Below are 52228 nucleotides of genomic sequence, written 5' to 3'. Positions count from 1 at the left end.
CCGAGCCCGCCCATGCCGACGATGGCCACCTTCGTGCCCGGGCCGGCGCCCCAGTGCTTGAGGGGCGAGTAGAGCGTGATGCCGGCGCAGAGCAGCGGGGCGGCCACGTCGAGCGAGATGCCCTCGGGGATGCGCAGCGCGTAGCTCTCGTCGACCACGATCTGCGTCGAGTAGCCGCCGTACGTGGGCGTGCCGTCGTACGCCTTGGAGTTGTACGTGCCGACGTTGCCCTTGAGGCAGAACTGCTCCTCGCCCGCCAGGCACATCTCGCACTCCCGGCAGGAGTCGACGAAGCAGCCGACGCCCGCGCGGTCGCCGACCTTGTGCTTGGTGACGCCGGACCCGACGGCCGAGATGACGCCGGCGATCTCGTGCCCGGGGACCATGGGGAACGTGCCGACGAACCACTCGTTGCGCGCCTGGTGGATGTCGGAGTGGCAGATGCCGGCGTAGGCGATGTCGATGAGGACGTCGTGCTCACCCAGCTCGCGGCGCTCGATGGTGCCCCGCTCGAAGGGGGCACCGGCGGACGGGGTGAGCAGGGCGGGGACGGTCAGCGGCACAGGGGTCTCCTCGGGAACGAGCGGGTGGCTTGTCCCATCATGCGCCAGCGGCGATCCACGCGCGTGTCACGGACTGCACCGCGGACCCGTCGAGGTCGGCCAGCTTGGCGCCGACGAACGCCCGCGCGCCGGGGCTCGTCTGCACGCGGACCGGCGGGTCCTCCTCCATGAGGAGCTCGACCAGGAGCGCGGCGACGTCGTCGGCGGACTGCGCGTGCGCGAAGGCTCCGGCCGTCCGCTCGAGGTAGGCGGCCAGCAGGGGCCCGTAGACGTCGTCGGTCTCGGTCGGGCGCCCGACGTTGGCGACGAACTCGCTGGCCACCGCCCCCGGCTCGACGATCACCACGGACACGCCCACGGCGGCCGCCACGGGCGCGAGGCTCTCGAGGAACCCCTCGACCGCGAACTTGGCGGCGCAGTACGCGTCGTTGAACGGCTGCCCGACGACGCCGCCCACCGAGCTGATGGTCAGCAGCCGCCCGCCGGACGCGCGCAGGTGCGGCAGGGCCGCCTGCGTGAGGGCGACGACCCCGAAGTAGTTGACCTCCATGCACGAGCGGAACGCGTCCATGCCGAGCGTCTCGGCCGTCCCCACCTGCCCGGCGCCCGCGTTGTTGATCACCGCGTCGAGCGATCCGTGGTCGGCGACGACGGCCGCGACCAGCGCGTCGACGGCGTCGTGGTCGGTCACGTCGAGCTGCCGGACGTCGAGCGGGAAGCCGCCGCCGCGCTCGCGCAGCGTGCCGGCCTTCGCCAGGTCGCGCATGGTCGCGACGGTGGTCCAGCCCGCGTCGGCCGCGGCGAGCGCCGTCTCGAGGCCGATGCCGGTGGAGGTTCCGGTGATGAGGACGGTGGGCATGGCGGGCCTCCGGGGACGGGGCGGGCGGGCAGGACCCATCCTCCGCCTCGGGGGCTCACCCGTCCTGCGCGAGCCCCACCGTGTGACCGTCGATGTCCGTGAGGGTCGCGATCGTCCGGCTGCCACCGACCCGGGTGGCGTCCTGGACCACCGTCGCGCCGGCGGCCACGAGCGCGTCGCGGGTGGCCGCGAGGTCGTCGACGTGCCAGTAGTACACCGGTCCCGCGCTCACGTCCCCGTTCGGGTTCAGCCCGACGTGCTGCCCGGCGACCTCGAAGCCGACGTAGAAGGGCGCGTCGTGGGCGGGCTCGACGCCGAGCAGCCGCGTGTAGAAGGCCTTCGAGGCGGCGAGGTCGCTCACCGGGACCACCACGGTCTTGATGCCGTCGGTCATCGTCGTGCTCCGTCTCTCCTCGGGGTGCGTGCGCGTCCCACGCTACCGACGGTGACGGCGGCGCCGACCGGGGATCGTGGCCTACGAGTCGGGCCTCGTCTGACGGCTCGCACAGAGGCGGCCCACGTAGAGCAGGTGCCCCGCGGTGCCGAGGACGCTCGGGTCGCCGGCGGTCGCGACGAGCCGGTCCAGCAGGTGCGTGTAGGCGGCGGGCTGCTCCACCCGCAGGGCCTCGAGCCCGTCCTCGACGCCCGTGAGGAACCCGTGCGTGGAGGCGAGCAGCAGGGTCGAGAACCCGTACGACTCGAAGAACGGGGTCACGGCCGCCGGGTCGACGCCGAAGACGTGCGTGAACCGGTCGGGGACCGCGTTGTCGAGGACGCCGTCGTCCAGCAGCCGGTCGAGGAACGCGGGGTCGGCCAGCTGCCAGCGCTCGTCGGGCAGCGAGACCAGCCGCCGCACCGAGACGTAGCGCGGCATGAGGGCGACGGCCACCAGACCTCCCGGCCGGGTGACCCGGGCCAGCTCGCGGGCTGCCCGGTCCCGGTCGGCCGCGGTGGTCAGGTGGTACATCGGCCCGAGGGACAGGACCGCGTCGAACGTGTGGTCGCCCCAGCGGGACAGGTCGCGGGCGTCGATCTCCACGACCTCGCGCACGGTGCCGGCCGGCAGCGACGACGCCGCGATGGCGAGCAGCTCGGGCGAGAGGTCGGCCAGGGAGACGTCCCAGCCGAGCTCGGCCAGCCAGACGGAGTACGGGCCGGTCCCGCCGCCGAGGTCCAGCGCGCGGCCGGGGGCGCCGAGGTGGGGCTCGAGCAGCCGGGTGGTCAGCACGCGCTCGAGCAGGCCCTCGTCGGAGAGCAGCCGGTCGCGCTCGTGCTGGCTCTTCGCGGCGTAGTACGCCCGCACGGCCCCCGCGTCCATCAGGGCCGCCGCACCAGCGCGAGCACACCCCACCCGAGGTACGGCCGCCGGGAGGTCACGTACTCGAGCGGCGCCGTGGACAGCTCCTCGCGGAACGCCGGCGCCAGCTCGTCGTCGGGGTGCTCGTCGAGGAACCGGCGCAGGTTCAGCCACTGCGCGGCGACGTAGCGGTCCCAGCTGGCCTCGTCGGCCAGCACCATCTCGACCAGGTCCCAGCCCGCGTCGCGCGTGGCCTCGACCAGACCGGGCAGCGTGTGGAAGTCGCCGACGGCCCGCGACCGCTCGGGCGGCTCGGACCGCCAGAACGGCTCCCCGACCAGCGCGATCCCGCCGGGCTTCAGCGACCGTTCGAGCAGGGCCAGGGTGCCGACGGCGTCGCCACCGATCCACGTCGCGCCGACGCACGCGGCGACGTCGACCCGCGGGGTCGCCACGTAGTCGGAGGCGTCCTGCTCCACGACGCGCACGTCCACGCCGAGCGCGGCGGCACGCTCCCGAGCGGCCGTGACGAACGCGGGGTTGAGGTCCACGCCGGTGCCGACGATCCCGTGGTCGCGCGCCCAGGTGCACAGGAGCTCGCCCTTGCCGCACGCCAGGTCGAGCACCGTGTCGCCGGGCCGCAGGTGCAGCGCGCGGCCCAGGGTGGCCAGCTGCTCGTCGGTGAACGGGTCGAGGATCCGGTGGGTGCTCTCGCGGACGGCGTGGTAGCGCATGGCGTCGGTCATGGCCCGGACGCTACGACCGGCACCCGCGGGCGGGCGAGCGGAAATGGGCCGCCGGCCCGCGCCGTCGAGGCGCGGGCCGGCGCGCGTCACCGGTCGCGGTAGCGGACCGCCTGGGCCAGCGCCGCGCGCATGCCGTCGGCGTCGTACGGCTGCACGTACGCGGGCTCGTCGCGCTGGAAGCGCCAGCCCTCGGCCAGCTCGCCGGCGTCGACGACGTCGAACCCGAACTGCTCGATCAGCTGTGCGACCGTGGACTTGGCGTCCGCCGAGTCGCCGGCGATGGACAGGGCGCGCCGGCCGGGCGTGCCCGCGGGCACCCCCTGCGAGCCGAGGTCGCTGAACATGATGTTGTTGAACGCCTTGACCACGTGGGACTCGGGCAGCCGCGTCTGCAGCAGCTCGGAGACCGTGGACGACTCGTTGTCGAGCGCCTCGATCTGCCCGTCGCGCTGCGGGTAGTAGTTGTTGGTGTCGATGACGACCTTGCCCGCGAGCGGCTGCACGGGCACGTCCGGCACGTTCTTGGTCGGGATGGTCACGACGACGATGTCCCCGGCCTCGGCGGCCTCGGCCGGGGTGGCCGCGCGGGCGCGGTCGCCCAGCTGCTGCACGAGGTCCGTGAGGGTCTCCGGTCCGCGGGAGTTGCTGACGACGACGTCGTAGCCGTTCTCGATCGCGAGCTGGGCGAGGGTGCCGCCGATACGTCCGGCACCGATGAATCCGATGGTGGTCATGGTTGCTCGCAACCTCCGCGGCCGGGCACCTGTTCCCGCGTAGCCTCGGCGGGTGACCAGATCCGCCCCGCACCCGTGGCACGGCACGCCGGTGGCCGGCGCACCCGTCGTGGTCGTGGGGGTGCTCCCGCGGCAGTCGCCGTCGGTGGTGCAGCACGCCGCCCGCCTGGCCGGGGCCATGGCCGGCCAGCTCGTCTGCGTGTGGGCCGACGGCGCCCGCTCGTTCGTCGCCGAGGAGCCCGACGGCACGCTGGTCACCACGCCGCTGGACCCGGACCACGTGGACAGCCGCGAGGGCGACGGCGTCGCCGAGACCGCGGTCGCGGCGGAGGTCGAGCGCAACCTCGAGGGACAGGACGTCGCCTGGCGGTTCGTCTACACGGTGGGCGAGGCGTCGCGCGCCCTGGCCCGGGTGGGCCGGGAGTCCGGCGCGGCGATGATCGTCATCGGCAGCCGCCGGCCTGGCCTGGGCGGCTGGATGAACCATCTCATCGGCGGCTCGACGGCCGGGCACCTCGCGCACACGCAGCCGCTGCCGGTCACGATCGTCCCGCAGACGCCCGAGGAGCCGACCCCGTGACCCGACCGCCCTACCTCGACCCGCGCCTGGTCGCGGTCGTCGCGGTCGGCGGTGCCGTGGGCACGACCGCGCGGTGGGCGCTGACCCAGGCGGTCGGGACGTCCGCGTCGGGCTGGCCCACCGCGACGTTCGTCGAGAACCTGCTCGGGTCGTTCCTGCTCGGCGCGCTCCTCGAGGCGCTGCTGCGCCGGGGGTCGGAGTCGCGCCGTGGGCAGGTGGTCCGGCTCGGTGCCGGCACGGGCGTGCTGGGCGGGTTCACCACGTTCAGCAGCCTGGCGTTCGAGATGGAGCGGCTCATCGCCGGGGGCCAGGTCACCATGTCGCTGGTCTACGGCGCGCTGAGCGTGGTGCTCGGCCTGCTGGCGTGCGTCGCGGGGATCGCGCTCGCGGCCCGGCACCACCGCTGGCGCCACGAGCGTCCCGACGCCGCCGGCGCGTCCACCCGATGACCGTCCTGCTCGTCGCCGTGCTCGGTGGGATCGGCGCCGCCACCCGGTTCGTCGTCGACGGCTCGGTGCGCAGCCGGTGGACCCGCGTGTTCCCCGTGGCGACCCTCGTGGTCAACGTCTCCGGGTCGTTCCTCATCGGCCTGCTCAACGGCGCGCACCTCTACCACGGGCTCGGTCCCACGTGGCTGGCGGTCGCGGCGACCGGGTTCTGCGGCGGGTACACCACGTTCTCCACCGCGATGGTGGAGACCGTCCGGCTCATCCAGGCCGGCGAGCTGCGCCGCGCGACCGCCAACGCGGTCGGCTCCGTGCTGCTCTGCCTGGGAGCCGCCGCGCTCGGCGTGGCGCTGATGGCCGTCTGATCAGTCGGTGGGCCCGGCTCAGTCGGTGGGCACCGCGACGCGGGTGAGGCGGACGCGGCACTCGCCGGGCTCGTCCACCAGGAACTCGACGGCGAGACCGCCGGCTGCGTCGTCCTCCAGCTGCGCGAGCAGCGGCAGCGGGGCGTGCGGCGCGACGAGGACCATGGAGGTGCCGACCGGGATCGCACCGAACGCGCCGCGGATCGCCGCGTGCCGGACCGGGCGCGGCAGGGTGCGCGCGTCGAGCACGATCTCCTGCTCGGCCGCGTGCCCGCAGGAGCAGGCGTGACCGTCGGCGGCGGGGGCGGGAGTCGTGGTGATCTCGACGTGCTGCGCGGTCATGGGGTCCTCCGGGATCGGTGACGAGCGCCACCGGCGCGGGGCGTCGAGGTGAGTATCGTCGGGCCCTGCCGCGGGCGACCGGGACCTAGGACAGGGGTGCCAGGAGCCAGTCGAGCACCTGGTCGGCGGACCAGCCGTCGGGGTGCAGCCCGGCCAGCCGGGCCGCGCCGTCGAGGTCGTCGCCGAGGGTGACCAGGGCCTCCTCGGTGCGCCCGTCCGCGCGGCTCTGGCCCAGCCCGACGTCCGCGGAGAGCGCGTTGCACAGGCACGCCCGGCCGGCGGAGTCCTGCACCGAGCCGCCCTTGCGCACGAACATGTCGACCGGCTCGGCCGGGCAGCGGAACCCCACGCGGCCGTCGTCGCGCAGGTACGGCGAGCGCAGGTAGCCGAGGTCGCACAGCCGGGGGCGGGCGCTGCGCACGGCGGGGTCGGAGAGCGTGCCGGCCAGCTGGGCGACCTTGAACGGGAAGCCGGTCGGCGAGGCGTCGGCGTCGGTGAGCACCTCGAGCTCCCCGGCGCGGAGCAGCGCGAGAAGCCGGTCCCGCAGCTGGTCGGTGAGGCCCGAGTCGCTGCAGAGCGCGAAGACGGTCCCCACCTGGACGCCGGTGGCGCCGGCGGCCACCGCGGCGCGCACCGCCTCGGGGGTGCCCACCGAGCCGGCGAGCCAGAACGGCAGCCCGACGGCCGCGACCTTGCCGAGGTCCGCCTGGTCCCGCACGCCGAACACCGGCTGGCCGCGGTCGTCCCGTACCGGCCGGCCGCGCGGCGGTGCGTTGTGCCCGCCGGCGTGGTGCCCCTCGATGACGAAGCCGTCCGGTCGGATCGCGGGGTCGCGCGTGAGGTAGGCGGCCAGGACCTCGCTGGACACGATCGCCAGGAACAGGGGCCGTCGCAGCGGTGCCAGGCCGGGGCCGAGCAGGTCGGGCGGGTCGATCTCGACCGCGTGGTCGCCGCCCGGGTCGCCGGAGACGTCGACGGGCAGCCGGGTCGGGCGGTGCGCGGCGAGCTCGTCGAGCAGGTGCGGCAGGTGCCGCGGGATGCCCGCCCCGACCAGCACGGCGTCGACCCCGGCGAGCATGGCGCCGTACACCGCGGCGGGCATCGCCATCTGGATCTTCTCCAGGTAGTTGATGCCGACGGGGCCGTCGTGGCCGGCCTTGGCCAGCCAGACCTCGACGAAGCTGGCGAGCACGGTCAGCTCCTGGATGCCCCGGCCCGGGCGCAGGCTCAGCCGCGGCACCGGCGTGTACGCCACGCCGGGCGCTCGCCCGCCGCGGCGCAGGTGCCGGGCCAGGACGCGCTCGACGATCGCGGGGACCGGGAACGCCGCCATCGCGCGCCGGACCGAGCCGTCCAGGTCGCCGTCCTCCAGCCGTCGCGCGAGCACCAGGTCCAGGGCGGTGCCCGACACCACGCCCAGCTGCCCGCGCCGGGCGACGGCCGACGCCAGTCGCCACGACGACACGGCGACGCCCATCCCGCCCTGGATGATCGTCGGCAGCGGACGGACGGGTGGGGCTGTCGGCATCGGACCTCTCCAGACCTACGGGAGCGTAAGTTACGCCACCGTAGGTGCAGGGCCCGGCGCGACCCCGGGACCTACGACCCTGGGCTCGCCTACAGCCCCATCGCGTGCGCGCCGCCGTCGACGTGCACGATCGCGCCCGTCGTCGCCGGGAACCAGTCCGACAGCAGCGCGACCACGGCGCGGGCCGTGGGGTCGGCGTCGGCGACGTCCCAGCCCAGGGGTGCCCGGCGGTCCCAGCCGCCCTCGATCGCCTCGAAGCCGGGGATCGCCTTGGCCGCGGTCGAGCGGATCGGGCCGGCGGCGACCAGGTTGCACCGGATCCCGTCGGGACCCAGGTCGCGGGCGAGGTACCGGGACGTCGACTCGAGCGCCGCCTTGGCCACGCCCATCCAGTCGTAGACGGGCCACGCGACGCTGGCGTCGAACGTCAGCCCCACTACCGAGCTGCCCCGCGGCATCAGCGGTCGCGCCGCGACGGCCAGGGCCTTGAGCGAGTAGGCGGAGACCTCCAGGGCGGTCGCCACGTCGGGCCACGCGCCCTCGAGGAACCGGCCGCCCAGCACGGCCTGCGGCGCGAAGCCGACCGAGTGCACCACGCCGTCGAGCCGGTCGGCGTGCTCGGCCACCGCGCCCGCGAGCGCGGCGAGGTCCTCGGCGGACGTCACGTCGAGCCGGACCACCGGGGCGGTGTCGGGCAGGCGCCGGGCGATCACCTCGGTCAGGCGCAGCTGACGGCCGAACGACGTGAGCACCACCCGAGCACCCTGCTCCTGGGCGAGCCGGGCCGCGTGGAAGGCGATCGATCCCTCCGTCAGCACCCCGGTCACCAGGATCGTCTTGCCGTCGAGCAGCCCCATCAGCGTCTCCCGCCCAGTCGGTGCCCTCGACGCTAGAGACCCGCGCGGCGTCGGGCCTGGGCCGTCCGGCCGGCTCCCGCGGCCGGGGCCGTGGTAGATGCGTCCGGAGCACGATCGTGCTATTCATGTCCTATGAGCAAGGGCGATGCCACGCGGCAGGCGGTGATCGACCAGGCGGTCGAGATCGCCGGGCGCCTGGGCGTCGCGGGCCTGACCATCGGCACCCTCGCGTCGGCGACCGAGATGTCGAAGAGCGGGCTCTACGCGCACTTCCGGTCCAAGGAGGCGCTGCAGCTCGCGGTGCTCGCGAGCGCGCGGGAGCACTTCGTCGACCAGGTCATCCGCCCGGCGCTCTCCGCCCCGCGCGGCGAGCAGCGGGTCCGGGTGCTGTTCGAGCGGTGGCTGACCACCTCGTCGTCGGGAGCCGCCGGCTGCCTGTTCGTGTCCGCTGCCACGGAGTTCGACGACCAGCCCGGGGCGGTCCGCGACCAGCTGGTGCGCGACCACTGGGACCTCGCCGAGTCGCTGGCCCAGGTGTATCGCTCGGGCGCCAAGGACGGGGCGTTCCGCGACGACCTGGCCCCCGAGCAGTTCGCGCACGACCTGCACGGGCTGATGCTCGCGCACTTCCACGCCTACCGGCTGCTGCGCGACCCGGCCGCGGAGACGCGCACGCGCTACGCCTTCGAGCGGCTCATGCAGTCGCTCCTGACCACCGCCTGAGTCCGCCGAGGAGTTCTCATGACCGCACCGTCGACCGAAAAAAGCACGACCGTTCGTACGCAGTTGCCGCCGATCCCGCCCGTGGTGCGCGCGGCGGTCGGTGCGCTCGACCGCATCGCCCCCGAGCTGGTGGCCCGGGGCGCGCTGCGGCTCTGGTGCACGCCCGCGCGGGCGGAGCGCCACGCGCCGATCGCCGGGGGCACCGCGTTCCGCGCCGGGCCGATCGTCGGACAGGTCTGGGGCGACGGCCCCACCGTCTACCTGGTGCACGGCTGGGGCGGCCACCGCGGGCAGCTGCGCTCGCTCGTCGACCCCCTCGTCGCCGCCGGCCTGCGGGTGGTCGCCTACGACGCGCCCAGCCAGGGTGAGTCGGGCCCGGGTGCCTTCGGGCGCCGACGGACGACCCTTCCCGAGATGATGTCCGCGCTGGACACGGTGATCGCCGCGCAGGGTCCCGCCCACGCCGTGGTCGGCCACTCCATGGGCGCGGCCGCCTCCGCGCTCGCGGTGCTCGACGGCACGGCGACCGAGCGGCTCGTCCTGGTCACCCCGCTGGCCGACCCGTCCACGTACACGGTCGGCTTCGCCCACGCGCTCGGGTTCAGCGAGCGGACCCGGTACCGGTTCGTCGTGCGCATGGAGGCGCTCGCGGGCCGCCGCCTGGCCGACCTCGACATCCCGGTCCGCGCGGCGAACGCGCCGTCCGTGCTGCCGGAGGCCCTGGTGCTCAGCGACCGGGCCGACAAGGAGGCCGACCACGAGGACGGCGCCCGCATCGCCCGCGCGTGGCCGAACGCCGAGCTGGTGCTCAGCGACGGTCTCGGGCACCGGCGGATCCTGCGCGACGAGGAGACGATCAAGCGGATCGTCGCGTTCGTGGCGGCCTAGCGGTCGGTCTCCACCAGCGCGCTCATCGGCACGGTGCACGCCTCACCGCGCCACGCCTCGAGGCCCTCGCGCACGGCGAACCCGGCGATGACCAGGGCCGCGAGTGGGTCCGCCCACGCCCAGCCGAGCGCGCTGTTCAGCACCAGCCCTGCCAGCAGCACCGCGGACAGGTAGGCGCAGAGCAGAGTCTGCTTCGAGTCCGCGACCGCCGACGACGAGCCCAGCTCGCGCCCGGTGCGGCGCTCGAACCACGACAGGACCGGCATCACGACGAGGCTGACGGCGGCCAGCGCGATGCCCACGGTCGAGTGCTCCGGGGAGGCCGCCCCGAGCAGGGTCCGCGCGGAGTCGACCGTGACGACGAGCGCGAGCCCGAAGAACGACACGGCGATGAGCCGCAGGGCGGCCCGCTCCCGGGTCTCGGGGTCGGGCGCGGCGAACTGCCAGGCGACGGCCGCCGCGGACAGGACCTCGACCACCGAGTCGAGCCCGAACGCGACCAGCGCCGCCGACGACGCGACCCGGCCGGCCACCAGCGCGACGACCGCCTCGACCACGTTGTAGGCGATCGTCAGGGCCACGACCGCACGGATCCGGCGCTCGAGGACCGCGCGGCGGGTCACGAGCACGTGCACCCGTCCGGCCCGCAGCACGTGGGGTCGACGGCGACCACCAGCCGCAGCAGGTCGTCGAGCGCGGGCGCCAGGTGCGCGTCGGCCAGCCGGTACCAGGTGCGCCGGCCGTCGGGGATCGCCTGGACCAGGCCGCAGCCGCGCAGGCACGCGAGCTGGTTGGACATGACCTGGCGCGAGACGCCCAGCGCGTCGGCGAGGTCGGAGGGGTAGGCCGGTGCCTCGCGCAGCGCCAGCAGCACCCGCGCGCGGGTCTCGTCGGACAGCGCGTGCCCCAGCCGGGCGAGCGCCGCGGTGTGCGTGAGGGTGACCGTCTCCATCCTGCGAGAGTACAGCCGAGCGTGTATTTCGTGTTTGCGCAGATGCGCAATAATGGCACCATGCTCCGCGCGCTCTCGCACCCCGTCTACCGCCGGCTGTTCGCCGCGCAGGTGGTCGCGCTGGCGGGGACGGGCCTGGCGACGGTCGCCCTGGGCCTGCTCGCCTACCGGCTGGCGGGCGACCACGCGGGGACGGTCCTCGGCACGGCGTTCGCCATCAAGATGCTCGCCTACGTCGTGGTCGCGCCCGTGGCGGCCGTCGTCGTGGCCCGGGCGCCCCGGCGCACGGTGATGATCGGGTCGGACGTGCTGCGGATGGTCGTCGCGCTCGCGCTGCCGTTCGTCGGCGAGGTCTGGCAGGTGTTCGCGCTGATCTTCGTGCTGCAGGCGGCATCGGCCACGTTCACGCCGACGTTCCAGTCGGTGATCCCGCAGGTGCTGCCCGACGAGGACGACTACACCGCGGCCCTCTCGCTGTCCCGGTTGGCGTACGACCTCGAGGCCGTCCTGTCGCCGGTGCTGGCCGCGGCGCTGCTGCTGGTGGTGCCGGCGAGCGCGCTGTTCGTCGGGACGGCTGCCGGGTTCGCCGGCTCGGCGCTGCTGGTGAGCTCGGTCGTCCTGCCGCGCGGCGCTCTCCCGTCGCCGGAGCCGTTCGCCGCGCGGGTGCGGCTCGGGGCCGCGCTCTTCGTGCGGACGCCCGCCCTGCGTCCGGTCCTCGCGCTCAACCTGGTGGTCGCGGCCGCGGGCGCGTTCGTCCTGGTGCAGACCGTCGTCATCGTCCGCAGCGTGCTGGGCCTGGGCGACGGCGTGGTCGCGCTGGTGCTCGCGGCGAACGGGCTGGGCTCGATGACGGCCGCGCTGCTGCTCCCGCGCGTGCTGCGTCGGCTGCCGGAGCGCCCGGTGATGCTGGGCGGCGCGGTGCTGCTGTGCGCGGCGACCGCGGCGGTCCCGCTCGCCCTGCACCTGGCGAGCCTGGCGGCGATCAGCGCGCTGTGGGTGCTGGTCGGCCTGGGCTGGGCGGCGGTCGAGACGCCGGTCGGGCGGCTGGTCCGCCGCGAGGTCCCGCCCGCCGACCTGCCCGCCGCGTTCGCCGCGCAGTTCTCGCTCTCGCACGCCTGCTGGCTGCTCACCTACCCGCTCGCCGGCTGGCTAGGCGCCGCGGGGCTCTCGGCCGCGGCGGTCGTCCTCGCGGTGGTCGCCACCGCGGGCACGATCGGCGCGACGGTCCTGTGGCCCGCCCGGGCGCCGAGCCTGCGATCATGACCGCGATGGCCACCACCGAGCGCAGCGCGCCCCCCGACGTCGACCTCGACCACGCGGTCGACGTCCTGCGGTTGCTCGCCGACCGCACGCGGCTCGCGGTGCTGGCGATGCTGGAGGGTCGCGAGATGTCGGTGAGCGCGATCGCCGAGGCGCTGTCGCGGCCCACGCCGGCCGTCTCCCAGCACCTGGCCAAGCTGCGCGCCGGCCACCTGGTCACCGCACGCCGCGCGGGCACCACGGTCTACTACTCGCAGGCGAACGAGCACGTGGCCGCGCTGGTCACCAACGTGCTGCAGCACACCGAGCACACCCTGTACCCGGTGCCGCCCCACCACCGGTAGTCAGAGCCGCTTCTCCACCAGCACCACGTCGCGCCACTGGTCCTGCAGCGGCCCGTACGTCATGCGCCCGAGCCGCTCGCGCGTGCCGACCACGCGGAACCCTGCCGCGGCGTGCACGGCGAGGCTGGCGACGTTCTCGGGGAAGATGCCGGACTGCACGGTCCAGACGCCCTTGCCGCGGGCGTCCTCGAGGAGCGCCACCAGCAGGGTCCGGCCGATCCCGCGGCCCTGCGCCGACGGGTCGACATAGACCGAGTGCTCGACCACCCCGGCGTAGGCGCACCGGTCCGACACGGGGGAGGCGGCCGCCCAGCCGAGCACCGAGCCGTCGTCGTCGAGGGCGACCAGCCGGTGGTCGGGGAGCTTGCCGGCGTCGAACTGCTCCCAGGACGGCGGCGCCGCCTCGAACGTGGCGTGCCCCGTGGCGATGCCCTGCGCGTAGATGCGCTCGACGGCGGGCCAGTGCTCGGCCGTCATCGCGGTGACGGTGACGCTCATGCCGCGGCCCCGGCGGTCAGGTGCGTGCCCAGCTGGTGCGTCACGGCGTCGAGGGCTCCCGGCACCAGGGCGTAGTAGGCCCAGACGCCGCGCTTGTCGCGGGTGACCAGGCCGGCGTCGACCAGGACCTTGAGGTGGTGCGACACGGTCGGCTGGCTGAGACCGACGGGCTCGGTGAGGTCGCAGACGCAGGCCTCGGCGCCGTCGTGCGCCGCGATCAGGGACAGGAGCCGGAGGCGGGCGGGGTCGGCCAGCGCCTTGAGCACCTGGGAGAGGCCGGCGGCAGCCTGCTCGGTGATGGCGTCGCGGTGGAGCGGCGTGCAGCACGCACCGCCGGACGCGGGGACGACGGGGAGCAGGTCGAGAGCCATGGCCCCATTCTGCCTCAGACATTCATCTCTGTCGATATTGACAACCGTCGATGGATGGGTCCATCTTGTCCATTGATGGTTGTCGATGCCTGAGGAGGCGGACGAGATGGACGACGTGCGGGAGCAGGTGCGTCAGCGGTACGCGCTGGCGGCGGTGGAGGTCGGTGGCGACGGGTGCTGCAGCGCCGGGAGCTGCGCGCCCGGCTCGGTCGAGGTGGACGAGCGGTTCGGCGCGGCGCTGTACGACGCGCAGGACGCGGTGAAACTGCCGCCGGAGGCGCTCGCGGCGTCGCTCGGGTGCGGCAACCCGCTGGCGGTCGCCGAGCTGCGGGCCGGGGAGCGCGTGCTCGACCTCGGGTCGGGCGGCGGGATCGACGTGCTGCTGTCCGCGCGCCGCGTCGGTCCCACGGGCTTCGCCTACGGGGTCGACATGACCGACGAGATGCTCGACCTCGCGCGGGCCAACGCCGCAAAGGCGGGCGCGACCAACGTGGAGTTCCTGCGCGGCACGATCGAGGAGCTCCCGCTGGGCGACGCCGCGGTCGACGTCGTCATCTCGAACTGCGTGGTCAACCTGTCCGTCGACAAGCCGGCCGTCCTCGCCGAGGCGTACCGCGTGCTGGTTCCCGGCGGGCGGCTCGGCATCTCGGACGTCGTCGCCGAGGACCACCTGACCCCCGACCAGCGGGCCGAGCGCGGCTCGTACGTCGGCTGCATCGCGGGCGCGCTGTCGCGGGCCGAGTACGTGGACGGCCTGGTCGGCGCGGGGTTCACCGACGTCGACGTCTCCTTCACCCACCAGGTCGCGGACGGCATGCACAGCGCCGTGGTCCGCGCCCGCAAGCCGCTGCCCGAGGAGTAGTCATGCACCCGGAGCTGTTCGCCGTCCTGCACCAGCAGCGCGAGCGCGAGCTCGAGGCCGAGCTGCGCCGGCGGCTCGCCGTCGCCGACCGGTCTGCCGCACCGGCACGGGCGCCTCGCCGGCCTCGGCCGGGACTCGTCGCCCGGCTCCTGGCCGCCCGGCCGACCCTCGCGGTCGCGCCGCCGTCGGCCTGCTGCGCCCCTGCCTGACAGGCGCGGCCGCACTCACGCCCGGGTGCGGCCGCGCCGCCGGCGGAGCCACCAGACGACCGCGCCGGCCAGCGCCACCGCCGCGCCGCCGAGCACGGAGGCGAGCGGCAGCGAGAACGCGAGCACGAGGCAGCCGACGAGCCCGAGGACCGCGACCCACCGCGGCGGCCGTCGTTCGTCGGCGCGCAGGCGCAGCGCGCTCGCGTTGGTGAGGGCGTAGTAGGTGAGCACGCCGAACGACGAGAACCCGATGGCACCGCGCACGTCCAGGGTGGCGACGAGCACGATGACGACCGCCGCGACGGCGAGCTCGGCGCGGTACGGCACGCCGTGCCGCGGGTGCACGGCCGCGAGGGAGGCGGGCAGCTCGCGGTCGCGCGCCATCGCCAGCGTGGTGCGGGAGACCCCGAGCACCAGCGCGAGCAGGGCCCCGAGGGAGGCGACGGCCGCGCCGACCTGCACGGCCGGGCTCAGGGCGGCCAGCGAGCCCGCCTCGACGACCGCGCGCAGGGGTGCCGAGGTGGCCGCGAGCCCGTCCGGGCCGACCGCGAGCAGCGCGACGACGCCGACCACCAGGTACACGGCGAGCACGATCCCGAGCGCGAGCGGGACCGCGCGGGGGATCGTGCGGGCCGGGTCCACCACCTCCTCGCCCAGGGTCGCGATGCGCGCGTAGCCGGCGAACGCGAAGAACAGCAGCCCCGCCGACTGCAGCACGCCGCCGAGGTCGACGCCCGCGAGGTTCGTGGTCGACGCGGTGCCGCCGGCCAGGCCGGCCACGACGACGAGCACGAGCGTCAGCAGGGTGAGGACGACGATCGCCCGCGTGACCAGCGCCGACTTCTGCACGCCGCGGTAGTTGAGGGCCGTGATCGCGACGACGGCGAGGATCCCGACCAACCGCGCGCGGTCCGGCGCGACGTAGGTGGCGAACGTCAGGGCCATCGCCGCGCAGCTCGCGGTCTTGCCGACGACGAACGACCACCCGGCCTGGAACCCCCAGAACTCACCGAGCCGCCGCCGGGCGTAGACGTAGGTGCCGCCGGACTCGGGGTGCACCGCGGCCAGCCGCGCCGAGGAGGTGGCGTTGCAGAAGGCCACCACCGCGGCGATCGCCAGCCCGATCAGCAGGCCCGAGCCGGCGGCGTCGGCGGCCGGCCCGAACGCGGAGAAGACCCCGGCTCCGAGCATCGCGCCCAGGCCGACGACGACCGCGTCCGTGACCCCCAGTCGCCGGACGAGGGCCGTCACGCGCGGACGGGTTCCACGCCCAGCTCGGCCAGGAGCATGAGGATCCGGCCGCGGATCTCGTCGCGGATCGGCCGCACCGACTCGATGCCCTGCCCGGCCGGGTCCTCGAGCACCCAGTCCTCGTACCGCTTGCCGGGGAAGTACGGGCACGCGTCGCCGCAGCCCATCGTCACGACGACGTCGGAGGCCTGGACCGCCTCGGTGGTGAGCACCTTGGGCTGCTCGGCGCGGATGTCGATGCCGACTTCCGCCATGGCCTCGACGGCGACGGGGTTGACCTGCTCCGCGGGCATCGACCCGGCGGAGCGGACCTCGACGGCACCGCCGGACAGCGCGGTGAGGAACCCGGCCGCCATCTGGGACCGGCCGGCGTTGTGGACGCAGACGAACAGGACGCTGGGCGTGGTCATGACTCTCCAGGGGTGTCGATCGGGATGTCGAGCGTGGTGAGCAGACGGCGGACGCGGTCGTCGATGTCGGCGCGGATCGCCGCGACCCCCTCGGGCGACGCGAGGGCCGGGTCGCCGACGGCCCAGTCCTCGTAGCGGGTGCCGGGGTAGACGGGGCAGACGTCGCCGCAGCCCATCGTCACCACCACGTCGGCCGCGCGGACGGCGTCGTCGGTCAGCGGCTTCGGGAAGCCGTCGGCCCCGAGGGCGTCGAGCTGCGGCCGGACGTGCGCGTGGATGGCCGGCCCGGGCGACGATCCCGCCGACCGCGCGAGCGCCGACGACCCCGCATAGCGCTGGAACAGGGCCGCGGCGAGCTGCGAGCGGCCGGCGTTGGCCACGCAGACGAAGAGCACGCGGGGCACGGTCGGGCCGCCCTCGATGCGCACGAGGTCGTCGAGCCGCTGCCGTGCGAAGCGTTCCGTGAGCCCCGGCAGCCGGGCGCGCACGCCGCCGGTCCGCGCCAGCGCGGTGGACGAGTCCCGGACCACGTCGCGGACCCGGGCCGTCCCGATCGACGGGTACCGCACGGCCAGGTCGGCGGCCACCTCGTCCAGGCGCAGGTCCAGGTCGGGCAGCGCGTCGTCCGGGGGCACCTGCGTGCTCCCGAACGCCTCGAGCACCGCGCGCACGGCGGCGCGGTGCTCGGGCGCGATCCGGTACCAGACCCAGGTCCCGCGCCGCTCGGCGGTGACGAGCCCGGCGTCCTTGAGCACCCGCAGGTGGTGCGACACGGTGGGCTGCGACGCGTTCGTGAGCTCGCTGATGTCCAGCACGCACGCCTCGCCGGCCGGGCTCGCGGCGATGAGCGACAGGGCGCGCAGCCGCAGCGGGTCGGCCAGCGCCTTGAGCGCCCGCGCGACGTCGTCGGCGGCCGGGGCGCTCATGGCGCTGGTCGCGGTCACGTGCCTATATTGAAGAATCTCGATGCAAGCGTCAAGCGGGCTCGGGTGCGTCCTGCTCGTCGGTGTGCGCGACGTGCCGCAGCTGGTGCCAGATGAGCACCACGAAGATCGCGGAGCCGACGAACGCGAACCAGAACGGCGCCGTCACGCCGTACCGCTGCGCGAGCGCCCCGCCGATCGCGGCCCCGACCACGAGACCGCCGAAGACCCCGACCAGGTTCACGCTGCCGACCCGGCCCTGCAGCTCGGTCGGCACGGCGCGCTGCCGGATCGTCACCGAGGTCGTCCCCCACACGAAGGCGTGCGCGCCGAACACGAAGAACACGAGCAGGGCGAACCACGCCGTCGTCGTCAGCGCCAGGGCCAGGTGCGTGAGGGTCTCGACGATCAGCCCGATCCGCATGAGGTTCGCCAGGCTGACCCGCCGGGTGATCCAGCCGTACGACACCGTGCCGACGAGCCCGCCGACGGCCCCCACGGTCGTGATCACGCCGAACCCGACCGCGCCGAGCCCCAGCTGCTCGCGCGCGTAGAGCACGAGCACCGACCAGGCGGCCCCGAACGTCACGTTGAAGATGAGGATGGTCAGCACGAGCGTGCGCACCGCGGCGTGGTGCCGGACCCAGCGCACCCCCTCGGCGATGTCGTGCCGCAGGTGGGTGTCGGGCCGCTCGCTGCGGTGCGGCGGCAGCGCGATCCGGGAGATCAGCACCGCCCCGGCGGCCACCAGCAGCGCCTCGGTGGCGAAGGGCAGGGCCTGACCCGCGGCGAACAGCAGCGCGCCCAGCGGCGGCCCGATCAGCTGGTTGACCGTGACGAAGCCGGCCTGGATGCGGCTGTTGGCCAGCGCGAGGTCGTCGCGCTGCACGAGCATGGGCACCAGCGTGCTCGACGCGTTGTCCGCGAACGTCTCGGCGGTGCCCAGCAGGAACATGGCCACGAGCACGAGCGCGATCGTGGCGATGTCCGTGGCGATGGCCAGCGCGAGCAGCACCAGCACGACGGTCCGCAGCGAGTCGACCAGGATCACCAGGCGGCGCCGGTCCAGCCGGTCGGTCAGCGCGCCGGCCCAGAGCCCGAACAGCAGCGGCGGCAACCACTGCAGCAGCGCCGCGAGCGCGACGAGGAACGCGTCCTCGGTGCGGCTCGCCACGAGCAGCGGACCGGCCGCGATGACGATGCCGTCGCCCAGGTTCGAGCTCCACGACGACGCCAGCAGCCACCGGAACCTGGTGCCCAGCCTGCGGGGGACGACGGTGTCGAGGATCTGGCTCACAAGGGCCAGACGCTAGTCGCTCGCAGGGGGTCGGGACACTGCAATGCGGCGGCCTCAGACGCGGTCGCCGGCGGCTGAGCGGTACCAGGCGACGAACGCCTCGCCCGGGTCCCCGACATGGCGACGGAACGCGGAGCGGCGCAGCGGCAGCGGGCGCAGGTTGAGCCAGCTGGCCTTGGGCAGGCCCGGGACGCCCTGCGGGACCCGGACGTGGTCGCGGCGGGCGTCGCGGTCCTGCGAGGTGAAGCGGGCGACCTCGCAGGTGGCCCCGTGGACGGCGAGCACCAGCACCGGCCGGTCCTTGCTCCCGGAGCCGTCGTCGAACGGCACCTGGGCGAACCAGACCTCGCCCGGGCGGGGGCGAGGTGCGCGCGGGCGCAGCAGGCGGAGCAGGACGAGGAGCAGGACGACGAGGCCGACGGCGGCCCACGGGTGGTCCGCGGGCAGCTGGGCGATCTCACTCATGCGCGCAGCGTAGGGGCCATAGTGGGTGCGTGGACTGGACCCTCGAAGTCGTCGTCGTGCCGGTGAGCGACCTGGCCGCCTCCATCGCGTTCTACCGCGACCAGGTCGGGTTCGACCTCGACCACGAGACGCGGGACGAGCACATGCACGTGGCCCAGCTGACCCCGCGCGGGTCGGGCTGCTCGATCGTCCTCGGCACCCTCCCGTCGCAGAACCAGATGGCCCCCGGCACGCTGCACGGCCTGCAGCTCGTGGTGGCCGACGCCGCGGCGGCCCGCGCCGAGCTGGTCGCGCGCGGGGTCGAGCCCTCCGAGATCACGGTCTTCGACGAGCGCGACGGCGGCACGTTCTTCGGCTTCAGCGACCCGGACGGCAACACCTGGGCGGTCCAGCAGCTCAAGGTCCGCGCCGAGAAGCCGCTGATCCCGCACGAGGCGCGCGGGCGGTTCGGCGCCGAGGACTGAGGATCGGCGCGGCCGCGGTCAGGCCGTGGGGTCGAGGAGCGCGTCGAACGGCGCGGTCGGCACGACGCCCTCCACCGCGCGCGCCAGGTCCGCGTCGAGCGTCACCAGGAAGTCGGCCTGCAGGCGGGTGAGCGCGACGTACTCGGCCTGGTAGGTCGACACCCAGCCCAGCTCGTCGGCGACCTTCCAGGCGGTGTCGCGCAGCACCCCGTCGCCGAGCAGCCGGATCTTCAGCGTCGCGACGTGCGCGAGCCGGGCGCGCGCCTCGGGCGCGGCGAGCTCGCCCCGGTGGACGGCCTCGTGCATCGACGAGAGCACCTGCGACCGCAGGAGCGTCGGGGCGAGCAGCTGATGGCCGGCGGCGGGCTGCGCACGGGAGCCCGCCAGCTGGAGCGCGGCACCGGCGTCGACGACGAACCTGGTCATGGGGCCCCCGCATCGGACGGACTGGCGGACGACCGCATCCTCGCACCGGCACGGCGACCGCGTACGGTCGTCGGGTGACCCGGCCATGACCAGCACCGCGGTGATGCGCACGCTGAGCGGGCTGCACCGCGCGCTGGTGCGCGTGAGCCGCGGCAGGGTCGGCGGGAGGCTGCTCGGCATGCCGACGCTCGAGCTCACCACGGTGGGGCGCCGGTCCGGCCGACCGCGCGTCTCGATGCTGACCGCGCCGCTGCAGGTCGGGCAGGCGTGGGTGGTCGTCGCGTCCGCCGGGGGCGACGATGCGCACCCGGCCTGGTTCCTCAACCTGATCGAGGAGCCGCACGTGCGGGTCGCCGTCTCCGGTGGCCCGTCCCGGCCCATGGTGGCGCGCGTCGCGACGCCCGACAAACGCGCGCAGCTGTGGCCGCGCGTCACCGAGGTCCTGTCGAACTACGCCGCCTATCAGCAGCGGACGACGCGCGTCATCCCGCTCGTCCTGCTCGAGCCGGTCGACGACGACCGGCCCTGAGAGGTCGGGCGGTCAGCCGAGCAGCGCCAGTCCCAGACCGATCAGAGCCGCCGCGCCCAGGCCGATGACGGTCCAGATGAGCATGCTCCCGGCCAGGTACACGAGGTAGCGCGTGTGGTCGGCCGCCGAGCGGCCCCAGGGCGGAGCCGGCGCCCAGCGCACGGTCTCGATGACGTCGGTGACCCGCCTCGACAACGGCGTCGAGTGCAGGGTAGGAGTGGCGGCGGACATAGGAGCTCCTGGTAGGTGCTTGGGACGTGCGTCGGGGTCGCCGACCCATCCATTCTCCCAGGGGCGCGCGGGGGTGGTCTGGGCCGAAGGGCCCAGGGGACCGGCACGGGAGGCTGGGACATGGCGGGCACGCCGGGCCGGGGTGGGGCGGCGTACTGGGACGAGCAGGCGCCCAGGTACGACCGGACCACCGCCTTCCTCGAGCCGCGGCTCTTCGCGCCCGCCCGGCGCTGGATCGCCGATCGCGTCGAGGGCCGGACGCTCGAGGTGGCGGTCGGCACCGGGGCGAACCTGCCGTACTACGCCGCCCGCGCGACCGACCTGACGATCACCGACGTCAGCGCGGTGATGCTCCGGGCGGCGTCCGCCCGCGCGGCGTCGCTGCACGTGCCGGTCCGGACCCTGCAGTGCGACGCCGCTCACCTGGCGCTGCCTGACGACGCGTTCGACACCGTGGTCTGCACGCTGACCATGTGCTGCGTCGCCGACGAGCTCGCCGTCCTGCGCGAGCTGGCGCGCGTGCTGCGGCCGGGCGGAAAGCTGCTCCTGGCCGACCACGTCGAGTCCTCGGCTCGCCTGGGCCGGGCGGTGCAGCGCGTGCTCGACGCCGTGACGCCGGCGCGCGCCGGTGAGCACCACCGCCGTCGCCCGCTGCAGCTCATGGAGTCGGCCGGGCTGCGGGTCACGGAGACCGAGGCCTCGCGCTGGCGGCTGGTCGAGCGGGTCGCCGCGACGACGTCCGACGACGGACAGAGGGGATGAGCGGCGCAGAACGGACGTCGTGCCCTAGTCTCGGCCCATGCTGATCCTCGGCCTGATCCTGTTCGGGATGCTCGTCGGCGCGCTCGCCCAGCTCATCCTCGGCAAGGGACGCAAGGGCATCGACTGGACCATGGCGATCGTCGCCGGCCTGGTCGGCTCCTTCGTCGGCGGGCTGCTGGCCAGCCTCCTTGCGGGTGACGGGCTCGAGCTGCGGCCCAGCGGCATCATCGGGTCGATCGTCGGCGCGGTCATCGTGACCGCCGTCTGGCGCCTGGCCCGCGGTCGCTCCGCCGCCTGACCTCGGGCCGTCAGAGCGCCTGACCTGCGGCCGTCAGAGCGCCTGACCTGCGGCCGTCAGAGCGGCAGCGGCCGGTTCTCCACGACGGACTTCATCACCAGCGTCGACGCCACGCGCTGCACGCCGGGCAGCGTGGACAGGTGGTCGTCGTAGAGCCGCTGGAAGTCGGGCAGGTCGCGCGCGATGACCCGCAGCAGGTAGTCGGGATCGCCGAACAGCCGTTGCGCCAGCAGCACCTGGGGCACCTCGGCGACCGCGTCCTCGAACGCCTCGATGCTCGCCCGCGTGGCCTCGCGCATGGTGACGAAGACGAGCGCCTCGAAGCCGAGCCCCAGCGCCGCCGGGTCGAGGTGCGCCCGGTACCCGCTGATCACGCCCGACCGCTCCAGGGCGCGCAGCCGGCGATGGCACGGGGACACGCTGAGCCGCACCCGTTCGGCCAGCTCCGTCAGCGTCAGCCGTCCGTCCTGCTGCAGCTCCGCAAGGATCTTCCGGTCGATGTCGTCCACGGAGCAGATCCTTCCACGGTGCCGGGATGTCGTCGAAGAAGTGGGCAGCACCTTTGGCCCGATCGCGCCTAGCGTCCCCGTCAGGGATCGGGGACGAGAGGGGATGCGGGCCGTGGACCTCAGCGCTGCCGCCGCGTTCTGGGTCCTGTCGTTGCTGTTCGTCCTGGCCCCCGGGGCCGACTGGGCCTTCGCCATCAGTGCCGGCCTGCACGGCCGCGTGATCGGCCCCGCCGTCGGCGGCCTGCTCGCCGGGCACCTGACGCACACCCTCCTGGTCGCCGTCGGCGTCGGTGCCCTGGTCGCCCGTGCCCCGGAGGTGCTCACCGCGCTGACGGTCGCCGGCGCGGCCTACCTGGTGTGGTTCGGGGTGGGCACCCTGACGCGCGCGGCGGCGCCGCGAGCCGACGACGCCGCCGTGGCGAGGTCGCCGGGGCAGTGGGCGGCCCGCGGCTGGGGGATCAGCGGGCTCAACCCGAAGGTGCTCCTGCTGCTGGTCGCCCTGCTGCCGCAGTTCACCGACCCCGGCGGCGGGTGGCCGCTGCCCGTCCAGATCGCCCTGCTCGGCCTGGCCCACACGGTGAGCTGCGCGGTCGTGTACACCAGCGTGGCGCTGACGGCGCGGCACGTCCTGCGGGCCCGCCCCACCGCGGCGCTGGTGGTCTCGCGGATGTCCGGCGTGGTGATGATCGGCCTGGGAGCCGTGCTGGGCGTCGAGCAGCTGCTCCGGTGACCGTCCGGCTCAGGCGGGGCCGCCGGCCGCGAGCCGCGCGACCTGCGCGTCGAGGTAGCGCCGCTCCGCGACGTTGGTGGCCCGGCCCGCGGCCCGGCGGTAGTGCTCGAGCGCCAGGTCGCGCCGGCCCGCCAGCTCGTGCAGGTACCCCCGCAGCTGGTCGACGCGGGGGAGGCCGTCGTCGACGCCGCCCAGCAGGTCCAGCCCCGCGGCGGGCCCGTCGACCATCGCCGCCGCGACCGCCCGGTTGAGCGTCACCACGGGGTTGCCCGTCATGCGCTCGAGCAGCCCGTAGAGGGCGAGGATCTGCGGCCAGTCCGTGGCGTCGGCGGTCGACGCACGGTCGTGCACCGCGGCGATCGCGGCCTGCAGCTGGTACTCCCCGACGGTCCCGCGCTCGATCGCGTCGTCGAGGAGCGCGAGGCCTTCGGCGATGCGCGCACGGTCCCAGCGGGTCCGGTCCTGGTCCGCCAGCGGCACGAGGTCGCCGGACTCGTCGGTCCGGGCCGGTCGGCGGGCGTCGACGAGCAGGAGGAGGGCGAGCAGCCCGGAGACCTCGGCGTCGTCCTCGGCCGCGTGCACCAGCCGCGCGATCCGGATCGCCTCGTCCGACAGGTCGACGCGCGTCAGGTCGGCCCCGGCGCTGCTGGCGTAGCCCTCGTTGAACATCAGGTACAGCACGCGGAGCACGCTGCGCAGCCGCGCCGGACGCTCCTCGGGCTCCGGCATCGAGAACGGCTCGCCCGACCCCGCGATCCGCTGCTTCCCGCGGCTGATCCGCTGCGCCATGGTCGGCTCGGGCACCAGGAACGCGCGCGCGATCTCCGCGGTGGTCAGGCCCCCGACCGCGCGGAGCGTGAGCGCCACCGCGGACGCAGGGGTGAGCACGGGGTGGCAGCACAGGAACAGCACCGTGAGCGTGTCGTCGTCCTGGGCGGCTGCGCCCGGACCGGGCTCGGTGGCGACACGGGCCTCGCGGTCCCGTCGGGACGCGTCGCTGCGCCACTGGTCGACCATGCGTCGCGACGCCGTCTGCAGGAGCCAGCCGCGCGGCTGCTCCGGGACGCCGTCGGTCGACCAGTGGCGCGCCGCGGCGAGGAGCGCCTCCTGGACCGCGTCCTCCGCGGCGTCGAAGTCCCCCCACCGCCGCGCGAGCGTGCCGAGGACCTGCGGCGCGAGCGTGCGCAGCAGGTCTTCGACGTCGCCCGGGACGTTCAGCGCGGGTCGCTCGCGGTCTCGAGGAACGCGTTCATCTCCTCGACGTCGGAGGGTCCGTCCTCCATGATCCGGCGGACCTGGATCGGCTGCTGCGTCGGGACGCCGCCCCGCCCGGGCACCGCGGACACCAGGCCGGCGATCTCCACCGCCCGGGCCTCGGTCTCCGTCTCGACGATCTGGTAGCCCGCGACCCACTCCTTGAACTCCTGGAACGGCCCGTCGGTGACCACGGTGGTCGCGCCGTCGGACCGCACGACCTTGGCCAGGTCGGGACCCGTGAGGATCTCGCCGCCCACGAGCTCGCCGCTGGCGAGGAGCTCCCGGTTGAGCCGGCCGTAGTAGTTCAGGTGCTCGGCGACCTCGTCGTCGGTCCACTCCGACATCGGCGAGTCGTCCGGACCGCTCTGGAAGTCCACGATCAGCAGGTACTTGGCCATGATGCTCCTCCTTCGTCGTGCCCAGGTTGGCACCTTCACTCGCCGAACGGAGCCGGCTCGCGTTTCTCGACACGGTCAGCAGGAGTAGTTTCCGCGGATGGACCCGTCGTCCTCGACCCGCATGCCCGGCCGGCTCGTGCCCGCGAGCGGCGGCCACGTGCCCGTGCGCGTCCGCGGGTTCCTCGAGCAGGCCGCACCCCGCCGGGCCCGCCGGTCCGAGCGCGGGTTCGCGGTCGCGCTGGCCCGCACCGAGCACGACGTGGTCAAGGTCCTCGACGGGTCGACCGTCCTGGGGTTCCTGCCGCCGACGTGGTCGCAGACGATGGACTTCGAGCTCTGGTCCTGCGAGCAGGCCGGTGAGCCCGCCGTCGCCCGGGCCGTGCTCGAGGGCCCACCCGGCGAGCGCGACCTGTTCGTCATGCTCGACTGGCCGCGCCGCCGGGCCTGACTCAGGCCGTCACGTCGAGCCGCGGTCAGCCGCCTGGGCTGAGCAGCTTCTCCCGGAGCTCCCGCACGGGGCAGCGTCGACCGGATCGTCATGCCGGGCTACGGCCGGTCCGTGGCGTCCCGCATCCCCGGCGCGACCTTCGTGCTGGTCGAGGACGCCGGCCACCTGCCGCACCTGGAGAACCCCGCCGCGCTCGACCAGTTCCTGGAGCCTTGCTGACCGACGCCGGCGCGGGGATCCTCGCAGCATGATCGGTCGCCTGCACCACCTGGTCATCGACTGCCCCGACCCCGACCGGCTGGCGGCCTTCTACGCGAGCCTGCTGGGCCAGCGGATCACCTACCGGTCGCCCGACTTCGTCGTCGTGGCGCCGGCCGAGGACACCTCGGGGCTCGCGTTCCAGCTGGCCCCCGACCACCAGCCGCCCGACTGGCCGGACCCGCGCCGGCCGCAGCAGATGCACCTGGACGTCATGGTCGACGACCTCGAGGACGCCGACGCGGCCGTGCTCGCCCTCGGCGCGCGCCGGCTCCCCGCGGGCGACCACGTGTACGCCGACCCGGCCGGGCACCCGTTCTGCCTGATCCCGCGGCCGCCGTGGGCGCCGGCGCTGGAGTAGTCCACGGCTAGAGAACGACCTCCACCACCTTGCGGATCGCGAAGTCGCTGCTGCGGATCTCGACCTCTTCGCGCGCGACCAGGACGGCCGAGCCGCGGTCGACGCGGTACGCGACGTCCCGCGTCTCCGGCAGGACGACCAGCTCGGAGTCGCTGCGGCCGTCGCAGCGGAGCTGCCGCTCGAGGTCCCCGATCGCCCGGTGAAGAGCCTCGTCGACGTCGACCTCGTCGCCGTCGGACGGCGCCGCCTCGACGGCATCCACCACCGCGACGGTCCGGTCGGAGATGCTGCACACGGTGCCCGAGGGGTCGAGGGTGACGCGCACGTGACCGTCCCCGCCTCGGGCCATCGGCGTCCCCTCGTACACCTGACGGAAGTGGGCGGTGACGTCGGCGACGGCCGTCTCGGTCTGGTCGCCGTCGCGGCTCACGCCGCCGTGCTCGGTCACCGTGAGGGCGTCGAACACCAGCTCGGTGTCCAGCTCCAGGGAGCGGACCGTCTGCTCGGCGATCTCCCTGGCCGCGTCCAGGTCGATCGACCGGGCGTCGCGGTAGGGCTCGGCGAGGAACGCCTCGGAGGACCCGTCCGGCGACAGGACGAGACGCGGGCCGACGGCGTCGGCACGGTCGTCCCTGCGGTGGGGATCGGGCGACGCCGCCGAAGCGACCAGCGCCCGGATCCCGAACCGCTCGCCCAGGCTCCGCGCGGCTTCGTCGTCGACGGGCCGGCGCTCCACCGAGAGGCGCATCGGTGACGGCGGGACGGTGATCGTGATGACGACCTCGATCACGGCCGGGCCCGCCGATCGCCACCAGTACCAGTTGTCGGAGACGGCGCCGCCGTGGAACAGGCGCTCGTTCCAGAGCCGGTCCTGAGCCTCCTCGGCGGTCGCGCCGCAGGCGGTCGACGACGGCCGGTGGTTCGTCAGGGTCGCGAACGCAGCGTCCTGCCAGGCCTGGCTGAACGACTTCCCCGTGTTCCACTCCCGGAAGAACCCGGCGCCGACCCCGCCGACGTCGTAGGTGAGCCCGTCGAAGCCGAAGATCATCCGCGCGCCCTTGTTCGGCTCCGCCCAGGTGCGCCAGGGGTTCTGCCCCCCGTGCATCTGCAGCGAGTCGCACCCGTGGAGCAGGAGGTAGCGCAGGCGCTGGTCGCCGAACGACATCCGCGTGGAGTCGGCCTGCAGGGTGTTGTCCCACGTGCGGCCCATCGCGGCGACGTAGCGACCATCCGCAGCCATGCCCATGTGCGTGTGCTCGTAGAGCACGCGGACGGAGTCCATGCCGAGGCTGTCCTGCCAGTTGTCGTACTCCCGGTTGAACCGCCACTCGCGCACGTCGTCGTCCCGCGCGTGGAAGTTGACCCCGTTGAACTGCCGGACGTAGTCGAGGAACCCCTTCACGTCGTCGTGCGGGCTGCTCAGCGCGGCGTCCCCGCTCGGGAAGACCTGCACCGAGACGCCCGCGTACATGTTGTCGGCCACTGTTCTCCCCCTGACGGCACGCCGTCCCGCCGCGGTGCGGGCTGCACAAGGGAGGAGCGGGCCCGACCGGAGGTGATACCGCTCCCGTCAGGGACACTGGTGCCAGCAACGTGACCGTCGACAAGGAGTCCGCCGTGCCCCAGGGAACTGTCCGCTGGTTCGACGCCGAGCGGGGGTTCGGCTTCCTCTACCTCGGGGACGGGGTCGAGGACCTCTTCGTCCACGCGTCCGAGATCATCGGCGCCGACGTGCTCCGCGAGGGCCAGGTCGTCGAGTTCGAGGCGGGCGAGGGCGACCGCGGCCCGCAGGCCCGCCGGGTCCGGATCACGGGCGAGCACGCCCCGGACGCGCTGCTGGGCGTCCTCGGCACGGTCTCCTGGTACGAGCCGGGCAAGGGCTACGGCTTCATCTCGCCCGACGGCGGCGGCGCAGAGATCTTCGTGCACAGCTCGGCCATCGTGGGCGGCGGCGTGATCTCGGACGGGCAGCGCGTGGCGTTCCTGGTGGTCGACGGGGACAAGGGGCCGCAGGCGGACCACCTGCTGCCGCTCGGGCCGGAGGCCATGGGACGACCTCGGGCGTCGGACGGGGCGGACGGCACCGTGTCCTGGTACGACGTCGACAAGGGGTTCGGCTTCGTCACGCCCGACTCGGGCGGCGAGGACCTCTTCGTCCACGTCCGGGCGCTGCCCGCGGGAGCGACCGAGCTGTCCGAGGGCGATCGCGTGACCTACGACGTCGGCACCAGCGAGAAGGGTCTCCAGGCCCGCAACATCCGGCTCGTCGGGGGTGCGCCCGGGGCGTCGGGTCGCGCTCGGTCCGGCCCCCCGAGGGAGTCCGCCGGCCCCGTCCGCGGCGGCGAGGGCGTGGTCGCGCGCTACGACGCGGAGCGCGGGTTCGGCTTCATCACCCCGGACGCGGGCGGTGACGACCTGTTCGTGCACGTGTCGGTCGTGCGGGGATCCGACGCGCTGCAGGAGGGCGACCGGGTTCGGTTCCAGATCCGCCAGAGCGACCGGGGGCCGCAGGCGGACGCCGTCGAACGGGTCTGAGCCAGCGCATCCGCTCAGGACGCCACGCTTCGGGACGGCAGGACCACGGTGGTGTGTCAGGAAGCGGCGCGTACCGCGTAGCGCACGTAGACCACGCCGTTCTCGAACCGTCCGTGGTCCAGCAGCCCCAGGTCGAGTCGGACGCCCCGCGGCAGCGCCGGCTTGCCTCCGCCCACGACCACCGGGCACAGGAGCAGCACGCACTCGTCGACGAGCCCGTGCCGGAATGCCTCGGCCCCGAGGGTCGCACCGCCGATGCTGAGGTCCGCGCCGGACTCCTCCTTGAGGCGTCGTACCGCCTCGGGGTCGAACCTCCGCTCGATCCTGGTCCGCGCCGTCGACACCGCGTCGAGCGTCGTGGAGTAGACGACCTTGTCGGCGTCGCGCCAGATCCCCGCGTACTCGCGGACGACGGCCGGCTCGCTCGCCAACCAGTCGTCGCTCTCCCAGACGCGCATCGTCTCGTACATGCGGCGGCCGTAGAGCGACGTACCGATCTGCCGCTCGTGCTCGTTCCAGAACGCGTGCACCTGCTCGTCGGGGACCGACCAGTCGAACGAGCCGTCCTCGTCCTCCAGGTAGCCGTCGAGCGAGGTGTTCGCGGCGTAGATCAGCTTGCCCATGGGTGCCTCCGGCCGGTCGGGGCTTCAGGGTGGCAGTGGCACGGAAGCACCGGCAAGACGGGGCGCCGGTGGGAGCCGTCTGCCCGTCGGCAGGGTGAACAGTGCCAGCGCGAGCTGAGCCGCGGTCGCCGGGAATGCATCCCGACGGACCAAGGTTGAGCCCAACAGACTCAAGTTCGACCCCCTCGGGTTTGCGCGCGGCCGGAAGCCGACGCAGACTTGAGCCAGCCGGACTCAAGAGCGAGACCCGTAGTCCCCGGAAGCACACGAAAGAAGGCACACACATGGCACGAGCAGTCGGCATCGACCTCGGTACCACCAACTCGGTGGTCGCTGTCCTCGAGGGCGGCGAGCCCACGGTCATCGCCAACGCCGAGGGGTCGCGCACGACGCCGTCGGTGGTCGCGTTCTCCAAGACGGGCGAGGTGCTGGTCGGCGAGATCGCCAAGCGCCAGGCCGTCACCAACGTCGACCGCACGATCACGTCCGTCAAGCGCCACATGGGCACGGACTGGTCGCAGACGATCGACGACAAGAAGTACACCGCGCAGGAGATCAGCGCGCGGGTGCTCTCCAAGCTCAAGCGCGACGCGGAGGCCTACCTGGGCGAGCCCGTCACCGAGGCCGTCATCACCGTCCCGGCGTACTTCAACGACGCCGAGCGCCAGGCCACCAAGGACGCCGGCGCCATCGCGGGCCTCAACGTCCTGCGCATCATCAACGAGCCCACCGCTGCGGCCCTGGCCTACGGCCTCGAGCGCGGCAAGGAGGACGAGCTCATCCTCGTCTTCGACCTCGGTGGCGGCACGTTCGACGTGTCCCTCCTCGAGGTGGGCAAGGACGACGACGGCTTCTCGACGATCGAGGTCCGCGCGACCTCGGGCGACAACCGCCTCGGCGGCGACGACTGGGACCAGCGCATCGTCGAGTTCCTCATCTCCGAGGTGAAGAACTCCACGGGCGTCGACCTGGGCAAGGACAAGATCGCCGTGCAGCGTCTGCGTGAGGCTGCCGAGCAGGCCAAGAAGGAGCTCTCGTCCGCGACGAGCACCAACATCTCGCTGCAGTACCTGTCGATGAGCGAGAACGGCCCGGTCCACCTGGACACCAAGCTGTCGCGCGCGCAGTTCCAGCAGATGACGCAGGACCTGCTCGACCGCACCAAGGCGCCGTTCCAGTCGGTCATCCGGGACGCGGGCATCAAGCTCGCGGACATCGACCACGTGGTGCTCGTCGGCGGCTCGACCCGCATGCCCGCGGTCACCGAGGTGGTCAAGGAGCTCACGGGCGGCAAGGAGCCCAACAAGGGCGTCAACCCGGACGAGGTCGTCGCCGTCGGTGCCGCGCTGCAGGCCGGCGTCATGAAGGGCGACCGCAAGGACGTCCTGCTCATCGACGTCACCCCGCTGAGCCTCGGCATCGAGACCAAGGGCGGCGTGATGACCAAGCTCATCGAGCGCAACACGGCCATCCCCACCAAGCGGTCCGAGATCTTCTCCACGGCCGAGGACAACCAGCCGTCGGTGCTGATCCAGGTGTTCCAGGGCGAGCGTGAGTTCGCGCGGGACAACAAGCCGCTGGGCACGTTCGAGCTGACCGGCATCGCGCCGGCTCCGCGTGGCGTGCCGCAGATCGAGGTCACGTTTGACATCGACGCCAATGGCATCGTGCACGTGTCCGCCAAGGACCGCGGCACCAACAAGGAGCAGTCGATGACGATCACCGGCGGCTCGGCCCTCCCCAAGGAGGACATCGAGCGCATGGTGCGCGAGGCCGAGGAGCACGCGGCCGAGGACAAGGCGCGTCGCGAGGAGGCCGAGACCCGGAACTCCGCCGAGCAGCTGGTGTACTCGACCGAGAAGCTGCTGGTCGACAACGCGGACAAGCTGCCCGAGGACGTGAAGACCGAGGTGCAGACCGCGGTCACCGAGCTCAAGACGGCGCTCGCGGGCACCGACGTCGCCGAGGTCAAGGCCAAGCACTCGGCCCTGCTCGCGGCGAGCCAGAAGATCGGCGAGGCGATCTACTCGGCCGACAACATGGCGGCCAACGCGCCGGCCGACGAGCAGCCCGCTGCTGACGCGTCGTCCGACGAGGACGTCGTGGACGCCGAGATCGTCGACGACGAGGACGAGGCGGTCAAGTGACCTCCGGCACCGACGACGCCGGCGACGGCCTGACTCCTGAGGAGCAGGTCCTCGCCGACGCCGAGTCCATCGCGGCGTCCGCCGAGGAGGAGGTCGTGCTCGAGGGCCTCGTCGAGGCCGAGAAGCTCGCGGCCGAGCGGCTGGAGGAGCTCCAGCGCTCGAAGGCGGCCTACTACAACCTCGAGCAGCAGTACTCCGGGTTCGTGAAGCGGTCGAAGGCCGACGCCCTCGCCGCCCACGACCGGGGCGTGCACGCGATCGTCGAGGCGCTCATCCCGGTGCTGGACGACATCGAGCTGGCCCGCCAGCACGGTGACCTCACCGGACCGTTCGTGTCCATCGCGGAGAAGCTCGAGGCGACCCTCGGTCGCTTCGGGGTGATCCGGTACGGCGCGGTCGGCGAGCCGTTCGACCCCGCGATCCACGAGGCGCTCATGCACTCGCACGCGGCGGACGTCACGGAGTCGACCGTGCAGATGGTGCTGCAGCCCGGGTACCGCACGCCCGACCGGGTCCTGCGGGCCGCCCGCGTCGCGGTCGTGGATCCCGAGGCGTAGAACCCGAGTAGCGTCCGGGCAACGAGCACTCGTTGCCCGGACGCTGCACACAGAGACGAAGGAAGGAGCGGCGTGACCGGTCAGGACTGGCTCGAGAAGGACTTCTACTCGGTCCTCGGCGTCCCCAAGGACGCTGACGCCGCGACGATCAAGAAGGCGTACCGCAAGCTCGCCCGGCAGATGCACCCGGACCACAACCCGGGTGACGCCAAGGCCGAGGCGCGGTTCAAGGACGTCGGGGAGGCGTACGCGGTCCTGTCCGACGCCGAGCAGCGCGGCCAGTACGACCAGCTGCGGGCCATGGCCGGCGGTCCGCGCTTCACGTCCGGCAGCCGCGGCGGGACTGCGGGGTTCGAGGACGTCTTCGGCGGCATGTTCGGCGGCCAGCAGGGCGGTCGCGTCCGGTACACCAACGCTCCCGGCGGGGCGGCCGGCTTCGAGGACATCCTCGGCGGGCTGTTCGGCACCAGCGGCGCCGGCGGGTTCGCCCCCGGTCCGCAGCAGGGCGCCGACCTGGCGACGAGCGCGACCCTCCCGTTCCGTCAGGCGGTCGAGGGCTCGACGGTCTCCCTCGTGGTCGAGGGCCGCACCGTCAACGCGCGCATCCCCGCCGGCGTCCGCGACGGCCAGAAGATCCGGCTGCGCGGCAAGGGTCGTCCCGGCGAGCGCGGCGGACCGGCGGGCGACCTGGTGATCACCGTCCGCGTGACCCCGCACCCGGTCTTCGCCCTCGACGGCGACCACCTGCGCATCACCGTCCCGGTGGCCTTCGACGAGGCCGCGCTGGGCGCCACCATCGAGGTGCCGACGCTCGACGGCTCGACCGTCCGCGTCCGCGTGCCCGAGGGGACCCCGTCCGGTCGCGTGCTGCGCGTCAAGGGCAAGGGCGTCCCCGGCACCAAGGGCGACCTGCTCATCACCGTCCAGGTCGTGGTCCCCCAGCGGCTCAACACCGCAGCCCGCGAGGCCGTCCAGGCGTTCGGCATCGCCACGTCCGGTGAGGACGTGCGCGCGGGCCTGCTCGACGCGGCGAAGACGTAGCCATGGTCTCCGAGGACGCCAAGGTCTATGTGATCTCGGTCGCCGCCGAGCTGGCCGGCATGCACCCGCAGACCCTGCGCCAGTACGACCGGCTCGGCCTGGTCAGCCCCAGCCGGGCGAGCGGCCGCGGCCGCCGGTACTCGCTGCGCGACATCGCGACCCTGCGCGAGGTGCAGCGGCTGTCGCAGGACGAGGGCGTCAACCTGGCCGGCATCAAGCGGATCCTCGAGCTCGAGTCGGAGCTGGACGGGCTGCGGCGCCAGGTCGAGTACCTGCGCGCGTTCGTCGCGCCGGGCCGCCGGGTGTTCACGGCCGACCGAACGGGAGCCGTCGAGGCGGTCAGCCGCACCGCCAGCCGCAGCCGCCGCCCGACCACCACGGCGGACCGCGCGGCCGTGGTCCTCTGGCGCCCGTCGCGCTGACCCCTCCAGCGTCCGCGCATCCGGTCGCCCGAGCGCACGAATCTGCGGACGCTGCCGCCGTGGACCCGTTGCGTCCGCACATCCGGTCGCTGGGGCGCGCGAATCTGCGGACGTCCGCGGGAGCGGCCACTTCCTGCCGGGTGGCCATGGGAGCGACGACCATCGCTGCCTAGACTCGGCGCTCGTGACGACCGACCTCGACCTCGACCGGGCCCGCCGCGACACCCCCGGCATCGACCACGTCGCCCACCTCAACAACGCCGGCGGCGCCCTGCGCCCGAGTCTCGTGACCGACACCGTCGTCGCGCACCTGCGCCGCGAGGCGGAGATCGGTCCGTACGAGGCCGAGGCCGAGGCGGAGGACCGGGTGGCGGCGGTCTACGACTCGGTCGCCCGCCTGGTCGGCGCACAGCGGGACGAGATCGCGCTCGTGCAGAGCGCGACGGCCGCGTGGAACGTGGCGTTCGCCTCGCTCAGCATCAAGCCCGGCCAGCGTCTCCTCACCGCGCGCACCGAGTACATCAGCAACGCCATCGGCCTGCTCCAGGCGTGCGAGCGCTCGGGCGCGACGCTCGAGGTGATCGAGGACGACGAGCACGGCCAGGTGGACCTCGACCGGCTGGAGAGCCGGCTCGACGACGACGTCGCGCTGGTGGCCCTGACCCACGTGCCGACCGGCGGCGGCGTGGTCAACCCGGCCGCGGAGGTCGGGGTCCTCACGCGGAAGGCCGGCGTGCCGTTCCTGCTCGACGCGTGCCAGTCGGTCGGCCAGCTCGACGTGGACGTCGACGACCTCGGCTGCGACCTGCTCGCGGCGACCGGGCGCAAGTTCCTGCGCGGTCCGCGGGGCACCGGGTTCCTCTACGCGAGCCGGACGGTCACGGAGCGGCTGGTCCCGCCCGTGCTCGGCCTCGGCGCGGCCACCTGGACGTCCCCGAGCACGTGGGAGGCGGTCCCCGGCGCGCTGCGGTTCGAGACGTGGGAGCGGTCGATCGCCGACAACCTCGGGCTCGGCGCGGCGGCGGACTACGCCCTGGGGTTCGGGCTGCCGGCGATCGAGCGCCGCGTGGTCGGGCTGGCCGACCGGCTCCGCGCCGACCTGGCCGAGCTGCCGGGCGTCACGGTGCGCGACAAAGGCGTGCGCCGGTCGGGCATCGTCACGTTCACGGTCGAGGGGCGGTCCGCCGACGAGGTCCGCGCCCGGGTCGCCGCCGCGGGCGTGAACGTCAGCGTCACGCGCCTGTCGTCGGCCCAGCTCGACTTCGGCGCGCGCGGCCTGACCGAGGTGGTCCGCGCGTCGCCGCACTACTACACGTCGGACGAGGAGCTCGACCGGCTGCTCGCGGCGCTGCGCTGAGCCGTCCCCAGGGTGGGGCGCCGTCTGCTCGGGTAGGTTCGCTGCCGTGCGTGCGATCCCCAAGGACTACCCGCCCATCGTCTACATCCCTGCGGCCCGGCACGTGGCCGACCCCGCCGACCTCGAGGTCCTGTACCGGGAGACCAAGGACGGCCGGACGGCCCTGCTCGTCTACTCGGCGCTCGACCGGCTGATGCGGTGCTGCGGCGAGGACCAGCCGTGGTTCACCCTGCCGACGGCGGAGCTCCAGCAGCTGTGGGACGTGCGCCCGTTCGACCTCGTGCTGCTCGACCTGCCCGTGCCGGACGACCAGCGGTTCGGGGCGTCCGCATGAGCGTCGAGACCGACCACCAGGCGCTCGACCAGATCGCGCAGCGGCTCCGCGCGGCGGGCACCGCCCTCGACCGGGCGTCGACCAGCATGCCCGGCGCCGTCGACGCGGGGGTCGCCACCGAGCTGCTCGCGGCCGTCCTGCACACCTTCGCGGACACGTCGGCCCGGCTCACCTACGAGGCCGACCACCTCGCCGGCGTGACCGAGGAGTGCGTCGCGGACTACCGCGCGACGGACAGCGGCGTCACCGAGCGCTTCCGCACCCTGGGGCAGTGGTGACGGCCGCGCTCCAGACGGAGATCGCGGGGTCGCCCGCGAGCATCCGCGGGGCCGCGACCTGGCTGCGGGGCTCCTTCTCCACCGCGGCGTCGACGCTCTCCGACGACGTCCGCACCCAGCGCACGCAGTCGGCATCGGCGTGGGTGGGTGACGCCGGCGACGGCCAGCGCCGCCGGCTGGCGACCCTGGCCGACACGGCCGACGGCGTCTCCGGCATCGCGTCCAGCACCGCGGGCGACCTCGACGCGCTCGCCACCGCGCTGCAGACCGCGCAGTCGGAGATGGAGCGCGCGCGCTCGGTCGCCCGCGCGGGCGGCCTCACCGTGACGGGGACCCTGGTGCAGGCGCCCGGACCCGCGCCGGCCGCCGTGCCGTCGCTGGCGGCGGACGCGACGCCGGCCGAGGTCGCGGCGCACGACCAGGGGGTCGCCGCGATCGACGACCACAACGCGCAGGTCACCGCGTGGAACGCCACGGTCGGGATCGCCGAGGGCGTCCAGACCGGTTGGGCCGAGGCGCTCACGTCGGCCGCCGGCACGTGGCAGTCGAACTCCGGCAACCTCACCGGTCTGGCCAACGACCTCATGTCCGCCGGCGTCTCGGCCGCCGCCATCTCGGTGGTCGCCTTCAACGCCTCGCAGCGGATGGCCGGCTACCAGGCGGCGGCGCAGTCCTACGCGGCGCACGTCCGGGCGGTGACGACGCCCGAGGGGCGGATCACCACGTCCGCCTGGCACTTCTACGAGCTGCTCGACGGTTCGACCGACAACGCCGGCCTCGCGGCCCGGGCCGCCGAGGATCTGCGCGGCGCGCGCGTCCCCGTGGGGCTGGCGCGCGGGCTCCTGGTGCTGGGCGTCGCGGCGACCGGCTACAGCATCTACGACGACACGCAGCACGGGGAGTCGCCGGCGCAGGCCGCGGTCTCCAACGGGGTCGGCTTCCTGGCGTCGCTCGGCGCCGGGGCGGCCGCCGGCGCGGGGGTCGGTGCGCTCGTCGGCACCTTCGTCCCGGTGCCGGTGGTCGGCACGGTCGCCGGAGCGGTCGTCGGCACCATCATCGGCACGGGCGTCGGCCTCATCACCTCGGGGGCCATCGACTCGATGTGGGAGAACGGCGTGGATGACCTGGGCGACGTCGGCACGGCGATCGCCGACGGCTGGGACGAGCTCACCGGAACGGTGTCCGACGCGGGCGACCTGGTGGGCGACGCGGCCGACGCCGTGGGCGGCGCGGCGAAGGACGCGTGGGATGCCATCTTCTGAGTCCACGGGCGCAGGCCGGGGCTTCCTCTGGTTCGTCGTCATCGCCAACGCCGTGCTCGGCGGGTTCGTGCTCGGGCTCTCGCTCGCGATGCTCGTCGCGCGGGGCCAGAGCACGTGGAGCGTGCCCGCCGCCTTGCTCGGCGTCGCCGTCGGGCTGGGCTGGGTCGGGCTCGGCTCGGTGGGCTTCCACCGGACGTACCTGCACCGCGCGCCGCAGGACGGGCGGAGCGTGACCACGCAGCCCGTCGACGGCGTCCCGGCGCTCGTGCTGCCGTGGCGGTCGACGCTGCTGCTGCTCCCGATGCTGACCGTCGCGTTCCTCGTCCTCGTGCTGGTCGGGGTCGCGGCGGCGCTGCTGCGCGACGGCAACGGCGGCGCCTGGCTCGTCGTCGTGCTCGCCGCCCTGCTGGCGCTGCTGCTGCCCGACACGGTCCTGCGGGCCGCCCGCGACCCGCGCGTCGTGCTGACGGCGCAGGGCATCGGGGCCCGCGGCTGGGACGGCGACGCCTGGCTCGACTGGGACGACGTCGCGTCGGCCGAGCTGGTCAACGCGGGCCAGTTCACCCTCGTCCGCTTCCACGGGGCGCCCGGAGCTCCCTCGTGGCGGTGGTCCCGGCGGCGGAGGTTCCTGGTCGCGCCGCAGCCGCGGGCGCCGTGGATCGACGTGCCCGCGCCCGCGCTCGACATCGATGCCGGGTGGTTCGCGGGCATCGTCCTCTACTACGCGCACACGCCGTCCGCCCGCGCGGAGATCGGCGGGGACGTGAGCCGCCGGCGGCTCGTCGAGCACCTGGACCCGCGCACCTGACACCGTGAGGTCGCCGCGTGTCGGCGTCATGTCGGCGCCCTGTCAGCGCGCCCCGGCAGCCTGGGGTCATGACACAAGACCTGGTGATCGAGGCCGACGGCCTCGTCAAGCACTTCGGCGAGACGAAGGCCCTCCAGGGCGTCGACCTCGCCGTCGCCCGCGGCACCGTCCTCGGTGTGCTCGGCCCCAACGGGGCCGGCAAGACGACGGCCGTCCGCATCCTCTCCACCCTCCTCACCCCCGACGCCGGCCACGCCCGCATCGCGGGCTTCGACGTGGTCAAGGACGCCGAGCGCGTCCGCCAGTCGATCGGCCTGACCGGCCAGTACGCGTCCGTCGACGAGGACCTCTCCGGACGCCAGAACCTCGTGCTCTTCGGCACGCTGCTGGACCTCGGCCGGGCCGGCGCCCGCGCGCGCGCCGCCGAGCTGCTCGAGTGGTTCGACCTGACCGACGCGGCCGACCGGCCGGCCAAGACCTACTCCGGTGGCATGCGCCGCCGCCTCGACCTCGCGGCGAGCCTCGTCGGCCGCCCCGACGTCATCTTCCTCGACGAGCCCACGACGGGCCTGGACCCCTCCAAGCGCGAGGACATGTGGGACGTCGTCCGCTCGCTGGTCACCGACGGCTCGACCGTGCTGCTCACCACGCAGTACCTCGAGGAGGCGGACGCGCTCGCGGACGAGATCACGGTCATCGACCACGGTCGCGTCATCGCGCACGACACCCCGGACGGCCTCAAGCGGATCGTCGGCGGTCAGACCCTCGAGGTCCGGCCCGCCGACCTGACCCGCATGGCGGAGGCGGCGACCATCCTCGGCCAGGTCTCGTCCGGCCCGGCCGCCGACGAGATCCGCAAGGGCGTCCTCGCGGTCCCGGTCCAGGACGACTCCGCCCTGACCGCGACGGTGTCCCGGCTGGCGAGCGCCGGCATCGGCGTGACCGAGCTCTCCCTGCACCTGCCCAGCCTGGACGAGGTGTTCTTCACGCTCACCGGCCGCACCGCGTCCGACGACGACACGGCCGACACCACCGAGACGAAGGAGGTGGCCTGATGACCACGCTCACCGAGCACCGTTCCCCGCGCGCCGTCCCCACGTCGGCCGCCACCGTCACGCGCAAGCCGTTCCCGCTGGTCCGGCACTCGCTGTCGCTGGCCAAGCGCAGCCTGATCAAGACGTGGCGGACGCCCGAGGCGCTCATCGACGTCACCCTGCAGCCGGCGATCTTCCTGGTGATCTTCGTCTACATCTTCGGCGGCGCGGTCGCCGGTGACACGACGACGTACCTGCAGTTCCTGCTCCCGGGGATCCTCGCCCAGACGATCGCCCAGGGCGCCATCGCAATCGGCGTCAACCTCAACACCGACCTCGAGAAGGGCATTTTCGACCGGTTCAAGTCACTGCCCATCCCGCGACCGGCTCCCCTGGTCGGGGCCGTGATCGGCGACGTGGTCCGCTACGTCATCGTCATCATCTCGACGTTCGTCGTCGGCTACCTGATGGGCTTCCGGATCCTCACCGACCCGCTCAGCGCGGTCGCGGGCTGCCTGCTGGCGATCCTGTTCGCGCTGTCCCTGTCCTGGGTGTCGGTGTTCGTCGGCATGAAGGTCCGGACCTCCGGCGCCGTGCAGGGGATCATGTTCCTCATCATCATGCCGCTCAGCTTCGCGTCGAACGTGTTCGTCCCCGCGACCACGCTGCCCAGCTGGATGCAGAGCTTCGTCGCCTGGAACCCGCTGACCCACCTGGTCGCCGCGATGCGCGGCTTCTTCCTCGGGGCGCCGATGGGCAACAGCGTCTACTACACGCTCGCCTGGTGCGTCGGGCTGGTCGCGGTGTTCATGCCGCTGGCCCTGCGGGCGTACCGCCGCAAGGTCTGACCCCACCGACGGACGGCGGGTCTCCCCGAGGGGAGGCCCGCCGTCCGTCATGCCAGGCCGGCCGCGAGCTCCCGAACCCGGGCCGCCGCCGCGGTCGAGGGCTGGTCGCGCCACACGTCGAGCAGGCGCTCGCGGTCGTCGTCGTCGCCCAGCACCTCGGCCAGCAGGCCGTCGACCCCCGGCTGGAAGAGCATCACGCGGTTGGCGCCGAGCCGGACGCCGAGCGACCACAGGTGCCGCGCGAGGTCGTCGTCCCCGCGGTGGGCCGCCAGCTCGGCCATGCCCAGCGCGAACGACCCGAGCACCGGCATGTCCTGCGTGGCCAGCGCCTCCGGGGCCGCGGACGTGAGCAGGTCGACGGCGTGCGCCAGGGCGGCGTCCTGCTGCTCGACGCGCATCCCCGCCACCCGCAGGTGCATCACGGCGGCGGCGACCCGGAACGCGATGCGCGCCTGCGGGACCGGCATCGACATGGTGACCACGAGCGCCGACGCGGCCTCGGCGTTCGCCAGCGCCTCGTCGGCGCGCCCGGCGTGCCAGGCGACGTGCGCGAGCCCGAGCAGCGCCTGCGCCGCGTCGATGTCGTCCACCTGCGACGAGGTGGTCACGTCGCGGAGCCGGACCAGGGCCTCCTCGTCCCCCTCGAGCGCGCGCTGGACGTCGAGCATCACGCGGATGCTGCGCACGTCCTGCATCGCCCCGACCAGCTCGAGGTGCCGAAGGCCGCGCACCAGCCACTCCTGCGCGTCGTCGGACCCCCGGGCGCTCTCCCACTGGCCGACGCCCTGCGCGGCCATGCCCATGCCCCAGTGGTCGCCGATCGCCTCGAACTGCCGGTAGGCCTCGCGCGCGTCCACGCTGGACATCGACGGGTCGCCGGCGTTCTCGCGCACCGCCGCGCGCATGAACAGGCCGAGCCCGTGCAGGAAGCCGTCGTCGCTGGCGATCAGCCGTTCCGCCGCGACCAGGCTGACGTCGACGTCCGTCGAGCCGAGCGCGGGCATCGTGGCGGTGAGCGCGGTGATGCGCCGCGAGACCTGCTCGGGCCGCTCCGCGAGCACCAGGCGGATCGACCGCCACGCGAGGGCCACCAGGCGCAGCGACACCGAGACGCCCGCGTTGACCGCGGCGAACAGGCTCGTGGCGGTCAGCCGGTCGGCGTCCGGCAGCGGCCGGCCCGACGCGGCGCCGACGAACAGCGGCGACGTCCGACGGGCCGCGGGGTCGTCGGCCAGCAGCACGCGCTGCGCCCACTCGGTGACCTCGACGTGCAGCCCGCGCACGCTCCAGAGGTGGAAGAGCGCCGAGACGATGTCCACGGCGCCGGACGGGTCGTCGTGCTCCACGGCCCAGCGCAGCGCCGCCAGGAACGTCTCCTGCTCGGCGGCGCACCGGTCGAAGGCCACGACCTGACCGGAGCCGACGAAGTCCGCGCCCAGCCGCACGGCCTCGGCGGCCGCCCACCGGACCAGCCCCGACATGGCGTCGCGCCGGTGGCCGACCGCGTCGAGCCGCGCCTCGCCGTACTCCCGGACGGTCTCGAGCATGCGGTAGCGCGCGGGTCCGCCGTCCTGCTCGTCGAGCGTGAGCAGCGACTGCTCGACCAGCGTGGCCAGGCCCCGGCGCACCGCCGCGGCCGAGGTGCCCGCGACGGCGGCCGCGGCGTCGGCCGTGAAGGGCGCGGGGATGACGGCCAGCCGCTGGAACAGGGCCCGGTCGGGCGGGTCCAGCAGCTCGCGGCTCCAGTCGACCATCGCCCACAGGCTCGCGTGCCGGTCGGGCAGGCCGCGCAGGGCGTCGTCGAGCAGGGCGAACCGGTCGCTCAGCCCCTCCAGCACGTCCTCCACCGTCATCGACCGCAGCCGCGCGGCCGCCAGCTCGAGCGCGAGCGGGAGGTTGTCCAGCCGGTGGCACAGCTCGCGCGCGCGGTCCGGGTCCCACCCGAGGGTCGCCCGGCCGGCGCGGGCGCGGGTCTCCAGCAGCTCGAGCGCGTCGGCGTCGGGCAGCGCGCGCAGCCGGTGCACGGACTCGCCGACCAGCCCGAGCGGGGCCCGGCTGGTGGCGAGCACCACGACGTCGGGGGAGGCGACCGCCAGCAGGTCGCCGACGACCACGGCGGCCGCGTCGAGCACGTGCTCGCAGTTGTCGAGCACGAGCAGCCCGTCGAGGTCCTGCGCGGCGAGCCGCAGGCGGTCCTCGGGCGTCAGCAGCCGGCGCTCGGTCGTGATGTCCGCGCGCGCGGCGGTCGCGTCGGCGCCGCCGATCGCCGCCAGCACGGTGGGCAGCACCTCGGCGGGCGCCCGCAGGCCGGCCAGCTCGATGACCCGGACGGAGCGCCGCCCGGTCGCGGCGCGGCGGGCCACCTCGCCGGCCAGGCGCGTCTTGCCGGCGCCGCCGGTTGCGACGATGGTGACCAGCGCCGACGTGCCGAGCGCCGACTCGACCTGGGCGACGTCGGCGTCCCGCCCGACCAGCGCGGTCGCGGGCCGGCGCCAGGCGGCGGGCAGGGCCAGGACGGCGCGCGGGGAGTCCGTCGGCGCGGCGCGGACCGGCGCCGGGGCGAGCTCGCCGCGCAGCAGTGCGAGGTGCGCCTGCGCGACGACGGGCGACGGGTCGGTGCCGTAGGCGTCGGCCAGCTCGGCACGCACCTGCTCGACCACGGCGAGCGCCTCGGCGTCCCGGCCCTGGGCCGCGAGCACGCGCACCAGCAGCGCGACCAGCGGCTCGTCCGGCGGGGTCCGCAGCGCGCAGCGGCGCAGGTCCTCCACCATGTCGTCCACCTGGCCGAGCGCCAGTCCCGCCTCGGCCTGGAGGGCCACGACGTCCGCGAGCAGGTGCGCGGTGGCCGTGTCGCTCAGGTCGGGGACGGCGGGCACCAGGGCGCGCGCGTCGCGGCCCAGGTCCCGGGCGAGCGCCGCGTCGCCGGCCCGCAGGGCGGACCGCCCGTCGGCAAGGAGTCCCTCGGCGTCGGCGACGTCGATCCGCAGGCCGTCGACGGGCAGCCGGTACCCGCCCGGCGCGGCCTCGATCGCGAGCCCGAGGCGGCGGGCGCGGGAGACGAGCGCCTGCACCGCGCCGGCGGCGTCGTCGGGCGGGAGCCCCTCCCACACGTCCTCGACGAGGGCCGCCGACGACACCGCGCGGCCGCGCGCGTCGAGCAGGGCGCCCACGAGCGCGACCAGCCGGTCACCGCGGACGGGCCGGCCGTCGACGGCGAGCGCCCCGAGCGTCGTGATCTGCACGGGGACAGCATCGCGCACGCGGGTGGCCCGCCGTCCGCGTCCGCGGCGATCCGAGTGTCCCGACACGGCCTCGACGCGCGTCTCTCGGCCGTTCGGGTGCACGTCCTGGCGTGTCGCGGCGGGGCGTTCCGGGCCAATCGGACAACCCGGGTGTGGACTGCGATGTGGACGGGCTGTGGGCGCGGTGAGCGTGCCTGTGGATGCCTGTGCACGGTCGCGCGTCGGCCCTGGTCGGGGGCGCTGTCAGTGGTCGCCGGTAGGCTGGGAGTTCTCCACAGGGTGAAGAATGACACGCTTGTCACTACAACCCCTAGTGGTCCATTGCGTGTGGGACCCCTAGGTGTAGTGTCTAGTCACGACGCAGCGCGGAACCGGCACACCGGGTCTCAGCACCGCATCCGGCCCGGAGACGGGCCCACCAGCACCAGGCAACAGCTTCGCGAACGCTCCGGGGGGAGCGTGCCGCAGACAGGACCAGCGGACAGGACATGGGGAGCCCACGATGACGATCACGGTCTACAGCAAGCCGGCGTGCGTGCAGTGCAACGCGACCTACCGCGCGCTCGACAAGCTCGACGCCGAGTACACGGTCGTGGACATCAGCGAGGATGCCGACGCGCGTGACTACGTCATGTCGCTCGGCCACCTGCAGGCCCCCGTCGTGATCGTCGACGGCGAGCACTGGTCGGGCTACCGCCCGGACCGCATCAAGGCGCTGGCCGACCGTCTGGCGACCGCGGTCGCCTGACACGAAGACTCCCCGGGCCGGCGCTGGTGAATGCCGCGCCGGCCCGGCGGGCTCGTCGCAGCAGCAGCACGACCTGAGCGAGGGGATCCGACCGATGAGCTCCCTGGTCTACTTCTCCTCCGCCTCGGACAACACCCACCGCTTCGTGCAGAAGCTCGGTCTGCCTGCCCAGCGCATCCCGCTGCGGCCGACGGACCCGTTCCTGCACGTCTCCGAGCCGTACGTGCTGGTCCTGCCGACGTACGGCGGAGGGAACGAGGGTGGCGCAGTACCCCGGCAGGTCATCAAGTTCCTCAACGACGAGGACAACCGTGCGCTGATCCGCGGAGTCATCGCGGCCGGCAACACGAACTTCGGCGAGGCCTACTGCATCGCGGGGGACATCATCGCGGCCAAGTGCCACGTCCCCTACCTGTACGGGTTCGAGCTCATGGGAACGAACGAGGACGTCACAGCCGTCCGTGAGGGATTGGGAAGATTTTGGCAGCGACAGTCGCAGATACCCGCGTAGAGACGTCGGGACTGGATTACCACGCCCTCAACGCCATGCTGAACCTCTATGGCGCGAACGGCGAGATCCAGTTCGACAAGGACCGTGAGGCGGCGCGGGCGTACTTCCTGCAGCACGTCAACCAGAACACGGTGTTCTTCCACGACCTGAACGAGAAGCTCGACTACCTCGTGGAGAACAAGTACTACGACCCCGAGGTGCTCGCGCAGTACGACCGCGCGTTCATCAAGACGCTCTTCGAGTACGCGTACTCGAAGAAGTTCCGCTTCCAGACGTTCCTCGGCGCGTTCAAGTACTACACGTCGTACACGCTCAAGACGTTCGACGGGAAGCGGTACCTCGAGCGCTTCGAGGACCGGGTCTGCATGGTCGCCCTGGCGCTGGCCGAGGGCAACCAGGACTTCGCCATCTCCTTGGTCGACGAGATCGTCTCCGGCCGGTTCCAGCCGGCGACGCCCACGTTCCTCAACCTCGGCAAGGCGCAGCGCGGCGAGCCCGTGTCCTGCTTCCTGCTGCGCATCGAGGACAACATGGAGTCGATCGCGCGCGGCATCAACTCCGCCCTGCAGCTCTCCAAGCGCGGCGGCGGCGTGGCCCTGCTGCTCAGCAACATCCGCGAGCACGGCGCGCCCATCAAGCACATCGAGAACCAGAGCTCCGGCGTCATCCCCGTGATGAAGCTGCTCGAGGACTCGTTCTCGTACGCCAACCAGCTGGGTGCCCGTCAGGGCGCCGGCGCCGTGTACCTGCACGCGCACCACCCGGACATCTACCGGTTCCTCGACACCAAGCGCGAGAACGCCGACGAGAAGATCCGGATCAAGACCCTCTCGCTGGGCGTCGTCATCCCGGACATCACGTTCGAGCTGGCCAAGAAGAACGAGCCGATGTACCTGTTCTCGCCGTACGACGTCGAGCGCGTGTACGGGGTGCCGTTCGCGGACATCAACGTGACCGAGAAGTACTACGAGATGGTCGACGACGCGCGGATCAAGAAGACCAAGATCAGCGCCCGCGAGTTCTTCCAGACGCTGGCGGAGCTGCAGTTCGAGTCCGGCTACCCGTACGTCATGTTCGAGGACACGGTGAACCGGGCCAACCCGATCGCCGGCAAGATCACGCACTCGAACCTGTGCTCGGAGATCCTGCAGGTCTCGACCCCGTCGGAGTACAACGAGGACCTCTCGTACAAGACGGTCGGCCGCGACATCTCCTGCAACCTCGGCTCGATGAACATCGCGCTGTCGATGGACTCGCCCGACTTCGGCAAGTCGGTCGAGGTCGCCATCCGCGCCCTCACCGGCGTCTCCGACCAGACCGACATCGAGTCGGTGCCGTCCATCAAGAAGGCGAACGCCGGCGGCCACGCCATCGGCCTGGGCCAGATGAACCTGCACGGGTACCTGGCGCGCGAGCGCATCTTCTACGGGTCCGACGAGGGCCTCGACTTCACCAACATGTACTTCTACACGGTGGCGTACCACGCGATCCGTGCGTCGAACCTGCTCGCGCAGGAGCGCCAGCAGAAGTTCTTCGGCTTCGAGGACTCCAAGTACGCGACCGGCGAGTACTTCGAGAAGTACATCGAGAAGGAGTGGAAGCCGAAGACGGCCCGGATCGAGGCGCTGTTCGCCGACGCCGGCGTGCACATCCCGACCCAGGACGACTGGCGCGCGCTGGCCGAGCTGGTCAAGGAGCACGGCATCTACAACCAGAACCTCCAGGCCGTGCCGCCGACGGGCTCGATCTCGTACATCAACCACTCGACGAGCTCGATCCACCCGATCGCGTCGAAGATCGAGATCCGCAAGGAGGGCAAGATCGGGCGCGTCTACTACCCGGCGCCCTTCATGACGAACGACAACCTGGAGTACTACCAGGACGCGTACGAGATCGGCTACGAGAAGGTCATCGACACCTACGCCGAGGCGACGCAGCACGTCGACCAGGGCCTGTCGCTGACGCTCTTCTTCAAGGACACGGCGACCACCCGTGACCTGAACAAGGCGCAGATCTACGCCTGGCGCAAGGGCATCAAGACGATCTACTACATCCGCCTGCGCCAGCTGGCACTCGAGGGCACCGAGGTCGAGGGCTGCGTCTCGTGCATGCTCTGACCGCCACGCCGAACCTGAACGACACGAAGGAAGCACTCCGATGAGCGAGAAGCTCAAGCTCGTCAGCCGCGTCTCGGCGATCAACTGGAACCGGCTCGAGGACGACAAGGACGCGGACGTCTGGGACCGCCTGGTCGGCAACTTCTGGCTGCCCGAGAAGGTCCCGGTCTCCAACGACGTGCAGTCGTGGGCCACGCTGACGGAGCAGGAGAAGACGCTCACCATGCGCGTCTTCACCGGTCTGACGCTGCTGGACACCATCCAGGGCACGGTCGGCGCCGTCTCGCTCATCCCGGACGCCATCACGCCGCACGAGGAGGCCGTCTACACGAACATCGCGTTCATGGAGTCGGTGCACGCCAAGTCGTACAGCTCGATCTTCTCGACGCTGTGCTCCACCAAGGAGATCGACGAGGCGTTCCGCTGGTCGGAGGAGAACCCGAACCTGCAGCGCAAGGCCGAGATCGTCATGGAGTACTACCGCGGCGACTCGCCCCTGAAGCGGAAGGTCGCGAGCACGCTGCTCGAGTCGTTCCTGTTCTACTCGGGCTTCTACCTGCCCATGTACTGGTCCAGCCGCGCCAAGCTGACCAACACGGCCGACCTCATCCGCCTGATCATCCGCGACGAGGCCGTGCACGGGTACTACATCGGCTACAAGTACCAGAAGGGCCTCGAGAAGCTGTCGGCGGCCGAGAAGACCGAGCTCAAGGACTACACGTTCGAGCTCCTCTTCGAGCTGTACGACAACGAGGTCGAGTACACGCAGGACCTCTACGACGGCGTCGGCCTGACCGAGGACGTCAAGAAGTTCCTGCGCTACAACGCCAACAAGGCGCTGATGAACCTCGGCTACGAGTCGCTCTTCCCGCGCGACGAGACCGACGTGAACCCGGCGATCCTGTCGGCCCTGTCCCCGAACGCCGACGAGAACCACGACTTCTTCTCCGGGTCGGGCTCGTCGTACGTCATCGGCAAGGCCGTCAACACCGAGGACGACGACTGGGACTTCTGACCCGTCGCCCAGCGCACCCGAACGGCCGATCCCTCCGGGGGTCGGCCGTTCGGTCGTTCTCGCCCGCGTCGGCTCAACTCGGCGCACCGGCCGGCCGATCTGGCTCGCGGGGCGGGTTCGACGGGCCGCACCGGACCCGCGTGCGACTGGAGCAGACGTGAGCACACCACCTCCCGGCTGGTACCCGAGCCCGGACGCCGTGGAGAGGCAGCGCTGGTGGGACGGCGTGCGCTGGACCGGTCACGTCCGGCAGGTCGAGACGCCCGAGCCGGAGGCCGGTCAGCCGTGGCTCCCGCAGCCGAGGTCCACCTTCGATCCGGAGCGCGTGGTCGTCGTCGAGGGCGTCGGACGCTCGGCGCCGCCGGGTGCCGGGACGGTGCCGCAGCAGACCGGTCCGACGGCCGTCCAGCCCTACGGCATGACCGCCCTAGCCACGACGGTCGGCCCCGAGCAGGTCGGCGCCACGCCGTACGGTCCGCCGCCCGACGCGAGCACGGGGCTCCCGCGGCCGGCTGTCGGGTACGGCGCGCCGAGCCCGTACGCCGCCGCCGCCCGACCCTCCGGCCCCGAGCAGACCGAGGGCGCGGCCGCGCTGGTGCAGGGACTCGTGGGGAGCCCCCGGAGGACGGGGGGCGGCGGTCTGGTCGGCGGAGTCATGACGCTGCTGTTCGGGCTCGTCTTCTCCGCGATCAGCCTGATCGTGGTGCCACAGATCACGTCCGCGCACGCGGGGGCCGACGAGACGCTGACCCGCGGCACGGTGGTCGACCTGCACGAGTCGACCACGAGGAAGGGCGCGCGGGTGTGCTCGCCCGAGGCTTCCTTCGTCGTCGACGGCACGAGCTACCGCGCCCGCGCCGGGTACTCGTCCAGCACGTGCCCGACGCTCGGGGCGTCGGTCGATGTCATCTACACGACGGCGGCCCCTGGGGGCGGCGACGCGCGCCTGCCTGCCCCGACCAGCACCCTGCTCATGATGGCCGTCTTCCCCGTGGTCGGGCTCTGCATCGTCGCCGGCGGGCTCATCGGCACGATCCGGGGCGGGGCGTCGGTGCTGTCGGGCTGGCGCCGGACCCGCGGCTGACCGGTCGCCCCCGTCGCTCAACCCTCGCCCCGTCGATGCCCCTGGAGTCCTGGTGGAGTCACCGCCGCCCAACTGGTACCCGAGCCCCGACGCCGACGGCTGGCTGCGATGGTGGGACGGCACGCGGTGGACGCCGAACGTCCAGCCCGCGCCCGCTCCCGGCCGGGTCCCGCTCGGGATCCCCGTGTCGGAGGGTGGCGCCCGCCTCACGTACACCCCGCCCGGCGTGACGCCGACGCACGTGTACCCGCCCCTCTCGGACCCGCGGTACGCGGGCTCGCCGCTCGCGGCGGCCTACCTCGCCGCCGAGGAGCGCCGGGACCCGGGTGGCGACGTCGCGATCCCGTACGAGCAGCAGGCGGCGGTCGAGGCGGCGTACCAGGCGAGGCTGCGCGGGGGAGTCGTCGGAGCCCTCGCGACGTCCGCGGAGCTGGCCGCCGCCGACGCCGTCCGCGATCCCCGGTCGGTGGACCCGACCGATGCCGGCACCGCGCGCCCGAGAGGCTGGGTGGTGCCGCATCCGCCGACGGCCGGGCAGGCCGCCCTCGGCATCGTCATCGGGGCCGTCGTCGTCGCGATCGCCGTGACCGCCGCCCGCGAGCGGGGGACGCCGGTCGTGTGGTGGTTCCTGGTCTTCGCGACGGCGCTCATCGCGCAGAGTGCCTACCAGCTCGTCGCGGCGATCAGGCGCCGGGAGCGCCGACGGTCGCACGGCGCCGCGGGCTCAAGTGCCGCCGCCGCACCGCCGATCCACCTCTGACCGGCGGGTTCGTCGTCGGTGCCCCCGAGCGCCTGGAGCCCTGGTGGAGACACCCCCGCCCAACTGGTACCCCGACCCGCGCGCGGACGGCCGGCTGCGCTGGTGGGACGGCGCACGCTGGACGGAGCACGTGCAGCCGGCCCTGGTGGCCGGCAAGCCGGTGCTCGGGCAGGAGGTGACCGAGGGCGGGCTGCACGCGACGTTCTACGGGCCCGGCGAGCCGATCACCCACGCCTATCCGCCGGTCACCGACGCGCGCTACGCGGACTCGCCGCTCGCCCACGCGCTCGCCGCGGAGGTCCGGGCCGGCCGCAGCGGCGGTGACGTGCAGATCCCGGCGGAGCACGCCGCGGCGGTCGAGGCCGTGCACCAGCTGCGCGCGAGGGGCGGCGTCCTCGGTGCGCTCGCGGGGGTGGGGGAGCAGCTGCTCGCCGAGAGCATCGCCGGGTCGGTGCCGGCGCCGCGCCCGTCGCCCGTCTGGACGCCGTCGGCGCCCGGCCCGCAGGACGCCGTCCCCCAGCCGGCGAGCACGCCGACCGCGTGGATGGCCGGCGCGACGACTCCGGCCGCGCCGGCGGGGTACCGCGCGGCCGGGACCGCGGTCCGGGGCGCGCTCGGCGTGCTGGCGCTCTGGCGGCTGCTCACCTTCTTCGGCGCGGGAGCCCTGTTCCTCGTGGTCGGGCTCGTCCTCGCCGTCGCCGGCCCCGGCCCCGCCGGCTCGCTGGGGTGGGCCCTGGCGGGGATGGGGGCGCTGACCGTCGGCGCCGGCGTGTGGAGCCTCGTCGCGTCGCGCCGCGGCCGTGGGGGCGAGTGGGGACCGCTGCAGTGAGCCCCCGGTAAGCCAGGCCTTGCTTGCTAGGCAGGGTCCGGCGAGCGGGTCTAGCGTCGAGAGGGACACGCACGCCCCGCACCCCCGGAGGTCGTCATGAGCACCCTGATGGACATGCCCGCGGTCGCCGAGTGCTCGGTCGACGGCTGTTCGTACAACGACCACTCGCACTGCCACGCGGCCGCCGTGAACATCGGTGGCGCTCCGGGCGACGCGCAGTGCACCACGTTCTTCCCGCTGGGCACCAAGGGCGGGCTGGACAAGGTGATCACCCACGTCGGCGCGTGCCAGCGGGCCGAGTGCGCGCACAACTCGTCGCTCGAGTGCACCGCGGAGTCGGTCCGCATCGGCGCGGCGCACGACGAGGCGGACTGCCTGACCTTCACTCCCCGCTGACCCGAGACGACGACGGCCGCCCTGCTGAGCGGGGCGGCCGTCGTCGTGCTCGGGGTCAGGCGCGGGTCGCGACCTCGACCAGATCGCGGATGAGGACGGCGGCCTCGGGCACGAGCTCGCGCTCCCCGGGCACCAGCGACGGGTCCTTGCCGCGCAGCACGGCCGCGTCGTCCAGGGCGGGCAGCAGGTCCACGTCGGTGGCGTGCAGCAGGGCGGCGAGCAGCGCGCGCGCCGCCTGCGAGTACACGCCGCCCGCGTCGACGGCCACCTCGGCGACGATGAGCGCCGTGAGGGCGACGTCCAGCTGCGCGGTGCCGGTGCGGGCGTTCGCCCAGTCGACCAGCGCGGGGCCGTGACTCTCGGTGAGGATGACGTTGCCCGGGTGCAGGTCGAGGTGCACCACCGTCGGGCCGGACACCACCAGCGGCCAGACGTCGGGCTGGCCCGGCGACCACCCCTCGGGCGCGGGGATCGCGTGGAGCCGCGAGTGCAGGTCGGTGAGGATCTCGGCCGCGTCGGTGATCGAGACCTCGCCGGCGGCCAGGGCCTGGAGCAGGGTCGGCCCGTGCAGGCGCTCCATCACCAGGTCGGGCCCGCTCGCCTGGAGGACGGCGGGTGCGGGGAAGCCGTGGGCGACCACGTGGCGCAGCAGCCGGACCTCCGGCGACGCGTCGCGGCCGGAGCGGTAACGGCGCAGCACGTGGTGGTCGTCGAGCGAGAACACGTCGGCGGTCTGGCCTGCGGTCAGCAGGGGACCGGGTTCGTCGGACTCCGCCAGGGCGGCGTCGACGGGGGGCAGGGGGTGCTCGGCGGGTGCGGTCGAGCGGCGGTCGGGCTGCGTCGGGAGGTCGGGTGACGCATCGTGCAGGTGGATCTCAGCGGCCTCAGCCGCCCTCTCTTCCGAAGGCGTCGTGGGGTCGCTCGGAGCGAGTCCGGCGGAGTTCATGGATCGACGGTAGACGCATTCGTCCGAGATGTCCCGCCTTGGTCCCAGAGAACTCCCTGACCTGCGCTTGACCTTCACCGCACCTGACGGAAAGGCGTCGGCTCAGGGTCGAGACACCCGGTCGAGTGTCTGCAGCGCCTGCTCGTGCGTGGCCGGAAGGGGCTCGACCCACACGCGCACCGGCTGGCGCGTGGACGAGCGGAGCTCCAGCAGCTCGCACCGTCGGGCGATCTCGAGGTGGAGAGCCTCGAGCGGCGGGTGCGGGTCCTCGTCGGCACGCGCGAGGACGGCGAAGACGCCGCCGCCCAACGTCGCCATCGGATGACCCTCGCCGTAGGTCGTCGTCATCGCCGCGCCGACGGCCGCGGACCGCGCCGCGCGGGTGAACGGGTCGACCGTGCCTGCGGCGACGTCGATGAGCACCAGGTGGTGGCCGAGGTCGGCCACGGTGCGCGCCCGCTGCGTGGGCAGCGCGGCGTCGCGGTACGTCTCGGCGAGCCTGATGGCGAGGTACTGCCGGCTCGGCAGCCCGGACTCGGGGTCGAGGGCGGTGCCGAACGCGATGGTGCCCGCCTGGGCGTCGGCCCACCCCTCGCACAGGGCGCGCAGCACCGTCATCGGAGGCTCGCTCGCGCCGAGGGTCCGGTACAGGCAGGAGAGGTCGTCCATGGTCTCGCCGATGCCGACGCCGTCGTACCCACGCGCGCGGCCCAGCTCGTCCGCGGCCGCCTCCGTGTCACCGGCCCCGAGGAGGGCGGCGGCCAGCGCGTCGACGGCCGGGTGGTACCAGTCGGACGGGCGGAGCCACACCGAGCGGACGCTCTCGTCGCGCCAGCGCTCACGGAGCGCGGCGGGCACGGCGCGGTGCTCGCCGGGGAGGCCCGGGAGCGCCGGGAGCGCAGCGTTGTTCGACCCTGTATTCATCGTCACGCCGGATGAGAGGCCGACAGGTGTCGGGTGTGACGCCGGTCCGACGCTTTTCACCCGGCGAACTTCACCCTGCTTATGCACGAATCGCCGGATATGGCAGGCTGTGCGCTCGGACGTGGAGAGCCGACGGGAGCATTCGTGTCAGCAAGCGCGCAGCTCGACGGCGGGATCACGGGGGACGCGGAGCTCATCTCCTCCGCGCGCTCCGGAGATGCCGCTGCCCTCGGCGCGCTGTACGAGCGGCACTCCGGCGCAGCCTGGGTGGTCGCCCGCCAGTACACGGACTCCCCGGCGGACGCCGACGACGTCGTGTCCGACTCCTTCGCCGCCGTCTTCGGAGCCCTCCAGCGGGGCAACGGCCCCGAGACCGCGTTCCGCGCCTACCTCTACACGGTGGTGCGCCGCGTGGCCGCCCTGCGCCGGGAGAAGGCCCGGCGCGTGCAGCCGACGGACGACATCGCCGTCCTCGAGGCCGGCACCGCCCTCGCGGGCACGGCCGAGGACCCGGCGCTCGCCGGCTTCGAGCGCGGGGTGGTGGCGCGGGCGTTCCACTCCCTGCCCGAACGGTGGCAGGCCGTCCTGTGGCACACCGAGGTCGAGCAGCTCACCCCGGCGCAGATCGCCCCGATCCTCGGCCTGACCGCCAACGGCGTGGCCGCGCTGGCGTACCGGGCCCGCGAGGGCCTGCGCCAGGCGTACCTCCAGCAGCACCTGCAGGAGCCGCTCGACGAGGGCTGCACGGCGGTTGCCGGCAAGCTCGGCTCGTACGTGCGCGGCGGCCTCGGCACCCGCGAGACGGCGCAGGTCGAGGCGCACCTCGACACGTGCGGGACGTGCCGCGGGCTCGTGCTCGAGCTCAGCGACGTCAACCACGGCATGCGGGCGGTCATCGCGCCGCTGGTGCTCGGGCTGGTCGGCCTCGGGGCCCTCGGTGTGCTCCTGCCCGTCGGCGGCGGGATCGCG

General features: G+C 73.6%; 66 protein-coding genes (1 of these 66 cut by a window edge). 38 read left to right on the top strand and 28 right to left on the bottom strand.

Features of this window, described 5'->3' with window-relative positions:
* From AB5970_RS07225 to AB5970_RS07200, 6 genes are all read right to left on the bottom strand, one after another.
* Positions 1-563, bottom strand: partial view of an NAD(P)-dependent alcohol dehydrogenase gene (locus tag AB5970_RS07225; RefSeq protein ID WP_370503244.1) — the 5' portion only. Its footprint begins 490 nt before the window's first position; the window shows 563 of its 1053 coding nt (coding positions 1-563); the start codon lies at positions 561-563; its stop codon lies off the left edge, out of view.
* Between the two features lie 37 nt (positions 564-600).
* Entirely contained in the window at positions 601-1422 is an 822-nt protein-coding gene (locus tag AB5970_RS07220; RefSeq protein WP_370503243.1) for an SDR family NAD(P)-dependent oxidoreductase, read from the bottom strand.
* A gap of 55 nt (positions 1423-1477) precedes the next feature.
* Positions 1478-1816, bottom strand: coding sequence for a VOC family protein (locus AB5970_RS07215; protein ID WP_370503242.1), 339 nt, complete (start codon positions 1814-1816; stop codon positions 1478-1480).
* Positions 1817-1897: 81 nt separating this feature from the next.
* The gene (locus tag AB5970_RS07210) at positions 1898-2740 is read right to left on the bottom strand and encodes a class I SAM-dependent methyltransferase (RefSeq protein WP_370503241.1); all 843 of its coding nucleotides are present in this window, start codon (positions 2738-2740) and stop codon (positions 1898-1900) included.
* Positions 2740-3465: an SAM-dependent methyltransferase gene (locus tag AB5970_RS07205; protein ID WP_370503240.1), complete on the bottom strand. Its 726-nt coding sequence runs from the start codon at positions 3463-3465 to the stop codon at positions 2740-2742. Before AB5970_RS07205 ends, AB5970_RS07210 begins: the two co-directional genes overlap by 1 nt.
* A gap of 86 nt (positions 3466-3551) precedes the next feature.
* A complete protein-coding gene (locus tag AB5970_RS07200) occupies positions 3552-4199 on the bottom strand; it encodes an NADPH-dependent F420 reductase (RefSeq protein ID WP_370503239.1) in 648 nt (215 codons plus the stop codon).
* A gap of 52 nt (positions 4200-4251) precedes the next feature.
* On the opposite strand from AB5970_RS07200, the gene AB5970_RS07195 reads away from it, so the two are divergent.
* The 3 genes from AB5970_RS07195 to crcB are packed head-to-tail and all read left to right on the top strand — an operon-like array spanning position 4252 to position 5590.
* Entirely contained in the window at positions 4252-4779 is a 528-nt protein-coding gene (locus AB5970_RS07195; protein WP_370503238.1) for a universal stress protein, read from the top strand.
* The gene (locus AB5970_RS07190; RefSeq protein WP_370503237.1) at positions 4776-5228 is read left to right on the top strand and encodes a fluoride efflux transporter FluC; all 453 of its coding nucleotides are present in this window, start codon (positions 4776-4778) and stop codon (positions 5226-5228) included. The genes AB5970_RS07195 and AB5970_RS07190 overlap by 4 nt, the downstream gene beginning before the upstream one ends.
* Positions 5225-5590 carry a fluoride efflux transporter CrcB gene (crcB, locus tag AB5970_RS07185; RefSeq protein ID WP_370503236.1) on the top strand — a complete coding sequence of 122 codons (366 nt, stop codon included), beginning with the start codon at positions 5225-5227 and terminating at the stop codon, positions 5588-5590. Before AB5970_RS07190 ends, crcB begins: the two co-directional genes overlap by 4 nt.
* An 18-nt stretch (positions 5591-5608) precedes the next feature.
* Here crcB and AB5970_RS07180 read toward each other — a convergent pair whose 3' ends face one another.
* The 3 genes from AB5970_RS07180 to fabI form a co-directional block, all read right to left on the bottom strand.
* On the bottom strand, positions 5609-5932 hold the full coding sequence (locus AB5970_RS07180; protein WP_370503235.1) for a DUF2249 domain-containing protein: 324 nt from the start codon (positions 5930-5932) through the stop codon (positions 5609-5611).
* Positions 5933-6017: 85 nt separating this feature from the next.
* The gene (locus AB5970_RS07175) at positions 6018-7460 is read right to left on the bottom strand and encodes a nitronate monooxygenase (RefSeq protein ID WP_370503234.1); all 1443 of its coding nucleotides are present in this window, start codon (positions 7458-7460) and stop codon (positions 6018-6020) included.
* Positions 7461-7549: 89 nt separating this feature from the next.
* On the bottom strand, positions 7550-8317 hold the full coding sequence (gene fabI / locus AB5970_RS07170; RefSeq protein ID WP_370503233.1) for an enoyl-ACP reductase FabI: 768 nt from the start codon (positions 8315-8317) through the stop codon (positions 7550-7552).
* Positions 8318-8449: 132 nt separating this feature from the next.
* Here fabI and AB5970_RS07165 point away from each other — a divergent pair, with 132 nt between their 5' ends.
* Positions 8450-9040 (top strand): TetR/AcrR family transcriptional regulator, encoded by a 591-nt coding sequence (locus AB5970_RS07165; RefSeq protein ID WP_370503232.1) that lies wholly within the window; start codon positions 8450-8452, stop codon positions 9038-9040.
* Between the two features lie 18 nt (positions 9041-9058).
* Positions 9059-9928: an alpha/beta fold hydrolase gene (locus AB5970_RS07160; protein WP_370503231.1), complete on the top strand. Its 870-nt coding sequence runs from the start codon at positions 9059-9061 to the stop codon at positions 9926-9928.
* On the opposite strand, the gene AB5970_RS07155 is transcribed toward AB5970_RS07160, so the two are convergent.
* Positions 9925-10551, bottom strand: a complete 627-nt coding sequence (locus tag AB5970_RS07155; protein WP_370503230.1) for a cation transporter — start codon at positions 10549-10551, stop codon at positions 9925-9927. The two genes, AB5970_RS07160 and AB5970_RS07155, sit on opposite strands and share 4 nt — an antisense overlap.
* On the bottom strand, positions 10548-10880 hold the full coding sequence (locus tag AB5970_RS07150; RefSeq protein WP_370503229.1) for an ArsR/SmtB family transcription factor: 333 nt from the start codon (positions 10878-10880) through the stop codon (positions 10548-10550). The genes AB5970_RS07155 and AB5970_RS07150 overlap by 4 nt, the downstream gene beginning before the upstream one ends.
* Before the next feature lie 30 nt (positions 10881-10910).
* Here AB5970_RS07150 and AB5970_RS07145 point away from each other — a divergent pair, with 30 nt between their 5' ends.
* On the top strand, positions 10911-12143 hold the full coding sequence (locus AB5970_RS07145; protein WP_370503228.1) for an MFS transporter: 1233 nt from the start codon (positions 10911-10913) through the stop codon (positions 12141-12143).
* On the top strand, positions 12140-12484 hold the full coding sequence (locus tag AB5970_RS07140) for an ArsR/SmtB family transcription factor (protein ID WP_370503227.1): 345 nt from the start codon (positions 12140-12142) through the stop codon (positions 12482-12484). Before AB5970_RS07145 ends, AB5970_RS07140 begins: the two co-directional genes overlap by 4 nt.
* Here AB5970_RS07140 and AB5970_RS07135 read toward each other — a convergent pair whose 3' ends face one another.
* Both AB5970_RS07135 and AB5970_RS07130 read right to left on the bottom strand, forming a co-directional pair.
* Positions 12485-12982 carry a GNAT family N-acetyltransferase gene (locus tag AB5970_RS07135; RefSeq protein ID WP_370503226.1) on the bottom strand — a complete coding sequence of 166 codons (498 nt, stop codon included), beginning with the start codon at positions 12980-12982 and terminating at the stop codon, positions 12485-12487.
* The gene (locus AB5970_RS07130; RefSeq protein WP_370503225.1) at positions 12979-13353 is read right to left on the bottom strand and encodes an ArsR/SmtB family transcription factor; all 375 of its coding nucleotides are present in this window, start codon (positions 13351-13353) and stop codon (positions 12979-12981) included. Before AB5970_RS07130 ends, AB5970_RS07135 begins: the two co-directional genes overlap by 4 nt.
* Before the next feature lie 106 nt (positions 13354-13459).
* Here AB5970_RS07130 and arsM point away from each other — a divergent pair, with 106 nt between their 5' ends.
* Both arsM and AB5970_RS07120 read left to right on the top strand, forming a co-directional pair.
* Positions 13460-14215 carry an arsenite methyltransferase gene (gene arsM, locus AB5970_RS07125; RefSeq protein WP_370503336.1) on the top strand — a complete coding sequence of 252 codons (756 nt, stop codon included), beginning with the start codon at positions 13460-13462 and terminating at the stop codon, positions 14213-14215.
* A gap of 2 nt (positions 14216-14217) precedes the next feature.
* On the top strand, positions 14218-14424 hold the full coding sequence (locus tag AB5970_RS07120; protein ID WP_370503224.1) for a hypothetical protein: 207 nt from the start codon (positions 14218-14220) through the stop codon (positions 14422-14424).
* A 15-nt stretch (positions 14425-14439) separates the two neighbouring features.
* Here the strand turns inward: AB5970_RS07120 and AB5970_RS07115 are convergent, their stop codons facing one another.
* From AB5970_RS07115 to AB5970_RS07095, 5 genes are read right to left on the bottom strand one after another with little or no spacing between them, the layout of a single operon-like run.
* Entirely contained in the window at positions 14440-15675 is a 1236-nt protein-coding gene (locus tag AB5970_RS07115; RefSeq protein WP_370503223.1) for an APC family permease, read from the bottom strand.
* Complete coding sequence (locus AB5970_RS07110) at positions 15672-16085, bottom strand: arsenate reductase ArsC (protein ID WP_370503222.1); 414 nt, start codon at positions 16083-16085, stop codon at positions 15672-15674. The genes AB5970_RS07115 and AB5970_RS07110 overlap by 4 nt, the downstream gene beginning before the upstream one ends.
* Complete coding sequence (locus AB5970_RS07105; protein WP_370503335.1) at positions 16082-17011, bottom strand: metalloregulator ArsR/SmtB family transcription factor; 930 nt, start codon at positions 17009-17011, stop codon at positions 16082-16084. The genes AB5970_RS07110 and AB5970_RS07105 overlap by 4 nt, the downstream gene beginning before the upstream one ends.
* A 49-nt stretch (positions 17012-17060) precedes the next feature.
* Positions 17061-18305, bottom strand: coding sequence for an MFS transporter (locus tag AB5970_RS07100; RefSeq protein WP_370503221.1), 1245 nt, complete (start codon positions 18303-18305; stop codon positions 17061-17063).
* Positions 18306-18359: 54 nt separating this feature from the next.
* Positions 18360-18770 carry a type II toxin-antitoxin system PemK/MazF family toxin gene (locus tag AB5970_RS07095; RefSeq protein WP_370503220.1) on the bottom strand — a complete coding sequence of 137 codons (411 nt, stop codon included), beginning with the start codon at positions 18768-18770 and terminating at the stop codon, positions 18360-18362.
* Positions 18771-18799: 29 nt separating this feature from the next.
* Between AB5970_RS07095 and AB5970_RS07090 the strand changes: the two genes are divergently transcribed.
* Positions 18800-19234, top strand: coding sequence for a VOC family protein (locus AB5970_RS07090; RefSeq protein ID WP_370503219.1), 435 nt, complete (start codon positions 18800-18802; stop codon positions 19232-19234).
* An 18-nt stretch (positions 19235-19252) separates the two neighbouring features.
* Here the strand turns inward: AB5970_RS07090 and AB5970_RS07085 are convergent, their stop codons facing one another.
* Positions 19253-19660, bottom strand: a complete 408-nt coding sequence (locus AB5970_RS07085; protein ID WP_370503218.1) for a type II toxin-antitoxin system VapC family toxin — start codon at positions 19658-19660, stop codon at positions 19253-19255.
* 85 nt (positions 19661-19745) lie between these two features.
* On the opposite strand from AB5970_RS07085, the gene AB5970_RS07080 reads away from it, so the two are divergent.
* Positions 19746-20189, top strand: a complete 444-nt coding sequence (locus AB5970_RS07080) for a nitroreductase/quinone reductase family protein (protein WP_370503217.1) — start codon at positions 19746-19748, stop codon at positions 20187-20189.
* Positions 20190-20201: 12 nt separating this feature from the next.
* Here AB5970_RS07080 and AB5970_RS07075 read toward each other — a convergent pair whose 3' ends face one another.
* Complete coding sequence (locus AB5970_RS07075) at positions 20202-20420, bottom strand: chemotaxis protein CheW (RefSeq protein WP_370503216.1); 219 nt, start codon at positions 20418-20420, stop codon at positions 20202-20204.
* 120 nt (positions 20421-20540) lie between these two features.
* Here AB5970_RS07075 and AB5970_RS07070 point away from each other — a divergent pair, with 120 nt between their 5' ends.
* A complete protein-coding gene (locus tag AB5970_RS07070) occupies positions 20541-21182 on the top strand; it encodes a class I SAM-dependent methyltransferase (RefSeq protein WP_370503215.1) in 642 nt (213 codons plus the stop codon).
* A gap of 37 nt (positions 21183-21219) precedes the next feature.
* Positions 21220-21480 carry a GlsB/YeaQ/YmgE family stress response membrane protein gene (locus AB5970_RS07065; protein ID WP_370503214.1) on the top strand — a complete coding sequence of 87 codons (261 nt, stop codon included), beginning with the start codon at positions 21220-21222 and terminating at the stop codon, positions 21478-21480.
* A gap of 56 nt (positions 21481-21536) precedes the next feature.
* Here the strand turns inward: AB5970_RS07065 and AB5970_RS07060 are convergent, their stop codons facing one another.
* Entirely contained in the window at positions 21537-21989 is a 453-nt protein-coding gene (locus tag AB5970_RS07060) for an Lrp/AsnC family transcriptional regulator (RefSeq protein WP_370503213.1), read from the bottom strand.
* A gap of 112 nt (positions 21990-22101) precedes the next feature.
* On the opposite strand from AB5970_RS07060, the gene AB5970_RS07055 reads away from it, so the two are divergent.
* Positions 22102-22719, top strand: a complete 618-nt coding sequence (locus AB5970_RS07055; RefSeq protein WP_370503212.1) for a LysE family translocator — start codon at positions 22102-22104, stop codon at positions 22717-22719.
* A gap of 9 nt (positions 22720-22728) precedes the next feature.
* On the opposite strand, the gene AB5970_RS07050 is transcribed toward AB5970_RS07055, so the two are convergent.
* Both AB5970_RS07050 and AB5970_RS07045 read right to left on the bottom strand, forming a co-directional pair.
* A complete protein-coding gene (locus AB5970_RS07050; RefSeq protein ID WP_370503334.1) occupies positions 22729-23907 on the bottom strand; it encodes an RNA polymerase sigma factor in 1179 nt (392 codons plus the stop codon).
* 26 nt (positions 23908-23933) lie between these two features.
* Positions 23934-24374, bottom strand: coding sequence for a YciI family protein (locus tag AB5970_RS07045; RefSeq protein WP_370503211.1), 441 nt, complete (start codon positions 24372-24374; stop codon positions 23934-23936).
* A gap of 97 nt (positions 24375-24471) precedes the next feature.
* Here AB5970_RS07045 and AB5970_RS07040 point away from each other — a divergent pair, with 97 nt between their 5' ends.
* The 3 genes from AB5970_RS07040 to AB5970_RS07030 all read left to right on the top strand — a co-directional run bounded on the left by AB5970_RS07040 (position 24472) and on the right by AB5970_RS07030 (position 25441).
* On the top strand, positions 24472-24822 hold the full coding sequence (locus AB5970_RS07040; RefSeq protein WP_370503210.1) for a hypothetical protein: 351 nt from the start codon (positions 24472-24474) through the stop codon (positions 24820-24822).
* Between the two features lie 111 nt (positions 24823-24933).
* The gene (locus tag AB5970_RS07035) at positions 24934-25041 is read left to right on the top strand and encodes an alpha/beta fold hydrolase (protein WP_370503209.1); all 108 of its coding nucleotides are present in this window, start codon (positions 24934-24936) and stop codon (positions 25039-25041) included.
* 28 nt (positions 25042-25069) lie between these two features.
* Positions 25070-25441, top strand: a complete 372-nt coding sequence (locus AB5970_RS07030; RefSeq protein ID WP_370503208.1) for a VOC family protein — start codon at positions 25070-25072, stop codon at positions 25439-25441.
* 7 nt (positions 25442-25448) lie between these two features.
* Here AB5970_RS07030 and AB5970_RS07025 read toward each other — a convergent pair whose 3' ends face one another.
* The gene (locus tag AB5970_RS07025; protein ID WP_370503207.1) at positions 25449-26924 is read right to left on the bottom strand and encodes a DUF6345 domain-containing protein; all 1476 of its coding nucleotides are present in this window, start codon (positions 26922-26924) and stop codon (positions 25449-25451) included.
* Positions 26925-27058: 134 nt separating this feature from the next.
* Between AB5970_RS07025 and AB5970_RS07020 the strand changes: the two genes are divergently transcribed.
* Positions 27059-27976: a cold-shock protein gene (locus AB5970_RS07020; RefSeq protein ID WP_370503206.1), complete on the top strand. Its 918-nt coding sequence runs from the start codon at positions 27059-27061 to the stop codon at positions 27974-27976.
* 56 nt (positions 27977-28032) lie between these two features.
* On the opposite strand, the gene AB5970_RS07015 is transcribed toward AB5970_RS07020, so the two are convergent.
* Entirely contained in the window at positions 28033-28599 is a 567-nt protein-coding gene (locus tag AB5970_RS07015; protein WP_370503205.1) for a dihydrofolate reductase family protein, read from the bottom strand.
* 284 nt (positions 28600-28883) lie between these two features.
* Between AB5970_RS07015 and dnaK the strand changes: the two genes are divergently transcribed.
* From dnaK to AB5970_RS06960, 11 genes are all read left to right on the top strand, one after another.
* Complete coding sequence (dnaK, locus tag AB5970_RS07010; protein WP_370503204.1) at positions 28884-30746, top strand: molecular chaperone DnaK; 1863 nt, start codon at positions 28884-28886, stop codon at positions 30744-30746.
* Entirely contained in the window at positions 30743-31303 is a 561-nt protein-coding gene (gene grpE, locus AB5970_RS07005) for a nucleotide exchange factor GrpE (protein WP_370503203.1), read from the top strand. Before dnaK ends, grpE begins: the two co-directional genes overlap by 4 nt.
* A gap of 72 nt (positions 31304-31375) precedes the next feature.
* Positions 31376-32344: a DnaJ C-terminal domain-containing protein gene (locus tag AB5970_RS07000; RefSeq protein WP_370503202.1), complete on the top strand. Its 969-nt coding sequence runs from the start codon at positions 31376-31378 to the stop codon at positions 32342-32344.
* 2 nt (positions 32345-32346) lie between these two features.
* The gene (locus tag AB5970_RS06995; RefSeq protein ID WP_370503201.1) at positions 32347-32766 is read left to right on the top strand and encodes a heat shock protein transcriptional repressor HspR; all 420 of its coding nucleotides are present in this window, start codon (positions 32347-32349) and stop codon (positions 32764-32766) included.
* A 184-nt stretch (positions 32767-32950) separates the two neighbouring features.
* Positions 32951-34123 (top strand): aminotransferase class V-fold PLP-dependent enzyme, encoded by a 1173-nt coding sequence (locus tag AB5970_RS06990; protein WP_370503200.1) that lies wholly within the window; start codon positions 32951-32953, stop codon positions 34121-34123.
* Between the two features lie 46 nt (positions 34124-34169).
* Positions 34170-34457, top strand: a complete 288-nt coding sequence (locus AB5970_RS06985; protein ID WP_370503199.1) for an SAV_915 family protein — start codon at positions 34170-34172, stop codon at positions 34455-34457.
* The gene (locus tag AB5970_RS06980; RefSeq protein WP_370503198.1) at positions 34454-34735 is read left to right on the top strand and encodes a hypothetical protein; all 282 of its coding nucleotides are present in this window, start codon (positions 34454-34456) and stop codon (positions 34733-34735) included. Before AB5970_RS06985 ends, AB5970_RS06980 begins: the two co-directional genes overlap by 4 nt.
* Positions 34729-35997, top strand: coding sequence for a hypothetical protein (locus AB5970_RS06975; protein ID WP_370503197.1), 1269 nt, complete (start codon positions 34729-34731; stop codon positions 35995-35997). The genes AB5970_RS06980 and AB5970_RS06975 overlap by 7 nt, the downstream gene beginning before the upstream one ends.
* Complete coding sequence (locus AB5970_RS06970) at positions 35984-36805, top strand: hypothetical protein (RefSeq protein ID WP_370503196.1); 822 nt, start codon at positions 35984-35986, stop codon at positions 36803-36805. The genes AB5970_RS06975 and AB5970_RS06970 overlap by 14 nt, the downstream gene beginning before the upstream one ends.
* Positions 36806-36873: 68 nt before the next feature.
* Positions 36874-37860 carry an ATP-binding cassette domain-containing protein gene (locus AB5970_RS06965; RefSeq protein ID WP_370503195.1) on the top strand — a complete coding sequence of 329 codons (987 nt, stop codon included), beginning with the start codon at positions 36874-36876 and terminating at the stop codon, positions 37858-37860.
* Positions 37860-38687 carry an ABC transporter permease gene (locus AB5970_RS06960; RefSeq protein WP_370503194.1) on the top strand — a complete coding sequence of 276 codons (828 nt, stop codon included), beginning with the start codon at positions 37860-37862 and terminating at the stop codon, positions 38685-38687. The genes AB5970_RS06965 and AB5970_RS06960 overlap by 1 nt, the downstream gene beginning before the upstream one ends.
* 47 nt (positions 38688-38734) lie before the next feature.
* Here AB5970_RS06960 and AB5970_RS06955 read toward each other — a convergent pair whose 3' ends face one another.
* Complete coding sequence (locus tag AB5970_RS06955; RefSeq protein ID WP_370503193.1) at positions 38735-41929, bottom strand: BTAD domain-containing putative transcriptional regulator; 3195 nt, start codon at positions 41927-41929, stop codon at positions 38735-38737.
* 502 nt (positions 41930-42431) lie between these two features.
* On the opposite strand from AB5970_RS06955, the gene nrdH reads away from it, so the two are divergent.
* The 8 genes from nrdH (at position 42432) to AB5970_RS06915 (ending at position 49389) form a co-directional block, all read left to right on the top strand.
* Entirely contained in the window at positions 42432-42677 is a 246-nt protein-coding gene (nrdH, locus tag AB5970_RS06950) for a glutaredoxin-like protein NrdH (protein ID WP_370503192.1), read from the top strand.
* Between the two features lie 94 nt (positions 42678-42771).
* Positions 42772-43188 (top strand): class Ib ribonucleoside-diphosphate reductase assembly flavoprotein NrdI, encoded by a 417-nt coding sequence (nrdI, locus tag AB5970_RS06945; protein ID WP_370503191.1) that lies wholly within the window; start codon positions 42772-42774, stop codon positions 43186-43188.
* Positions 43158-45305, top strand: coding sequence for a class 1b ribonucleoside-diphosphate reductase subunit alpha (gene nrdE, locus AB5970_RS06940; protein WP_370503190.1), 2148 nt, complete (start codon positions 43158-43160; stop codon positions 45303-45305). Before nrdI ends, nrdE begins: the two co-directional genes overlap by 31 nt.
* A gap of 40 nt (positions 45306-45345) precedes the next feature.
* On the top strand, positions 45346-46320 hold the full coding sequence (gene nrdF / locus AB5970_RS06935; protein WP_370503189.1) for a class 1b ribonucleoside-diphosphate reductase subunit beta: 975 nt from the start codon (positions 45346-45348) through the stop codon (positions 46318-46320).
* Positions 46321-46477: 157 nt separating this feature from the next.
* Positions 46478-47404 carry a DUF2510 domain-containing protein gene (locus tag AB5970_RS06930; protein ID WP_370503188.1) on the top strand — a complete coding sequence of 309 codons (927 nt, stop codon included), beginning with the start codon at positions 46478-46480 and terminating at the stop codon, positions 47402-47404.
* 52 nt (positions 47405-47456) lie between these two features.
* Positions 47457-48164, top strand: coding sequence for a DUF2510 domain-containing protein (locus AB5970_RS06925; protein ID WP_370503187.1), 708 nt, complete (start codon positions 47457-47459; stop codon positions 48162-48164).
* Between the two features lie 43 nt (positions 48165-48207).
* Positions 48208-48993 carry a DUF2510 domain-containing protein gene (locus tag AB5970_RS06920; protein ID WP_370503186.1) on the top strand — a complete coding sequence of 262 codons (786 nt, stop codon included), beginning with the start codon at positions 48208-48210 and terminating at the stop codon, positions 48991-48993.
* A 96-nt stretch (positions 48994-49089) separates the two neighbouring features.
* On the top strand, positions 49090-49389 hold the full coding sequence (locus AB5970_RS06915; protein WP_370503185.1) for a DUF1540 domain-containing protein: 300 nt from the start codon (positions 49090-49092) through the stop codon (positions 49387-49389).
* 55 nt (positions 49390-49444) lie between these two features.
* Here AB5970_RS06915 and AB5970_RS06910 read toward each other — a convergent pair whose 3' ends face one another.
* Both AB5970_RS06910 and AB5970_RS06905 read right to left on the bottom strand, forming a co-directional pair.
* Entirely contained in the window at positions 49445-50335 is an 891-nt protein-coding gene (locus tag AB5970_RS06910) for a phosphotransferase (protein ID WP_370503184.1), read from the bottom strand.
* Between the two features lie 102 nt (positions 50336-50437).
* Complete coding sequence (locus AB5970_RS06905; RefSeq protein ID WP_370503333.1) at positions 50438-51259, bottom strand: hypothetical protein; 822 nt, start codon at positions 51257-51259, stop codon at positions 50438-50440.
* A 144-nt stretch (positions 51260-51403) separates the two neighbouring features.
* Between AB5970_RS06905 and AB5970_RS06900 the strand changes: the two genes are divergently transcribed.
* On the top strand, positions 51404-52228 hold an 825-nt coding region (locus AB5970_RS06900), incomplete at its 3' end, for a sigma-70 family RNA polymerase sigma factor (protein ID WP_370503183.1).

Origin of the sequence: Cellulomonas sp. ICMP 17802 (genome assembly GCF_041295535.1) — a bacterium.
Lineage (GTDB): Bacteria > Actinomycetota > Actinomycetes > Actinomycetales > Cellulomonadaceae > Cellulomonas.
This window is presented reverse-complemented; position numbering and strand designations above follow the sequence as displayed.

Excerpts from the sequence above, each read along its gene's own strand:
- AB5970_RS06960 (WP_370503194.1), top strand. The coding sequence starts at position 37,860 with ATGACCACGCTCACCGAGCACCGTTCCCCGCGCGCCGTCCCCACGTCG.
- AB5970_RS07210 (WP_370503241.1), bottom strand. The coding sequence starts at position 2,740 with ATGGACGCGGGGGCCGTGCGGGCGTACTACGCCGCGAAGAGCCAGCAC.
- AB5970_RS07085 (WP_370503218.1), bottom strand. The coding sequence starts at position 19,660 with ATGACCAGGTTCGTCGTCGACGCCGGTGCCGCGCTCCAGCTGGCGGGC.
- AB5970_RS06995 (WP_370503201.1), top strand. The coding sequence starts at position 32,347 with ATGGTCTCCGAGGACGCCAAGGTCTATGTGATCTCGGTCGCCGCCGAG.
- AB5970_RS07120 (WP_370503224.1), top strand. The coding sequence starts at position 14,218 with ATGCACCCGGAGCTGTTCGCCGTCCTGCACCAGCAGCGCGAGCGCGAG.
- AB5970_RS07040 (WP_370503210.1), top strand. The coding sequence starts at position 24,472 with ATGGACCCGTCGTCCTCGACCCGCATGCCCGGCCGGCTCGTGCCCGCG.
- AB5970_RS07130 (WP_370503225.1), bottom strand. The coding sequence starts at position 13,353 with ATGGCTCTCGACCTGCTCCCCGTCGTCCCCGCGTCCGGCGGTGCGTGC.
- AB5970_RS07215 (WP_370503242.1), bottom strand. The coding sequence starts at position 1,816 with ATGACCGACGGCATCAAGACCGTGGTGGTCCCGGTGAGCGACCTCGCC.
- nrdH (WP_370503192.1), top strand. The coding sequence starts at position 42,432 with ATGACGATCACGGTCTACAGCAAGCCGGCGTGCGTGCAGTGCAACGCG.
- AB5970_RS07135 (WP_370503226.1), bottom strand. The coding sequence starts at position 12,982 with ATGAGCGTCACCGTCACCGCGATGACGGCCGAGCACTGGCCCGCCGTC.
- AB5970_RS07080 (WP_370503217.1), top strand. The coding sequence starts at position 19,746 with ATGACCAGCACCGCGGTGATGCGCACGCTGAGCGGGCTGCACCGCGCG.
- AB5970_RS07150 (WP_370503229.1), bottom strand. The coding sequence starts at position 10,880 with ATGGAGACGGTCACCCTCACGCACACCGCGGCGCTCGCCCGGCTGGGG.
- AB5970_RS07180 (WP_370503235.1), bottom strand. The coding sequence starts at position 5,932 with ATGACCGCGCAGCACGTCGAGATCACCACGACTCCCGCCCCCGCCGCC.
- nrdI (WP_370503191.1), top strand. The coding sequence starts at position 42,772 with ATGAGCTCCCTGGTCTACTTCTCCTCCGCCTCGGACAACACCCACCGC.
- arsM (WP_370503336.1), top strand. The coding sequence starts at position 13,460 with ATGGACGACGTGCGGGAGCAGGTGCGTCAGCGGTACGCGCTGGCGGCG.
- AB5970_RS06980 (WP_370503198.1), top strand. The coding sequence starts at position 34,454 with ATGAGCGTCGAGACCGACCACCAGGCGCTCGACCAGATCGCGCAGCGG.
- AB5970_RS07200 (WP_370503239.1), bottom strand. The coding sequence starts at position 4,199 with ATGACCACCATCGGATTCATCGGTGCCGGACGTATCGGCGGCACCCTC.
- AB5970_RS07070 (WP_370503215.1), top strand. The coding sequence starts at position 20,541 with ATGGCGGGCACGCCGGGCCGGGGTGGGGCGGCGTACTGGGACGAGCAG.
- AB5970_RS07075 (WP_370503216.1), bottom strand. The coding sequence starts at position 20,420 with ATGTCCGCCGCCACTCCTACCCTGCACTCGACGCCGTTGTCGAGGCGG.
- crcB (WP_370503236.1), top strand. The coding sequence starts at position 5,225 with ATGACCGTCCTGCTCGTCGCCGTGCTCGGTGGGATCGGCGCCGCCACC.
- AB5970_RS07015 (WP_370503205.1), bottom strand. The coding sequence starts at position 28,599 with ATGGGCAAGCTGATCTACGCCGCGAACACCTCGCTCGACGGCTACCTG.
- AB5970_RS07165 (WP_370503232.1), top strand. The coding sequence starts at position 8,450 with ATGAGCAAGGGCGATGCCACGCGGCAGGCGGTGATCGACCAGGCGGTC.
- AB5970_RS07030 (WP_370503208.1), top strand. The coding sequence starts at position 25,070 with ATGATCGGTCGCCTGCACCACCTGGTCATCGACTGCCCCGACCCCGAC.
- AB5970_RS07205 (WP_370503240.1), bottom strand. The coding sequence starts at position 3,465 with ATGACCGACGCCATGCGCTACCACGCCGTCCGCGAGAGCACCCACCGG.
- AB5970_RS06970 (WP_370503196.1), top strand. The coding sequence starts at position 35,984 with ATGCCATCTTCTGAGTCCACGGGCGCAGGCCGGGGCTTCCTCTGGTTC.
- AB5970_RS06965 (WP_370503195.1), top strand. The coding sequence starts at position 36,874 with ATGACACAAGACCTGGTGATCGAGGCCGACGGCCTCGTCAAGCACTTC.
- AB5970_RS07160 (WP_370503231.1), top strand. The coding sequence starts at position 9,059 with ATGACCGCACCGTCGACCGAAAAAAGCACGACCGTTCGTACGCAGTTG.
- AB5970_RS07045 (WP_370503211.1), bottom strand. The coding sequence starts at position 24,374 with ATGGCCAAGTACCTGCTGATCGTGGACTTCCAGAGCGGTCCGGACGAC.
- dnaK (WP_370503204.1), top strand. The coding sequence starts at position 28,884 with ATGGCACGAGCAGTCGGCATCGACCTCGGTACCACCAACTCGGTGGTC.
- AB5970_RS07175 (WP_370503234.1), bottom strand. The coding sequence starts at position 7,460 with ATGCCGACAGCCCCACCCGTCCGTCCGCTGCCGACGATCATCCAGGGC.
- AB5970_RS06915 (WP_370503185.1), top strand. The coding sequence starts at position 49,090 with ATGAGCACCCTGATGGACATGCCCGCGGTCGCCGAGTGCTCGGTCGAC.
- AB5970_RS07095 (WP_370503220.1), bottom strand. The coding sequence starts at position 18,770 with ATGAGTGAGATCGCCCAGCTGCCCGCGGACCACCCGTGGGCCGCCGTC.
- AB5970_RS07140 (WP_370503227.1), top strand. The coding sequence starts at position 12,140 with ATGACCGCGATGGCCACCACCGAGCGCAGCGCGCCCCCCGACGTCGAC.
- nrdF (WP_370503189.1), top strand. The coding sequence starts at position 45,346 with ATGAGCGAGAAGCTCAAGCTCGTCAGCCGCGTCTCGGCGATCAACTGG.
- AB5970_RS07110 (WP_370503222.1), bottom strand. The coding sequence starts at position 16,085 with ATGACCACGCCCAGCGTCCTGTTCGTCTGCGTCCACAACGCCGGCCGG.
- AB5970_RS06910 (WP_370503184.1), bottom strand. The coding sequence starts at position 50,335 with ATGAACTCCGCCGGACTCGCTCCGAGCGACCCCACGACGCCTTCGGAA.
- fabI (WP_370503233.1), bottom strand. The coding sequence starts at position 8,317 with ATGGGGCTGCTCGACGGCAAGACGATCCTGGTGACCGGGGTGCTGACG.
- AB5970_RS07105 (WP_370503335.1), bottom strand. The coding sequence starts at position 17,011 with ATGAGCGCCCCGGCCGCCGACGACGTCGCGCGGGCGCTCAAGGCGCTG.
- AB5970_RS07220 (WP_370503243.1), bottom strand. The coding sequence starts at position 1,422 with ATGCCCACCGTCCTCATCACCGGAACCTCCACCGGCATCGGCCTCGAG.
- AB5970_RS07065 (WP_370503214.1), top strand. The coding sequence starts at position 21,220 with ATGCTGATCCTCGGCCTGATCCTGTTCGGGATGCTCGTCGGCGCGCTC.
- AB5970_RS06905 (WP_370503333.1), bottom strand. The coding sequence starts at position 51,259 with ATGAATACAGGGTCGAACAACGCTGCGCTCCCGGCGCTCCCGGGCCTC.